This window comes from Streptomyces sp. JLBG701 (assembly GCF_058544905.1).
In genome coordinates this window covers 9411684-9468317 of sequence record NZ_CM178588.1, presented here as the reverse complement: position 1 = coordinate 9468317, position 56634 = coordinate 9411684, and the positions used below count along the sequence as shown (strand labels likewise).

At 69.0% G+C, this 56634-nt stretch carries 47 protein-coding genes, 1 tRNA gene and 2 pseudogenes (2 of these 50 running past the window's edge); 15 read left to right on the top strand and 35 right to left on the bottom strand.

Annotated elements, in window-relative coordinates; translation table 11 throughout:
- On the top strand, nucleotides 1-106 hold the 3' portion of the coding sequence (locus tag AC5DRG_RS43330; protein WP_491805348.1) for an SCO5389 family protein. 287 nt of this gene lie to the left of the window's left edge; the window shows 106 of its 393 coding nt (coding positions 288-393); its start codon lies beyond the left edge, outside the window; it ends in the stop codon at nucleotides 104-106.
- On the opposite strand, the gene AC5DRG_RS43325 is transcribed toward AC5DRG_RS43330, so the two are convergent.
- From AC5DRG_RS43325 to AC5DRG_RS43305, 5 genes are all read right to left on the bottom strand, one after another.
- Nucleotides 93-944, bottom strand: coding sequence for an alpha/beta fold hydrolase (locus AC5DRG_RS43325; RefSeq protein ID WP_491805347.1), 852 nt, complete (start codon nucleotides 942-944; stop codon nucleotides 93-95). The two genes, AC5DRG_RS43330 and AC5DRG_RS43325, sit on opposite strands and share 14 nt — an antisense overlap.
- Nucleotides 945-1140: 196 nt before the next feature.
- Complete coding sequence (locus AC5DRG_RS43320; RefSeq protein ID WP_491805346.1) at nucleotides 1141-2499, bottom strand: GH1 family beta-glucosidase; 1359 nt, start codon at nucleotides 2497-2499, stop codon at nucleotides 1141-1143.
- Between the two features lie 29 nt (nucleotides 2500-2528).
- On the bottom strand, nucleotides 2529-3368 hold the full coding sequence (locus tag AC5DRG_RS43315; protein ID WP_491813314.1) for a carbohydrate ABC transporter permease: 840 nt from the start codon (nucleotides 3366-3368) through the stop codon (nucleotides 2529-2531).
- A gap of 7 nt (nucleotides 3369-3375) precedes the next feature.
- Nucleotides 3376-4365, bottom strand: coding sequence for a carbohydrate ABC transporter permease (locus tag AC5DRG_RS43310; RefSeq protein ID WP_491805345.1), 990 nt, complete (start codon nucleotides 4363-4365; stop codon nucleotides 3376-3378).
- A 5-nt stretch (nucleotides 4366-4370) separates the two neighbouring features.
- Nucleotides 4371-5687: an ABC transporter substrate-binding protein gene (locus tag AC5DRG_RS43305; RefSeq protein ID WP_491805344.1), complete on the bottom strand. Its 1317-nt coding sequence runs from the start codon at nucleotides 5685-5687 to the stop codon at nucleotides 4371-4373.
- A 231-nt stretch (nucleotides 5688-5918) separates the two neighbouring features.
- On the opposite strand from AC5DRG_RS43305, the gene AC5DRG_RS43300 reads away from it, so the two are divergent.
- Complete coding sequence (locus AC5DRG_RS43300; RefSeq protein ID WP_491805343.1) at nucleotides 5919-7700, top strand: pectate lyase-like domain-containing protein; 1782 nt, start codon at nucleotides 5919-5921, stop codon at nucleotides 7698-7700.
- 73 nt (nucleotides 7701-7773) lie between these two features.
- Here the strand turns inward: AC5DRG_RS43300 and AC5DRG_RS43295 are convergent, their stop codons facing one another.
- From AC5DRG_RS43295 to AC5DRG_RS43250, 10 genes are all read right to left on the bottom strand, one after another.
- The gene (locus tag AC5DRG_RS43295) at nucleotides 7774-9456 is read right to left on the bottom strand and encodes a carboxylesterase/lipase family protein (RefSeq protein ID WP_491805342.1); all 1683 of its coding nucleotides are present in this window, start codon (nucleotides 9454-9456) and stop codon (nucleotides 7774-7776) included.
- Between the two features lie 161 nt (nucleotides 9457-9617).
- Complete coding sequence (locus tag AC5DRG_RS43290) at nucleotides 9618-10703, bottom strand: alpha/beta hydrolase family protein (RefSeq protein WP_491805341.1); 1086 nt, start codon at nucleotides 10701-10703, stop codon at nucleotides 9618-9620.
- Nucleotides 10704-10705: 2 nt separating this feature from the next.
- Nucleotides 10706-11431, bottom strand: coding sequence for an ABC transporter ATP-binding protein (locus tag AC5DRG_RS43285; protein ID WP_491805340.1), 726 nt, complete (start codon nucleotides 11429-11431; stop codon nucleotides 10706-10708).
- Nucleotides 11425-13191 carry a branched-chain amino acid ABC transporter ATP-binding protein/permease gene (locus AC5DRG_RS43280; RefSeq protein WP_491805339.1) on the bottom strand — a complete coding sequence of 589 codons (1767 nt, stop codon included), beginning with the start codon at nucleotides 13189-13191 and terminating at the stop codon, nucleotides 11425-11427. Before AC5DRG_RS43280 ends, AC5DRG_RS43285 begins: the two co-directional genes overlap by 7 nt.
- On the bottom strand, nucleotides 13188-14069 hold the full coding sequence (locus AC5DRG_RS43275; protein ID WP_491805338.1) for a branched-chain amino acid ABC transporter permease: 882 nt from the start codon (nucleotides 14067-14069) through the stop codon (nucleotides 13188-13190). The genes AC5DRG_RS43280 and AC5DRG_RS43275 overlap by 4 nt, the downstream gene beginning before the upstream one ends.
- A 7-nt stretch (nucleotides 14070-14076) precedes the next feature.
- Entirely contained in the window at nucleotides 14077-15309 is a 1233-nt protein-coding gene (locus AC5DRG_RS43270) for an amino acid ABC transporter substrate-binding protein (protein WP_491805337.1), read from the bottom strand.
- A 29-nt stretch (nucleotides 15310-15338) separates the two neighbouring features.
- A complete protein-coding gene (locus AC5DRG_RS43265; protein WP_491805336.1) occupies nucleotides 15339-16316 on the bottom strand; it encodes an alpha-ketoacid dehydrogenase subunit beta in 978 nt (325 codons plus the stop codon).
- A complete protein-coding gene (locus tag AC5DRG_RS43260; RefSeq protein WP_491805335.1) occupies nucleotides 16304-17302 on the bottom strand; it encodes a thiamine pyrophosphate-dependent dehydrogenase E1 component subunit alpha in 999 nt (332 codons plus the stop codon). Before AC5DRG_RS43260 ends, AC5DRG_RS43265 begins: the two co-directional genes overlap by 13 nt.
- Before the next feature lie 11 nt (nucleotides 17303-17313).
- Entirely contained in the window at nucleotides 17314-18570 is a 1257-nt protein-coding gene (locus AC5DRG_RS43255; RefSeq protein WP_491805334.1) for a M24 family metallopeptidase, read from the bottom strand.
- On the bottom strand, nucleotides 18567-19505 hold the full coding sequence (locus AC5DRG_RS43250; protein ID WP_491805333.1) for an NAD(P)-dependent oxidoreductase: 939 nt from the start codon (nucleotides 19503-19505) through the stop codon (nucleotides 18567-18569). Before AC5DRG_RS43250 ends, AC5DRG_RS43255 begins: the two co-directional genes overlap by 4 nt.
- A 166-nt stretch (nucleotides 19506-19671) precedes the next feature.
- Here AC5DRG_RS43250 and AC5DRG_RS43245 point away from each other — a divergent pair, with 166 nt between their 5' ends.
- Nucleotides 19672-20691: a LacI family DNA-binding transcriptional regulator gene (locus AC5DRG_RS43245; RefSeq protein WP_491805332.1), complete on the top strand. Its 1020-nt coding sequence runs from the start codon at nucleotides 19672-19674 to the stop codon at nucleotides 20689-20691.
- Between the two features lie 85 nt (nucleotides 20692-20776).
- Here AC5DRG_RS43245 and AC5DRG_RS43240 read toward each other — a convergent pair whose 3' ends face one another.
- Nucleotides 20777-20962, bottom strand: coding sequence for a DUF397 domain-containing protein (locus AC5DRG_RS43240; RefSeq protein ID WP_491805331.1), 186 nt, complete (start codon nucleotides 20960-20962; stop codon nucleotides 20777-20779).
- Entirely contained in the window at nucleotides 20959-21828 is an 870-nt protein-coding gene (locus AC5DRG_RS43235) for a helix-turn-helix domain-containing protein (protein ID WP_491805330.1), read from the bottom strand. Before AC5DRG_RS43235 ends, AC5DRG_RS43240 begins: the two co-directional genes overlap by 4 nt.
- Before the next feature lie 162 nt (nucleotides 21829-21990).
- Between AC5DRG_RS43235 and AC5DRG_RS43230 the strand changes: the two genes are divergently transcribed.
- Together AC5DRG_RS43230 and AC5DRG_RS43225 are read left to right on the top strand one after the other, a co-directional pair.
- Nucleotides 21991-22350 (top strand): hypothetical protein, encoded by a 360-nt coding sequence (locus AC5DRG_RS43230; RefSeq protein WP_491805329.1) that lies wholly within the window; start codon nucleotides 21991-21993, stop codon nucleotides 22348-22350.
- Nucleotides 22351-22394: 44 nt separating this feature from the next.
- Complete coding sequence (locus AC5DRG_RS43225; RefSeq protein ID WP_491805328.1) at nucleotides 22395-24395, top strand: RICIN domain-containing protein; 2001 nt, start codon at nucleotides 22395-22397, stop codon at nucleotides 24393-24395.
- A gap of 961 nt (nucleotides 24396-25356) precedes the next feature.
- On the opposite strand, the gene AC5DRG_RS43220 is transcribed toward AC5DRG_RS43225, so the two are convergent.
- Nucleotides 25357-25441: transfer RNA gene (locus AC5DRG_RS43220), tRNA-Leu, on the bottom strand.
- A gap of 180 nt (nucleotides 25442-25621) precedes the next feature.
- Between AC5DRG_RS43220 and AC5DRG_RS43215 the strand changes: the two genes are divergently transcribed.
- Nucleotides 25622-26047: a PAS domain S-box protein gene (locus tag AC5DRG_RS43215; protein ID WP_491805327.1), complete on the top strand. Its 426-nt coding sequence runs from the start codon at nucleotides 25622-25624 to the stop codon at nucleotides 26045-26047.
- A 69-nt stretch (nucleotides 26048-26116) separates the two neighbouring features.
- Here the strand turns inward: AC5DRG_RS43215 and frc (AC5DRG_RS43210) are convergent, their stop codons facing one another.
- Complete coding sequence (frc, locus tag AC5DRG_RS43210; RefSeq protein ID WP_491805326.1) at nucleotides 26117-27373, bottom strand: formyl-CoA transferase; 1257 nt, start codon at nucleotides 27371-27373, stop codon at nucleotides 26117-26119.
- A 58-nt stretch (nucleotides 27374-27431) separates the two neighbouring features.
- Nucleotides 27432-29183, bottom strand: coding sequence for an oxalyl-CoA decarboxylase (oxc, locus tag AC5DRG_RS43205; RefSeq protein WP_491805325.1), 1752 nt, complete (start codon nucleotides 29181-29183; stop codon nucleotides 27432-27434).
- 254 nt (nucleotides 29184-29437) lie between these two features.
- Between oxc and AC5DRG_RS43200 the strand changes: the two genes are divergently transcribed.
- Nucleotides 29438-31018 (top strand): FadD7 family fatty acid--CoA ligase, encoded by a 1581-nt coding sequence (locus tag AC5DRG_RS43200; RefSeq protein ID WP_491805324.1) that lies wholly within the window; start codon nucleotides 29438-29440, stop codon nucleotides 31016-31018.
- 106 nt (nucleotides 31019-31124) lie between these two features.
- On the opposite strand, the gene AC5DRG_RS43195 is transcribed toward AC5DRG_RS43200, so the two are convergent.
- The 5 genes from AC5DRG_RS43195 to AC5DRG_RS43175 form a co-directional block, all read right to left on the bottom strand.
- Nucleotides 31125-32054: a LysR family transcriptional regulator gene (locus AC5DRG_RS43195; protein ID WP_491805323.1), complete on the bottom strand. Its 930-nt coding sequence runs from the start codon at nucleotides 32052-32054 to the stop codon at nucleotides 31125-31127.
- Between the two features lie 79 nt (nucleotides 32055-32133).
- Nucleotides 32134-32346: a formate dehydrogenase subunit delta gene (locus tag AC5DRG_RS43190; RefSeq protein WP_491805322.1), complete on the bottom strand. Its 213-nt coding sequence runs from the start codon at nucleotides 32344-32346 to the stop codon at nucleotides 32134-32136.
- A gap of 25 nt (nucleotides 32347-32371) precedes the next feature.
- Nucleotides 32372-35188, bottom strand: a complete 2817-nt coding sequence (fdhF, locus tag AC5DRG_RS43185; RefSeq protein ID WP_491805321.1) for a formate dehydrogenase subunit alpha — start codon at nucleotides 35186-35188, stop codon at nucleotides 32372-32374.
- Nucleotides 35185-36906 (bottom strand): formate dehydrogenase beta subunit, encoded by a 1722-nt coding sequence (locus AC5DRG_RS43180; protein ID WP_491805320.1) that lies wholly within the window; start codon nucleotides 36904-36906, stop codon nucleotides 35185-35187. Before AC5DRG_RS43180 ends, fdhF begins: the two co-directional genes overlap by 4 nt.
- Nucleotides 36903-37382 carry a formate dehydrogenase subunit gamma gene (locus AC5DRG_RS43175; protein WP_491805319.1) on the bottom strand — a complete coding sequence of 160 codons (480 nt, stop codon included), beginning with the start codon at nucleotides 37380-37382 and terminating at the stop codon, nucleotides 36903-36905. The genes AC5DRG_RS43180 and AC5DRG_RS43175 overlap by 4 nt, the downstream gene beginning before the upstream one ends.
- A 301-nt stretch (nucleotides 37383-37683) precedes the next feature.
- Here AC5DRG_RS43175 and AC5DRG_RS43170 point away from each other — a divergent pair, with 301 nt between their 5' ends.
- Nucleotides 37684-38373, top strand: coding sequence for a GntR family transcriptional regulator (locus tag AC5DRG_RS43170; RefSeq protein ID WP_491805318.1), 690 nt, complete (start codon nucleotides 37684-37686; stop codon nucleotides 38371-38373).
- Nucleotides 38374-38391: 18 nt separating this feature from the next.
- Here the strand turns inward: AC5DRG_RS43170 and AC5DRG_RS43165 are convergent, their stop codons facing one another.
- Nucleotides 38392-39237: an acyl-CoA dehydrogenase family protein gene (locus tag AC5DRG_RS43165; protein WP_491805317.1), complete on the bottom strand. Its 846-nt coding sequence runs from the start codon at nucleotides 39235-39237 to the stop codon at nucleotides 38392-38394.
- A 222-nt stretch (nucleotides 39238-39459) separates the two neighbouring features.
- Here AC5DRG_RS43165 and AC5DRG_RS43160 point away from each other — a divergent pair, with 222 nt between their 5' ends.
- Nucleotides 39460-40152, top strand: a complete 693-nt coding sequence (locus AC5DRG_RS43160) for a GntR family transcriptional regulator (RefSeq protein ID WP_491805316.1) — start codon at nucleotides 39460-39462, stop codon at nucleotides 40150-40152.
- Nucleotides 40153-40194: 42 nt separating this feature from the next.
- On the opposite strand, the gene AC5DRG_RS43155 is transcribed toward AC5DRG_RS43160, so the two are convergent.
- From AC5DRG_RS43155 to sucC, 6 genes and pseudogenes are all read right to left on the bottom strand, one after another.
- The gene (locus AC5DRG_RS43155) at nucleotides 40195-40746 is read right to left on the bottom strand and encodes a beta-class carbonic anhydrase (protein ID WP_491805315.1); all 552 of its coding nucleotides are present in this window, start codon (nucleotides 40744-40746) and stop codon (nucleotides 40195-40197) included.
- Between the two features lie 45 nt (nucleotides 40747-40791).
- Nucleotides 40792-41025: pseudogene (locus AC5DRG_RS43150) on the bottom strand (hypothetical protein); the annotation flags it as partial.
- 177 nt (nucleotides 41026-41202) lie between these two features.
- On the bottom strand, nucleotides 41203-42432 hold the full coding sequence (frc, locus tag AC5DRG_RS43145; RefSeq protein WP_491805314.1) for a formyl-CoA transferase: 1230 nt from the start codon (nucleotides 42430-42432) through the stop codon (nucleotides 41203-41205).
- Nucleotides 42433-42531: 99 nt separating this feature from the next.
- Nucleotides 42532-44088 (bottom strand): aldehyde dehydrogenase family protein, encoded by a 1557-nt coding sequence (locus AC5DRG_RS43140; protein ID WP_491805313.1) that lies wholly within the window; start codon nucleotides 44086-44088, stop codon nucleotides 42532-42534.
- Between the two features lie 275 nt (nucleotides 44089-44363).
- Complete coding sequence (sucD, locus tag AC5DRG_RS43135; RefSeq protein ID WP_491805312.1) at nucleotides 44364-45263, bottom strand: succinate--CoA ligase subunit alpha; 900 nt, start codon at nucleotides 45261-45263, stop codon at nucleotides 44364-44366.
- An 11-nt stretch (nucleotides 45264-45274) separates the two neighbouring features.
- Nucleotides 45275-46405: an ADP-forming succinate--CoA ligase subunit beta gene (gene sucC / locus AC5DRG_RS43130; protein ID WP_491805311.1), complete on the bottom strand. Its 1131-nt coding sequence runs from the start codon at nucleotides 46403-46405 to the stop codon at nucleotides 45275-45277.
- Between the two features lie 183 nt (nucleotides 46406-46588).
- Here sucC and frc (AC5DRG_RS43125) point away from each other — a divergent pair, with 183 nt between their 5' ends.
- The 3 genes from frc (AC5DRG_RS43125) (at nucleotide 46589) to AC5DRG_RS43115 (ending at nucleotide 50758) form a co-directional block, all read left to right on the top strand.
- Nucleotides 46589-47821, top strand: coding sequence for a formyl-CoA transferase (gene frc, locus AC5DRG_RS43125; protein WP_491805310.1), 1233 nt, complete (start codon nucleotides 46589-46591; stop codon nucleotides 47819-47821).
- A 128-nt stretch (nucleotides 47822-47949) separates the two neighbouring features.
- The gene (locus AC5DRG_RS43120) at nucleotides 47950-49341 is read left to right on the top strand and encodes an OFA family MFS transporter (RefSeq protein ID WP_491805309.1); all 1392 of its coding nucleotides are present in this window, start codon (nucleotides 47950-47952) and stop codon (nucleotides 49339-49341) included.
- A 1-nt stretch (nucleotide 49342) separates the two neighbouring features.
- Nucleotides 49343-50758, top strand: a complete 1416-nt coding sequence (locus tag AC5DRG_RS43115) for an OFA family MFS transporter (protein ID WP_491805308.1) — start codon at nucleotides 49343-49345, stop codon at nucleotides 50756-50758.
- Nucleotides 50759-50947: 189 nt separating this feature from the next.
- On the opposite strand, the gene AC5DRG_RS43110 is transcribed toward AC5DRG_RS43115, so the two are convergent.
- Nucleotides 50948-51634 (bottom strand): GntR family transcriptional regulator, encoded by a 687-nt coding sequence (locus AC5DRG_RS43110; protein ID WP_491805307.1) that lies wholly within the window; start codon nucleotides 51632-51634, stop codon nucleotides 50948-50950.
- 273 nt (nucleotides 51635-51907) lie between these two features.
- Between AC5DRG_RS43110 and AC5DRG_RS43105 the strand changes: the two genes are divergently transcribed.
- The 3 genes and pseudogenes from AC5DRG_RS43105 to AC5DRG_RS43095 all read left to right on the top strand — a co-directional run bounded on the left by AC5DRG_RS43105 (nucleotide 51908) and on the right by AC5DRG_RS43095 (nucleotide 54376).
- Nucleotides 51908-52879 carry a 2-dehydropantoate 2-reductase gene (locus AC5DRG_RS43105; protein ID WP_491805306.1) on the top strand — a complete coding sequence of 324 codons (972 nt, stop codon included), beginning with the start codon at nucleotides 51908-51910 and terminating at the stop codon, nucleotides 52877-52879.
- 392 nt (nucleotides 52880-53271) lie between these two features.
- A pseudogene (locus tag AC5DRG_RS43100) lies at nucleotides 53272-53715 on the top strand (molybdopterin dinucleotide binding domain-containing protein); the annotation flags it as partial.
- A 7-nt stretch (nucleotides 53716-53722) separates the two neighbouring features.
- On the top strand, nucleotides 53723-54376 hold the full coding sequence (locus AC5DRG_RS43095; protein WP_491805305.1) for a formate dehydrogenase accessory sulfurtransferase FdhD: 654 nt from the start codon (nucleotides 53723-53725) through the stop codon (nucleotides 54374-54376).
- Between the two features lie 84 nt (nucleotides 54377-54460).
- Here AC5DRG_RS43095 and AC5DRG_RS43090 read toward each other — a convergent pair whose 3' ends face one another.
- Nucleotides 54461-55501 carry a sugar phosphate isomerase/epimerase family protein gene (locus tag AC5DRG_RS43090; protein ID WP_491805304.1) on the bottom strand — a complete coding sequence of 347 codons (1041 nt, stop codon included), beginning with the start codon at nucleotides 55499-55501 and terminating at the stop codon, nucleotides 54461-54463.
- 59 nt (nucleotides 55502-55560) lie between these two features.
- Nucleotides 55561-56634, bottom strand: the 3' portion of a protein-coding gene (locus tag AC5DRG_RS43085) for an alkaline phosphatase family protein (protein WP_491805303.1). It continues 336 nt past the right edge of the window; the window shows 1074 of its 1410 coding nt (coding positions 337-1410); its start codon lies beyond the right edge, outside the window; it ends in the stop codon at nucleotides 55561-55563.

Genomic DNA, 56634 nt, shown 5'->3' with positions numbered 1-56634 from the left:
CGTGGCGGCGTTCCGGCCCGGCACGGAGGACGGCGAGACGTACGGCAAGTTCACGTCGGTGCGCTCTCAGGTGCTGAACCAGTCGCCGGAGTTCAGGGACTGCTGACCCCTCCGAGGAAGGCCGCGACCGACGTCACGAACCACTCCGGGTCGTCGAGCCACGGAAAATGCCCGGCGCCGGGCTGGAGGGTCAGCTCGGCGTTCGGGAACAGGGTGGCGTACTGCGTCATCACGCGGGGAGGGGCGGCGATGTCGACCTCGCCGGCGAGCACCAGCACGGGGGCGTCGAAGCTCGCGAGGGACTTGCGGGTGAGGTCCGGGGTGAAGGCGTCCTCGGCGCCGAAGGCAGCCGCGACCTCGCTGTTGTCCTCCTCGTCCTGGGCGGACCAATGGGCCCGGGCCGTCTCGTCCCAGCGGCCGTAGGAGAAGGGGGCGATGGCCTGCCAGCTGTCGGGCGTGGGCTTGCCCGCGAAGATGTTCTCCAGGGCCGCGAACGCCTCCGGGAACCATGGTTCGTTCCGGCGGAGCAGGGAGATCTCGCGTCGGTCGGCGCCCGTGATCGGGATGTCGACGGCCCGGACGCTCGGGGTGATCAGGGCGAGACGAGAGACACGGTCCGGGTTGCGGGCCACGTACTGTGCGGCCGGGTTCGCGCCGGCGCAGTGGGCCAGCAGGTCCATTCGGTCGAGGCCCAGGTGTTCGCGCAGCGCGTCCACGTCGGCGACCAGTCGGTCGGAGCGGCAGGAAGCGAGGTCCTGCGGTGTCGCCGAATCGCCGGTGCCCCGGACGTCCAATTTGATCAGCTGCCGGTGGGCGGACAGGCCGCCCAGGTCGCCGAGGTATGAGGAGGCTGCCGGGCCGCCTGGGAGGCAGATCAGGGGCGGGCCGTCCCCGGTCACGTGGTAGGCGAGGGTGGTGCCGTCGGGTGCGGGGAATGTGGGCATGGCTCAGACCATTTCAGCAGGCCCCGGGGGTCGGCAACCGGATTGTCGTCGGGGTACGCAGGCGAGCCGGACGGTTGATTCGTCCGGCCCGTATTCCGCCCGGTTTATGGCATGGGCGTGACCTGTAAGGCGCCGACCCCGGTCCGGTGGACGCGGGTTCCCGCGCCCGCGTCCACCGTTCACGCCGCTGTGACCGTCAGGCGGCGCGCCTGGCCCGGTTGCGGTGGTCGCGGATGATGTCCGCGTACCGGCGTCCGGTGCCCTTGATCGTGCGGGTCTGGGTGCGGTAGTCGACGTGGATCAGGCCGAAGCGCTTGTCGTAGCCGTACGCCCACTCGAAGTTGTCGAGCAGCGACCAGGCGAAGTAGCCGGCGAGCGGGGCGCCCTTGCGGGCGGCCGAGGCGCAGGCGGCGAGGTGGCGCTCCAGGTAGTCCTGGCGCTCGGGGTCCTCGACGGTCCCGTCGGGGCGCAGGACGTCCGGGTAGGCGGAGCCGTTCTCGGTGACGTACAGCCTGCGGGCGCCGTACTCCTCGGTGAGGCGCAGCAGCAGGGTCTCGATGCCGCTCGCGTCGATCTCCCAGTCCATGCCGGTGCGCGGGACGCCGAGTCGGCGCACCGAGCGGACGCGGGGCGCCGGGCCGCGTGGGTCGTCGGCGACGGTGGCCGGGAAGTAGTAGTTCAGGCCGAGCCAGTCGAGAGGCGCGGCGATGGTCTCCAAGTCGCCCGGCTGCTCGGGGAGTTCGACGCCGTAGACCTCGCGCATGTCGGCCGGGAAGCCTCGGCCGTGGACCGGGTCCAGCCACCAGCGGTTGATGTGGCCGTCGTGGCGGCGGGCGGCCTGGACGTCCTCGTCGCGGTCGGTGGCGGCGTACACCGTGGAGAGGTTGTTGACGATGCCGACCTCGGCGTCCGGGGCCGCGGCACGGATCGCCTGGGCGGCGAGTCCGTGGCCGAGGAGCAGGTGGTACGAGGCCCGGACGGCGGCGGTCAGGTTCGTCCGGCCCGGGGCCATCTTGCCCTCCAGATGGCCGATCCAGGCCGAGCAGGACGGCTCGTTGAGGGTGGCCCAGTGACTGACCCGGTCGCCGAGGCGTTCGGCCACGACCGAGGCGTACGCGGCGAAGTGCTCGGCGGTCTCCCGCTCGGGCCAGCCGCCCCGGTCCTCCAGCGCCTGCGGGAGGTCCCAGTGGTAGAGGGTGACTGACGGGGTGATGCCCGCCTCCAGCAGGCCGTCGATCAACTCGTCGTAGAAGGCGAGGCCCTTGGCGTTGACCGGGCCGTCGCCGCCGGGCACGACTCGCGGCCAGGCGATGGACAACCGGTAGGCGTTGGCGCCCAGTTGGCGCATGAGGCCGATGTCCTCGCGCCAGCGGTGGTAGTGATCGCAGGCGATGTCGCCGTTGTCGTTGTTCGCGATCTTGCCGGGAGTGTGCGAGAAGGTGTCCCAGATCGACGGCGAACGGCCGTCCTCCGCCACGGCTCCTTCGATCTGGTACGACGCCGTGGCCGTGCCCCACAGGAAGTCGTGCGGGAGTGCGGCGAAATCGATGGTCACGTAAGTCCCTTCGGGGTGGGGGGAGTTGGTCACTTGACGGCTCCCGCCGTCAGCCCGGCGACGAGGTAGCGCTGCAGCAGGAGGAAACCGGCGACCACAGGCACACTGACGACCAGCGAGGCGGCCATGATCTGGTTCCAGTACACGTCGTTGAGCGTGGAGTAGCCCTGGAGGCCGACAGCGAGGGTGCGGGTGGTGTCGTTGGTCATCACCGACGCGAACAGCACCTCGCCCCAGGCGGTCATGAAGGCGTAGACGGCGACCGCGACGATGCCCGGGATCGCGGCCGGCACGACGACGCGGAACAGCGCGCCGAGCGGCCCGCAGCCGTCCACCAGCGCCGCCTCGTCCAGGTCGCGCGGCACCGAGTCGAAGTACCCGATCAGCATCCAGATCGAGAACGGCAGGGAGAAGGTCAGATACGTCAGGATCAGCCCGCCGCGCGAGCCGAACAGGGCGATGCCGGTGGCGTTGCCGATGTTGACGTAGATGAGGAAGAGCGGGAGCAGGAAGAGGATGCCCGGGAACATCTGGGTGGACAGCACGGTGACCGTGAAGACGCGCTTGCCGCGGAAGTCGTAGCGGCTGACGGCGTACGCCGAGAAGACCGCGATGACCACCGAGCAGACGGTCGCCACGCCCGCCACGATCAGCGAGTTCATGAAATACCGTGCGAGCGGCACCGTCGACCAGATGTCGATGTAGGGGCGGAAGGTCAAACCGCTCGGCAGCCAGCGGAACTTGTCCGTGACGTCGGCCAGCGGCTTCAGCGAGCTGGAGACCATCACGTACACCGGCAGCAGGACGAAGCCGGTGAGCAGGGTCAGGAAGATCCGCCGGGACCAGAGGAAGGAGCGCGGCGGCGCCATCGGCGAGCTAGACATCGGCGGTCCTCCGTCCGCGTGAGGTGAGGGCCAGGTACACGCCGGTCACCAGGAGCAGGAAGAGCAGCAACAGGACCGACATGGCTGAACCCGTGCCGAAGTTCCAGGTGACGAACGAGGCTTGGTAGATGTGGACCGAGATGAGGTCCGCGGCCTCGGGGGCGGCCTTGCCGAACAGGACGTAGGGCGTGTTGAAGTCGTTGAACGTCCACAGGAACAGGACCAGGATCAGCACCTGGTTGACGGGACGGAGCGACGGCAGGGTGATGCGGCGGATCTGCTGCACCATCCCGGCGCCGTCCAACGCCGCTGCCTCGTAGAGGTCCTTGGGGATGTTCTGCAGGCCGGCCATCACGATGAGGAAGGCGAACGGCCAGCCCTTCCACACGGACACGATCAGCAGCGCGTAGAAACTGTTGTCGCCGATCAACCAGAAGGACGGCTTGTCGGTGAGGTGGAGCTGGTCGTGCAGGACGTGGTTCACCAGGCCGTTGTCGTGCTGGAACATGAACACCCAGGTGATGACGGCCGCGTAGACCGGCAGGGCGTACGGGACGAGGAACAGGGCGCGCAGCAGGCCCCGGCCACGGAAGTTGTCCTGCATGTAGATCGCCGCCGCCGTGCCGATCAGCCAGCACAGGCCGACCGACAGCAGGGTGAAGGCGACGGTGACGAAGAAGGAGTGGAGGAGGGCCTCGCCGACGGGTGCGTCGAAGTCCACGGACATCTTGTAGTTGTCGAGGCCGGACCAGGGGGCGGTGCCCCAGTCGCGGATGTAGAACTGCGTGAGTTCCTTGAAGCTCATCACGATGCCGATCACCATCGGCACCAGATGGACCAGGAGTTCGAGGAGCAGGGCGGGCAAGAGGAGCAAGTACGGCAGGCCGATGCGCCGGATCCGCCCGGGGCGGCGGCGGGGGCCGTCCGCCGCTCCGGGGGAACTCTCGCGCACAGCGGCCTCGGTGGGGGCCGTGGTCGTCATCGTGCTCACTTCGCCGGCATCTGCTGCTGGGCCTTCTCCAGCCTGGCCTTGACCGACTCGGTGGTCACCGCGCGTCCGGCGGCGGCGTCGGCGAACAGTTCCTTGACGGCCGTACCGACCGTCGTCTCGAACTGGGACTCGTCGGCGACCTGCGGCAGCGCGGCCGCGCTCGTGGCGAGGGTGTCCTTGAGGACGGCGTTCGCCGAGGTGTTGAACGCGGCGTCCGTCTGGGCGGCCTTGACCGGCGGGATGGAGCTGTACGCCGTGTTGAGGATCTTCTGTTCGGCGTCGCCGGTCATGAACTTCACGAACTTCGTGGCGCCGTCGAGGTTGTCGGAGTTCTTGAATACGGCCAGGTTGATGCCCGCGACCATCGAGTTGACGCCGGTGCCGGTGCCGGGGGTGCCGGACTGCACGGGGATGGGGGCGATGCCGTACTGGTCCTCGCTCATGCCCTGCGACTTGAGGTTGGCGGACGCCGACTGCCACATCAGCATCGCCGTCTTGCCCTTGGCGAAGTCGCTGACGGACTGGTTCTGCGCGTACTCGGCGTTGCCCACCGGGATGACCTTGTCCTTGGCCATCAGGTCGACGTACTGCTTGACCGCGGCCACCGCGCCGTCGGAGGTGAAGTCGGGCTTGCCGTCGGCGGTGAAGAAGTCGGCGCCATGCTGCTTGGCGAAGACGAAGGTGTGGTGGATGTTCTCCGACACGTTCGCGCCCTCGGCGCCGAGGACCTGCTTGCCCTTGGCGGAGATCTTCTTGCCGTCGGCGATCAACTCGGCCCAGGTGGCGGGTGGTTGGGAGATACCGGCGTCGGCGAAGATCTGCTTGTTGTAGTAGAGCGCGTACGCCATCGAGTACAGCGGCACCGCGGCCGGGTCCTTGCCCTCGGCCCCCGTCGAGCCGAGCGCCGAGTCGACGAAGCGGTCCTTGCCGCCGATCTTGGCGAAGTTCGCGTCGTCCCAGGGCAGGAACGCCCCGGTCGCCTGGAGGGAGGCGCTCCAGGTGTTGCCGATGTTGAGGACGTCGGGGCCCTGGCCGGAAGTGGCCGCGGCGAGGATCCGGTTGAGCAGGTCCGACCAGGGCACGACCTCCAGCTCCACCTTGATCCCGGTCTGCTTCTCGAACTTGTCGAGCTCGGGCTGGAGGACCTTCTTGTCGATCTCGATGCTGGCGCCCTGGTTCGAGGCCCAGTAAGTGAGCGTCTTGGGCGAGTCGTTGGACCCGTCACTCGTCGACGAACCGCCTCCGCAGGCCGTGGCAGCCAGGGCCAGAGACAGGGTGACGGCACCTATGGCCGCGACTCGGTTGCTGCGCATGGCTCCCGGTGTCCCTTCAGGAAATACCATCATGGCTTAATTTAGGACGTGAGTTAAACCCTGGGCGCCGGACACGTCAAGGGTTTGAACAGCACTCGTCGAACTCCGCCGAACTCTCGTCGCACCTCTTGACGCGCACGTTCAGGCAGTTGAAACATTCACCGGCGAGAGAGCGCTCCCAGGCCCCCCATCGTTCAATTCCTGAACCAGACTTGAAGCTGGAGCCGCCCCATGCCGTCTGACCCCGCACGGAAGTCCACCGCCCTCGGCCGCAGAGCCCTGCTCGGTGCCGCCGTGGCCGCCCCCGCGCTCGCGGCCCTGCCCACCGCGGCCTCCGCCGCCCCGTCGGCCAAGAGCCCGCGAGCCCTTCCGGGTGGCGGCGACCTCGGCCCGAACGTGATCGTCTTCGACCCGTCGACTCCCGGTATCCAGGCCCGACTCGACCAGGTGTTCGCCCAGCAGGAGTCGGCGCAGTTCGGCACCGGCCGCTACGCCCTGCTGTTCAAGCGCGGCACCTACAGCGGGCTCAACGCCCAACTGGGCTTCTACACCTCCATCGCGGGCCTGGGTCTGTCCCCCGACGACACGACCATCAACGGGGACGTCACGGTCGACGCCGGCTGGTTCAACGGCAACGCCACGCAGAACTTCTGGCGTTCGGCGGAGAACCTCGCGCTAGTCCCGGTCAATGGCACCAACCGCTGGGCCGTCGCTCAGGCGGCGCCCTTCCGCCGGATGCACGTACGCGGCGGCCTCAACCTCTCGCCCACGGGCTACGGTTGGGCCAGCGGCGGCTACATCGCCGACAGCCGCATCGACGGCCAGGTCGGACCGTACTCGCAGCAGCAGTGGTACACGCGGGACAGCGCGATCGGCAGCTGGCTCAACGGCGTGTGGAACATGGTGTTCTCGGGCGTGGAGGGCGCGCCCGCACAGAGCTTCCCGAACCCGCCGTACACGACCCTCGACACGACCCCGGTCTCCCGCGAGAAGCCCTTCCTCTACCTGAGCGGCAGCGAGTACCGCGTCTTCCTGCCGGAGAAGCGGACGAACGCCCGCGGCGTCACCTGGGGCAACGGCACCCCGCGCGGCACCTCACTCCCCTTGACACAGTTCTACGTCGCCCAGCCAGGCGTCTCGGCGGCCACCCTCAACCAGGCGCTCACCCAGGGACTCCACCTCCTGCTCACCCCGGGCATCTACCACCTCGACCAGCCGATCCAGGTGAACCGCGCCAACACCGTTGTGCTGGGCCTGGGTTACGCGACCCTCATCCCGGACAACGGCGTCACCGCGCTGAAGGTCGCGGACGTGGACGGGGTCCGGCTGGCCGGGTTCCTCGTCGACGCCGGGACGGTCAACTCCCCCACCCTGCTGGAGATCGGACCGCAGGGCGCGTCCCGGGACCACTCCGCCAACCCGACCACCGTGCAGGACGTGTTCGTCCGCATCGGCGGCGCGGGCGCGGGCAAGGCCACGACCAGCCTGGTCGTCAACAGCCGGCACACGATCATCGACCACACCTGGATCTGGCGCGCCGACCACGGCGCCGGCGTCGGCTGGGACACCAACCGGGCCGACTACGGGGTCGTCGTCAACGGCCACGACGTCCTGGCCACGGGCCTGTTCGTGGAGCACTTCAACAAGTACGACGTGCAATGGTACGGACAGCGGGGCCGCACGATCTTCTTCCAGAACGAGAAGGCGTACGACGCCCCGAACCAGGCGGCGATCCAGAACGGCTCGATCAAGGGCTACGCCGCCTACAAAGTCGGCGACAACGTGACCGCGCACGAGGGTTGGGGCCTCGGCAGCTACTGCTATTACAACGTCGACCCGACGATCGTGCAGCACAACGGCTTCACCGCCCCGAACACGGCGGGCGTGAAGTTCCACGACCTACTGGTCGTCTCGCTCGGCGGCCAGGGCCAGTACGAGCACGTCATCAACGAGACGGGCACGCCGACTTCGGGCACGTCGACCATTCCGTCGACGGTGGTGTCGTACCCCTGAGGGCGTGGCGGGTGCGGACCGGGGCTCCCCCTTCGGCCCGCACCCGCCACCGTCACACGGTCGCGCTGAGAGTTCAGGACGACAGGCTCCGCCAGAAGCCGAGGTTGTGCTCCTCTCCGAAGTCACGGGTGGCCTTCGAGCAGGCGGCCGGGGGCTTGGTGCTCGACGGTGCGGTGTCGCACGCGACCAGCGACATCAACTTCCCTGTACCGGCGCTGTACTTGGGCCATGTCGGTGTGCGGGGCCCGTTGGGGTCGCCGTGCGCCGCGAACCGGCCCCAGTAGGTGATCATCTGGCGGGACAGCTCCAGCTGGTCGTCGTCGTAGGGCAGGGTCTGGCCGAGGTAGTCCCAGATGTAGCCGAGGTCGTCGACGTGGATCGCGCCGCCGAAGGGGAAGTCGCGCGCGGTCTCGCTCTTCTGCTGGATCAGGAAGATCGAGGTGAAGTGCGGGGTGTCGCTCTCGGCGAACTCGTAGGCGTACGTCGGCACCCAGCGTGCCAGTGCGTCGATGAGCTGTTGGCGGGTGAAGGAGGTGGAGTCGTTCTGGGCGTCGGTCCAGGCCTGGCCCGGGGTGTCGTAGGCGCTGAGCGGGTATTCGGCGAGGACGGCGTCCGCGTCGTCGCCGTAGGTGGAGCGCACGGCCGCCTCGTACTGGGCCGCCGTCATGGGCGTACCGAGGTAGTCGTAGTTCTGGAAGGTGAACAGGCCGCGCTCGCTGTTGGTCTGACCGAGCGTCACCGGGACGCGGTTGAAGGTGCCGGCCTGGACCAAGGCTCCGGGGTCGGTGCCGAAGGACGTGCCGCCGAGGGAGGGGCGGATCGGCGCCTTGACCTGGGCGGCGGCGATCGCGGAGGCGGGTTTGGCGCGCAGGCAGGCGAGGATGTCGGTGGCGGTGGAGCAGCCGATCTCCTTGACGAAGGCCTGGCTCTGGGTCTCGCCGGCCGCGGCGGACTGGATGCCGCAGCTGCCGCTCATGATGCCCGCGCGGGCGAACAGGCCCTTGGCGGTGGGTGAGGTGAGCTGTGCGCAGACGGAGCCGCCGCCCGCGGACTGGCCGGCGATGGTGACGTTCCCCGGGTTGCCGCCGAAGTGGGAGATGTTCGACTGGACCCACCGCAGGGCTGCCTGCTGGTCCAACAGGCCGTAGTTTCCTGGGCCGTTGGCGCTCTCCGCGCGCAGTTGGGGCAGGTTGAGGTAACCGAGCGGGCCCAGGCGGTAGTTGATGGTGACGACGACCGAGCCCGTCTGCTCGACGTACTTTCGGGGGTTGGTGTCCTGGCCCGCGCCGCCGAAGTAGCCGCCGCCGTGGATCCAGACCACGACGGGCGCGTTGCCCTTGATGCCGTCCGGTACATAGACGTTGAGGGCGAGACAGTCCTCGGTGGTGGTCGGGTTCTCGTAGCCGGGGTCCCAGCCGGCGGGCTGTGTGCAGCGGTCGCCGAAGCGGGTGGCGTCGCGCACGCCGGACCACTTGGGCGCGGGCTGCGGGGCTTTCCAGCGGAGCTTGCCGACGGGGTCGGCGGCGTAGGGGATGCCCAGCCACTCGTCGTATCCGGTCCGGCTCGCTCCTTTGACCCTGCCATTCGTGGTCTGAACGGCGGTGGAAGCGGGGCGGGTTGACGTTTGCGCGGCGGTTTCCGAGGAGGACGAGGGGGACTGGGTTTGGGCGACAATGGGGGTCAGTCCCAGGCCGAGGAGGCTGACGGTGGCGAGAGTGGCGCGGACTCTGCCGCGCAGGGCCGTGATCGGTCTCATGCTTCCCTGCTCTCTGCTTGCGTTGCGGGCGCGCTGAGGAAGGTGGGCGGGGTACCGGTGTGGCCTGAGAACGTAACCGCGCGGCAATACTGCGAGCAAGATGTGAGACGTGATTGTTTACAATACTTGGAACACTTCCAGGAGTTGTCGGCCGCCAGGGTTCAGACGTTGAGCACGGATCGTTCTACCGCACGCGCGAGCCAGTCGGCCGTGTAGGGGCGGTGGTGTGCCGGCAGGTTCGCGCAGCCGTGGTTGCCCTCGTCCAGGGCGAGGAGTTCCACGGGTCCCGCGGCCTCCGCCACCAGGCGGCCAGCGTCCTGCCAGGGGAAGAGGCGGTCGCGTTTACCGGTGACGACGAGGAGCGGGCAGGTGATCGACTTCGCGTGGCCGGCCAGGGTGAGGGAGCGGGCGGCACGGGCCGCCGCTCCCTCGTCCAGTACGTGCGAGCGGTGCCGGAAGGCCGCGCGGGTGAGGGGCGGCAGCAGTTCCCAGGCCGCCCCGAAGTCGTAGGGTCCGGCCAGGGCCACACAGGCCCGCACCCGCTCGTCACCGGCGGCCACCCGGGGCGCGTAGTAGCCGCCGAGGCTGACGCCCCAGACGGCGATCCGGCTTCCGTCGACTCCCGGTTGCGCGGCGAGCACGTCGATGAGGGCGCGGCCCGGCTCCTCCCAGGCGGCGGTGATCGGCAGGTCGTACTCGGCCTCGCCCTGCCCGGGTCCGTCCACGGCGAAGGTGGCCAACCCCCGGTCCAGGAAGGTGCGTTCGGTGGTGCGGAACTCCTCTTTGGTGGAGTCGAGTCCGGGGATCATCAGCACGGTCGGGTGGGGGCCGGGGCCGGTAGGCAGGCGGAGTACGCCCACCAGGATCCCGCCCTCGTAGGGGATCTCGATCCGGCGTCCGGGCGGGTCGAGGTGCGGGAGGGCGTCGTTCAGGCAGCGGACGGCGGCGCGGTGCGCGTCGCGTGCCTCGTCCAGGTCGTCGAAGTACAGGAACTTCCCGAAGTGGTAGTAGAGGGCGGCCCTGGCGAGGTGTTCGCCGGCCGAACGGGTCCGGCCTTCGGTGAGGGCGTCGCGGCCGAGCCGTTCGTGCCCGGCCGCCGACTTCGACCAGGCCGCGCACCACTGCCCCCAGCGCTCCAGGCCCCCGGTGACCTCCTGGAAGTCGGAGACGATCACGCCGTTGGTGGTGAAGCGCGGGGCCCAGTTGGCGAGGGCGGAGGCGATGCGGGCGTCTGTCGTGTCGGGCACGGTCACTGTCCTCCTGTGGTCGGGGCGCCCAGATAGAGCTGCCCGATGTCGGGGTTCGCGGCGATCTCGGCGGCCTTGCCGGTGAGCCGGACGCGGCCGCCTTCCATGACGACGCCGTGGGTGGCGAGGCCGAGCCCGATCCGTACGTTCTGCTCGACGAGCAGCACGGTGGCCCCGGCGAGATGGATGCGCTCGATGAGTTCGGCGACCGCCGCGAGGCTCCTGGGATCCAGGCCGAGGGACGGCTCGTCCATCATCACGACCTTCGGCTGCAGCATCAGACAGCGGCCGATCTCGACCATGCGGCGCTGTCCGCCGGAGAGGTTCCCGGCCGGTTCCGAGGCCCGCTCGCGCACGAGCGGGACGAGTTCCTCGACGGCGGCGCGCCGGGCGTGGAGCAGGGCACGGTCCTTGCGGATGAGATAGCCGCCCATCAGAACGTTCTCGGCGACGGTCATCTTGGGGAACAGGGCCTGGGACTGGGGCACTTGGACGACGCCGTGGCGCAGTATGTCGCGCGGGGTCAGGCCGGAAAGACGGACGCCGTTGAGGAGGACTTCGCCGCTGCGCGGGGTCAGCAGGCCTGAAATCACCCGCAACACCGTGGACTTGCCGGCGCCGTTGGGCCCGATGACGCACGTGACCGTGGACGGCGGGCAGGTCAGGGACACCTTGTGCAGGACGTCGCCGCCGCCGTATCCCGCCACCACACCGTCGAGGATCAGCACGGTCCGACCGCCTTCCGCTCCCCCAGGTACGCCTCCAGGACCGCCGGATCGTCCCGGATCTTCCCCGGTGGCCCTTCGGCGATCACCCTGCCCTGCGAGAACACGACCACCGGGTCGCACAGATCCAGTACGAGCGGGATGTTGTGCTCGACGAGCAGGAACGTGACGCCCTGGTCGGCGAGTTGGCGGATGATGCCCTTGAGGTGCTCGACCAGGGCCGGGTTGATGCCTCCGGCGGGTTCGTCGAGGAGGATCAGCCGGGTGTCCAGCATCAGGATCTGGGCGAGTTCGACGAGCTTCTGCTGCCCGTACGACAGTGAGCCCGCGGGTTCCTCCGCGAACCGGCCCAGGCCCATGAAGTCGAGGAGTTCGCGGGCCCGTTCGGCCTCGGCACCGGTCACTCCACCTCGTACGGCCGTACGCCAGCGCCCGTCGGGCAGCGGCGCGACGACGTTCTCCAGGACGCTCATGCCGTGGAAGAGCCTGGTCGTCTGGAAGGTGCGGCCCAGACCGAGGTGGCAGCGCCGCCAGGGCGGCATACGGTCGATCCGGCGCCCTTCGAAGGCGATCTCCCCGGCGTCGGCCCGCAGCGTGCCGGTCACGAGGTTGAACAGGGTGGTCTTTCCCGAGCCGTTGGGCCCGATCAGACCGGTGATCGTGCCACGCCGTACGACGAGATCGGCGCCGTCCACCGCGACCAGTCCCCCGAAACTCTTCGACACCCCGCTCACCCGCAGGAGTTCGGACGGCCCGGTCCCCTTCGCGGTCACCGTGGGCGGCAGCCGACCCAGCGCCCCCTCCTGGTCGGTGTACTCGACGGGACGCGGACGCCGGGCCCGCCACCAGCCGGCCGCGCCCGGCAGCAGCCCCTGCGGCAGGAACAGCACGACCGCGGTGAGCAGGCCCCCGAAGAGCAGCAGCCTGCTGCTCGACCCGCCCCCGTACACGGTCGCCGCCTCGCTGCCGATCGCCACGACGAACGCGCCAAGGACCGGCCCGTACAGGCTTCCGCGGCCGCCGAGGAGGGCGGCCAGGACCACCATGACGCTCGACAGCACGGCGAACATGGTGGTGGGGCTGATGTACGAGAGGAAGTAGCCGTAGACACCGCCCGCGACGCCGGTGAAGAAGGCGCCGGAGGCGAAGGCCGTCACCTTGTAGCGGGTCGTGGGGATGCCGATGGCTGCGGCCTTGCCCTCGTCCTCGCGGATGGCGACCAGGCCGGCGCCGAGCTTGCGGGTCCGTACCCAGGCGCTGAAGGCGACCGTCACGATCAGCAGGGCGAGGAAGAGGTAGTAGAAGGGCCGGTTGCCGGTCTCGCGGGACCAGGGCGGGAGCGCGAACGCCAACCCCTGGTTTCCGTGGGTGAGTTGGGGCAGGTTCGTCGCGAGGACCTGCAAGGTCAGCAGCAGCGCGATGGTGACGATGACGAACGCGGCGCCTCGTGAGCGCAGGACCACCGCGCCGATCGCCACCGCGATCCCGGCGGCGAGGATCCCGCCGAGAGGTGCGCCCAACAGCGGGTCGATGTCGAGGCGTTCGGCGGTGATGCCGCCGGCGTAGGCGCCCGCGCCGAGGAATGCGCTGTGGCCGAGGGAGATGTAACCGGCGTATCCGGAAAGGATGTTCCAGCTGACGGCCTGGACGGCGAGGAGCAGGCAGAGGGTGGCGACCGTGAGGTGGTAGGCGGTGCCGATGCCCGACACGGGATAGACGGCCAGGGCTGCCACGGCGGCGGCGATCGCGAGGAGGGGTTTCATGTGACCGCGTCCTCCCGGAGCCGGGCCCCGAACAGTCCCTGCGGCCGGACGATCAGCACCGCCATGATGACGCCGTAGAAGACCAGGACGGACCACTGCGGGGAGATGTACACCGAGGTCAGCGACTCGGCGAGGCCGAGGATCAGTGCGCCGGTGAGGGCTCCGGGGAGGCTGCCGAGTCCGCCGAGGACGATGATGCCGAGGATGCGGGCGATCCATTCGTAGTGCGAGGCCGGGAAGAACGGCACGAGCACCGACAGCACCGAGCCGCCCATGCCGGCGCTCGCCGTGCCGAGCGCGAAGGTCAGCGTCGCGGTGGGCACGGCGCTCACCCCGATCAGGGCCGCGCCGGACGGGTTCTGCGCCCAGGCGCGGATCGCGCGGCCGGTCCAGGTGCGGTTCAGTACGGCGTAGAAGGTCGCCAGGACGGCGAGCGCGGCCAGGAAGCCGTACAGCGGGGCCTTGGGGATGGAGATCGGGCCGAGTGAGTACGACTCGTCGAAGTAGGCGGGGGTGGCGGAGCGGTAGCGGTTGCCCGCTGTGACGTTCAGCAGGCCCTCGATGAGCAGGGCCACGCCGAACATCAGCAGGACCGACATGGATGGCGGAGCCGAGCGGAGGCGGGCCCCGACCAGGCGGTAGAAGGCCCAGCCGAGGCCGAACATCAGCGGAGTCGTCAGGGCGGCCAGCGCGATCGGGTCGATGCCGGTCCCCCGCCACACCCACCACGTCACGAAGGCCGACAGGACGAGGAAGGCGCCCTGGGCGACGTTGATGACGCGCATCACGCCGAAGATCAGGGTGAGGCCCGAAGCCATCAGCGCGTACACACCGCCGATCAGCAGCCCCAGGACGAGCGTCTGGACGAGCTCCGCCATCGCCGTCTCACTGCCAGTCCGGCTTCGGGTACACGGCCCGGTCCACGGTCGCCGCGTCGGCCGGCGAGACGATCTCCACCTTGCCGCCCTGCCACTGGGCGAGCAGGAAGCTGCCGAGCGGCGCCCCGCGCTTGTCCCACTTCAGCGGGCCGAGGATGGTCTCCACCTCGTTGGCGTGCAGCCACTGGGCGACCTTGTCCTGGTCGGTGCCCTTCGCGCCCTCGATGCCGGCCCGGAGCACCTGGGCCGCGGCGAAGGCGTCGGCGGCGTCCTCGGCCGGGACGCCGCCCTTGTGCTTCTTCGCGTACGCCGCCACGAACTCCTTGTTGAGCGGGGTGGGCGCGCTCTCGTGCCAGCTGACCGAGTAGAACACGCCCTCCGTGTTCGCCATGCCGACGCCGTTGCTGTACTGGCTCGCGTTGCTCGGCGCGGACATCTGGAACAGCGCCTTGGGCGAGAACCGCTGCTGTTTGAGGGCCCGTACGAGCCCGACGCCGTCTTGGAACACCGCACCGTGCGCGAGGAGTTCGGGCTTCTTGCCCGCGATGGCGGCGGCGACGGGCTGCATATTGGTGGTCTCGGCCGGATAGACGCTGGTGTAGACGGTCTTGATGCCCAGGTCCTCCAGCAGTTCCTGCAGCCGCTCGATGACCGGCCGGGTGAACGGGTCGTCCTGGGTCGTGTAGGCCGCCGAGACCGGACGCTCGGCCTCCGGCAGGGACTTCACCCAGTCCACGAACGTGTTCGCCTGGTCGGCGGAGAGCGCGGGCTGCGCGAAGAAGAGCTTCCCGAAGCCGCGCTCGAAGATGTTCTCGGCGCCGCCCGCGGGCTCCACGAAGACCATGCCCTGCCGCTCGGCGACCGCGGACGCAGGGTAGTTGAGCAGCGAGGAGAAGGTGCCGAGCAGGAAGTCCACCCGGTCCTGGGTGATCAGCCGCGTGTAGTCGGCGACCACCGTGTCCTGGCTGCTGGCGTCGTCGGTGATCTTCAACTCGACCTGGCGGCCCAGGATTCCGCCGTCGGCGTTGACCATCTCCCGCCAGATCCGGTAGCCCCGCTCGGCCTCCTGCCCCGGCTGCGAGAACTGCCCGGTCAGCGGCAGGGAGGCCCCGATGAGCAGATCGCCGCGGGAATCCCCCGTGGAACCGTCCTCCGAACAGCCGGCCAGCGCGAGCCCCAGTCCAAGTCCCAGTCCGGCGGCGGCGAACTCCCTCCGGGTGAGCCCGTTCGTACCCCTCATGGCGACTCCAGCCCGTCCATCGCGTGTCTCTAGTCCATGCTCTTGGCGATCGTGTCGACGATCCGGTCCACGCTCGGCAGCGCCGCGTCCTCCAGCGAGTCGGCGGCGGGCAGCGGGACATGGGGGGTGGTGATCCGTACGAGCGGCCCGTCCAGGCTGGTGAAGCCCTCCTCGGCGCAGAGCGACACCACCTCGGCTCCCCAGCCGCACAGCCGCGGATTCTCCTCTACGGTGAACAGCCGCCCGGTCCGCCCCAGCGCCTCCAACACGGCCCGCACATCCAGCGGTACCAGGCTGCGCAGATCGAGTACGGCGGAGTCGATGCCCTGCTCCCGGGCAAGCCGCTCGGCGGCGTCCAGCGCACGCGGCACCATCAGCCCCAGCGCGACGATCACACAGTCCCCGCCCGTACGCCGCACTACGGCGGAGCCCAGCGTGTCGGTGATCTCACCGTCCGGGACCTCGCCCCGAACCGGGTAAAGCCCTTTGGCCTCAAGGAAGATGACAGGATCCGGGTCGCGTACGGCGGCGGCGAGCAGCCCCACGACATCCCTCGGCGTGGACGGTACGACGACCTTGAGCCCCGGCACCGCCATCACCCAGTTGGCCACGTCCTGCGAGTGCTGCGCGCCGAAGCGCAGCCCACCGCCGTTGGCGGCACGCACGACGAGCGGCAGGGAGAGCTGACCACCCGCCATGTAGCGGGACTTGGCGATCTGGTTGGCGAGCAGGTCCCAGCCGACGCCGAAGAAGTCGCTGAACATGATCTCGGCGACCGGCCGCAGCCCGGTCATCGCGGCGCCCATCGCCGCGCCCAGGATGGCCTGTTCGGAGATCGGCGTGTCCCGTACCCGCTGCGGCCCGAACTCGTCGAGCAGCCCGGCGGTCGTCTTGAACACCCCGCCGGCCGCGGCGACGTCCTCGCCGAGCAGGACGACCCGTTCGTCGCGACGCATCTCCTGCGCGAGGCCGCGTGCGACGGCGTCCCGGTAGGTCAGTTGCGCCATGCCGCACCTCCGTCGGCCCACAAGTCCCGCTCCACCAGGGCCGGTTCGGGCAGCGGCCCGTCCTCGGCGGCCTTCGCCGCCTCGTCGACCTCGCGAGCGGCGGCGTCGTCGATTCCGGCGAGGGTGTCCTCGCCGACCTCCGCCGCGAGCAGCTTCGCGCGGTACGCCGGGATCGGGTCGCGGGCGAGCCAGGCCTCGACCTCCTTCTTCGGGCGGTACGTCCCCGGATCGGCCCGCGAATGGCCGCCCTGCCGGTAGGTGTCGGCCTCGATGAGGCTCGGCCCGCCGCCACCGCGCGCCCGGCCCACCGCGTCGCGCGCGGTCTCGTACACCGCGTCGACGTCGTTGCCGTCGACGACGACGCCTTCCAGGCCGTACGCGGCGGCCCGGTCGGCGGCCGGCCGCTCGACGGCGGTCACGGCGGTGATCGGCGTGTACTCCATGTACTGGTTGTTCTCGCAGACGTACACGACCGGCAGCTGCCATACGGCGGCGAGGTTCAACGCCTCATGGAACGCACCGATGTTGGTGGTCCCGTCGCCGAAGAAACAGACCGTGACCTGCTCGGTACCGCGCAGTTGGGCCGACCAGGCGGCGCCGGCCGCGATGGGAAGGTGGGCGCCGACGATGGCGTAACTGCCCATCATTCCGTGCTCGGTGCTGGTCAGGTGCATGCTGCCGCCCTTGCCGGACATGAGCCCGTTGGCGCGGCCCATCAGCTCGGCGAGGATCGCCGTCATGGGGGCGCCGCGGGCGAGGGTGTGGGCGTGGCCTCGGTAGGTGGCGAAGGTGAGGTCGTCGGGGCGCATGGCGGCGGCGAATCCGGCGGCGACGGCTTCCTGGCCGGTGGAGAGATGGCTGGTGCCCTTGACGAGGCCGCGCAGGAAGAGGTCGTAGGCCCGCTTCTCCATGGCGCGCATGCGCACCATCTGGCGGTAGAGGTCGAGCCGTACGTCCACGGGTGCGAGGGGTGCTGCGGGTGCCACGGGTGCCTCCCTCAGTAGCGGTTGGCGACGAAGAGTTCCTGGGCGGGGAAGAGGGTGAGCACCCGGGCGCCGTCGGCGGTGACCAGGACCTCCTCCTCGATACGGGCGGCCGAGTAGCCGTCGGTGGCGGGGCAGTAGGTCTCCAGGGCGAAGACCATGCCCTCGTGGATCTCCTCCGGGTGCTCCAGGGAGTTCAGCCGGCTGATGATCGGGCGTTCGTGCAGGCCGAGTCCGAGGCCGTGCCCGAACTGCAGCCCGAAGCAGTCCATTTCGGTGGCGAAGCCGAAGTCCTGGGCGCGGGGCCAGGCGCGGGCGATGACGTCGGTGGTCACGCCGGGTTTGACCAGGGCGATGGCCGCGTCGATCCACTCGCGGGCGCGGCGGTGGGCGGCGCGCTGCGGGGCGGTGGACGAACCGACGTTCAGGGTGCGGTAGTAGCAGGTGCGGTAGCCGTTGTAGGACTGGATGATGTCGAAGAAGCAGGTGTCGCCGGGGCGGATCAGCCGGTCGGTGAAGTTGTGCGGATGCGGGTTGCAGCGTTCCCCGGAGACCGCGTTGATCGCCTCGACGTCGTCGGAGCCGTGCTCGTAGAGGTACTTGTTGGCGAGCGCCACGATGTCGTTCTCGCGCACGCCGGGTTTGAGGGCCTCGGCGATGGCCTGGTAGCAGCCGTCGACCATGGCGGCGGACTGGGTGAGCAGCAGGATCTCGTCCGGGTTCTTCAACTGCCGTGCGTCCAGCATGACTTGCTGGCAGTCGGCGACGCGCAGTCCGGCCTGCTGGAGCGCGAAGAGGAACGGCGGTTCTACGATGTCCACGCCGACGGGGGCGTCCTCCACCCCGGCGGCGCGGAGCAGGTCGCGGATCTCGGCGACGGCCCGGTCGAAGAGGCCGGCCTCGGGTCGTACGGCACCGCGCAGGCCGAGCATGCCGGCCCGGCAGTTCTCGGGCTTCAACCAGGGTGCGTACAGCTGGTGGTGGCGTGCGGCGGAGCCGAAGTCCCAGAGGAACGGCTCGCCTTCGCGGGTGAGCAGGGCATAGCGGGTCATCTTGTCGCGGGACCACTCGCCGATGACCGTGCCGGTGAGGTAGCGGATGTTGTTGACGTCGAAGAGCAGCAACGCGCCGAGCCCACTGGCGTCCAGGGCGGCGCGTACGCGCTCCAGACGGTAGGCGCGCAGCCGGTCGAAGTCGACGCGGGACTCGAAGTCGACGGCGGAGTGACCTGGTGCGCCGGCCGGGTGATGGGGTGCGCCGGCGGTCGTCATTGCTCGGCCTCCAGAGTCAGGCCCGAGGAACGGGCGACTTCGGCGAGCAGCACCGCGAAGTCGACGGGCCCGTCCTGCCCCTGGGCCTGTACGGCGCCCTGCACCAGCTGGTGGACGAGCGCGGCGACCGGCATGCTCACGCCGCTCCCGCGAGCGGCGGCCAGGCCCAACTCGAAGTCCTTCCGGAGGAGTTGGGGAGTGAAGGTGGGGGTGAAGTCGAGCCGGGTGAGGGCGGGCGTCTTGTAGCGGGTGAATACGGACCCGAGCACAGACGAGTTGACGAAGGCCAGGAAGTCCGAGCGCCGTACCCCGCCCTTCTCGGCCAGCACGGTGATCTCCGCGAGGGACTGGATGACCGCGCCCAGGAACAGATTGTGGGCGATCTTCACCAGCCGGGCCTCCTCACCCTCCCCGACATGGGTCGCCGCGCCGCAGATCGCGGCCAGCAGCGGCCGTACGGCGTCGTACGCCTCCTCGGGCCCCGAGACGACGAACGCCGCCGTGCCCGCCTCGACCGCCGAGGGGTTGCCGCTGACGGGGGCGGCGAGCATCCGTGCGCCCGCCTTGACCGTCGCCGCGCGCACTTGGAGGGAGGTTTCCTGCGAGACCGTGGAGCAGTCGACGAGGATGCCCGGAACCGTCTCCTGGCTGAGCAGGCCATGCTCGCCGAGGGCCACCTCGATCAGCGCGGCGTCGGCGGCGACCATGGTGAACACCACGTCGTGGTGGGCGAGTTCGGCGACCGATCCGACAACGCCGGCCCCATGCTCGCGCAGCGCCTCGGCCTTGGCGCCGGTGCGGTTGTGGACGGTGACGTCGTAACCGGCGGCGAGCAGTCGCCGGACCATCGCGCCGCCCATGCGGCCGGTTCCGATCCAGCCGACACGAGGTTCTGCCGGGCTCTTCGGGGTGGTCGGAGTGGTCGAGGTCGTCATCGTGGGGTCCCTCCGCTGTCGTACGCAGGGCAAACGATGGGTGTGACAAGGGGTGTTGAGTGCTCCATGACCCGGATCTAAGCTCGGGATTCATGGACGACAATCGTTTGTCTTCAGGCTCAGGACACTATGAACGCGTCGACAGCCCGTCAAGGGGCGGCGCACGGTGAGCGTCACGCTGGCCGATGTGGCGCGCGAGGCGCGCGTCCACCCCGGAACCGCCTCCAAGGCGCTCAACCCGGCGACACGCCACCGGGTGGCCCCGGACACCGTCCGCCGAGTCGTCCGGGCCGCGGAGACACTCGGCTACGAGCCCAACTCCCTTGCCCGCGGCCTGCGCACCAGCCGCTCACGCACGATCGGCGTACTGATCCCCGACCTGGCCAACCCGTTGTTCCCCCCGATCGTGCGCGGCATCGAAGAGGTCCTGCGCGCCGCCGACCACCTGGCCCTGCTCACCGACACCGACAACGACCCCGAGCTGGAGGAGCGGCTCGTCTCGATGCTCCAGGGCCGCCGCAGCGACGGCTTCATCGTCGCCACCGCGCGCCGGGAACACCCCTTGCTGGACCGCCTGGCCGACGCGGACACCCCGCTCGTCCTCCTCAACCGCATCACCGACAGCCCCCGCCACTCCAGCGTGACCGGCGACGACGCGACGGGCGTACGGGACGCCGTACGCCACCTCACCGAGCTGGGCCACCGACGCATCGCCCATCTCGCGGGCCCCCAGGACCTGTCCACCGGCCATCTGCGCCACCGAGCTTTCCTGGACGCGGTGGACCAACTGGGCCTGGACCGCCGCGACTGCCCGGTGGTGACGGGCAGCAGCTACTCCACGGAGGCGGGCCGCTCCGCCGCCCATACGGCACTGAACCTGCGCCCCCGCCCCACGGCTGTCCTCGCCGGAAACGACCTGATGGCCCTAGGCGTCCTCGACGCCCTCACCGAGTCGGGCCTCGACTGCCCCCGCGACCTGTCCGTCATCGGCTTCAACGACATGCCGATGCTCGACCGCATGGCCACCCCCCTGACCACGATCCGCACCCCGCAGCACGAGATAGGGGCGGAGGCGGCCCGCCTGATGCTCCGCGTCCTGGGCGGCCTGCCGGAGCCTCTGCATATCCGGCTCAGTTGCCGGTTGGTGGTGCGGGGGTCTACGGCTGCCGTAGGGCGGGCGGGATGACACCCTCCGCCGGCTGCAGGGTCACCCTGGCGCCGCCCGGGCCCGCCGGACCGAACCCCGGTACGGCTGGACCCGCCCGAAGGGCTCAGCCGTGTGCGGCGAACCGTACGAACGACGTCCAGCCGTCACGCCCGACCGCGAAGTGAGGGCGTGCAACGTCCTTGGAGTCCCGTACGCAGATGGCCTGTTCGGTGACGGCGACCTCCACACAGTCGTCACCCTGGGTGCCGCTGTAGCTGGACTTGAACCAGGCGAGTTCCGTCGTGCTCATAGCTCTCCTCGCAGTCGCTCCAACAGACCCCGCGAGTCTTGGGGGTTCAGGGCCTGCGAGCGCAGTGTGTCATAGGCCTGGTAGAGGAGGCTCACCTGTTTCGCGTCGCTGATCAGGCGCCCGTTCTGCTGTCCTTCCGAGTACGCGAGCCGCCGACGCTCCGGCGTCTCCAGAAGCCGCACAGGGCCGTCCAGGCACGCGTGGAACTCGGCGTCCAGCGGCATGATCTGAAGCGTCACGTTGCGCGGGGCCGTGAGTTCCAGCACATGATCGAGCAAGCGTCGCGTCACCTCGGTTCCACCGAGCCGCCGCCGGAAGATGTGCTCCTCCACGATGAAGCTGAACGGGACGTTCGGCCTCTCGCGCAACAGTTTCTGGCGTTCCAGTCGAGCAGCGACCTGGGCCTCCAACTGGTCGTCCGACAACGGCGGAACGCTGTTCCCGAACACCGCCCGCGCATACCCCTCCGACTGCAACAACCCTGGCACCAACCGGCATTCATACGTGCACAGGCTCACCGCGATCCTCTCCAGCCGCGCCCACCGCCGGAACCACGCCGCCAGCCCCACGTCCCCTCGCGTCAGGAACTTCGCCGACTTCCGCAGCGCCCCCGTGTTCCCCGTCGCCTCCTCCCCCAGCTCCACGAAGGACTCGTCCGGCATCCGCCGCCCCAACTCCACGGACTCCACCGTGTGCTTGGAGAACCGGACCCGGTCCCCGAACTCCGCGCGGCTGAGCCCGGCGTGTTCACGCAGGGCCTGGACGACGGCCCCGAAGGTCCGCAGACTGTCGGAGGGGTCGGGCTCCCGCTCCACCTCACCGGCCGTCAGGTCATCGTCGTCCATGCTCTCCGTGCCGTCGTTCATACGCGGCCACCTCCAGGTGCGTACGTGCGCTGTTCCCCGCGATCGACTCACCCAGAGTGACGGCAAGATCGGCGTACCGTCTACAGAATGTCCCCGTACGCTGACGCACCGTACGGACTGCATCCCCGGAAGACGCACCCACGCGCCCGCCACGGTTGCCCCATGAACGCCCCCACGCCCCAAATCCCGGTTACCGTACACACTTTCGCCCAGCAACTCTCCTCCACCCACCGCGGCGCCCGCCTCGCCCGACTCCCCACCGTCGAGCGGCTCCAGGCCCGGCAGGTGTCACCCGCCGTCACCGAACGGGCCGTGCAAATCGTCGCCGAACGCGGCGCGGGACAGCACGACCGTCCCGGCCCCGCCGCCACGTCCTCCGCAGGCTTCGGGCCGCTTCGCCAGTTCACCCTGGCGGGGGTCTCGCGGTCACCGGCAACGGCCGGAACAACAGAACTCCCCACCGGACAACGGATTTTCCTGTTCCGCCTCTTGACGTGGACACGCTTCTCGGCTGCCATGTGATGGATTTCTTTGGAAAATGATCCCTTCTCCGCACGGAAGGCCCCATGTCAAACAAGATCGCACGGAGATGGCCCAGACGCATCGCCGCACAGGTCCTCGGCCTCGCCCTCACCCTCGCCGGTCTGGCCACCCTCGACCGGCAGACACCGTCGGTCCCCCTGTCCCCTGATCCGGCCGCCGTCAGCACCAACCAGATCGGCGTCACACCGCCGCCGTTGGGCTGGGCTTCCTGGAACAGCTTCGCCAGCAGCATCGACTACAACACCATCAAGGCCCAGGCCGACGCCCTGGTCTCCTCCGGCATGGCCGCCGCCGGCTACAAGTACGTCAACCTCGACGACGGCTGGTGGCAGGGCGCCCGCGACGCCAACGGCAACATCGTGGTGGACGAGAACCTGTGGCCCGGCGGCATGAAGGCGATGGCCGACTACATCCACAGCAAGGGTCTCAAGGCCGGCATCTACACCGACGCGGGCAAGCAGGGTTGCGGCTACTACTACCCCACCACCCGCCCCGCCGCCCCCAACACCGGTATGGAGGGCCACTATCAGCAGGACCTGGAGACCTTCCAGCGCTGGGGCTTCGACTATGTCAAGATCGACTTCTGCGGCGGCCGCGAAGAAGGCCTGAACCAGGAGGCGACGTACAAGGCGATCGCCGCCGCCCACGACGCCGCGAGCGCCGTCACCGGCCGCAGACTCGTCCTGTCCGTCTGCGAGTGGGGCACCGGCCTGACGTGGAACTGGGCAACGGGCACCGGCGACCTGTGGCGCACCAGCAACGACATCATCTTCTGGGGCCAGACCCCGGACACGGCCAAGATGCTCACCAACTTCGACCAGGCCATCCACCCCGCGGCCCAGCACACCGGGTACTACAACGACCCCGACATGCTGATGGTCGGCATGAACGGTCTGAGCGCGGCCCAGAACCGGTTGCACATGAGCCTGTGGGCGATATCCGGCGCCCCGATGCTGGCCGGCAACAACCTGGCCACGATGAGCACCACCACCCGCGACATCCTCACCCAGCCCGAAGTCCTCGCCATCGACCAGGACACGCGCGGCCTGCAGGGCGTCAAGGTCGCCGAGGACACCCGGAACCTGCAGGTGTACTCGAAGGTGCTCTCCGGCAGCGGAAAGCGCGCCGTGCTGCTGCTCAACCGCACCGGCTCCGCCGCCTCGATGACCGTCCGCTGGGCCGACCTCGGTCTGACCACCGCCTCCGCCTCCGTGCGCAACGCCTGGTCGCGCAGCGACGCCGGCTCCTTCGCCACCAGCTACTCCACGACCGTCCCGGCGAACGACGCCGTGCTGCTCACGGTCTCCGGCACCGAGGCGTCCGGTTCGACGTACGAGGACACCAGCACCGCCACCACGCCCACCTTCACCGGCGTCACCACCGGCGCCGCGGGCACCAAGCTGGTCGACGTCACCTACGCCAACGGCGGCAGCTCGGCCCGTAAGGCCACCATCCAGGTCAACGGCCAGTACAAGTACCAGGCGTCCTTCCCGCCGACCGGCTCCGCCACCACCTACCGGACCGTGTCCGTGCTGGCCCACATGGCCAAGGGAACGAACACCGTGACGTTCGCCGCCGTCTCCGGCAGCACCGCTCCCGACATCGACGCCATCCGCGTCCAGGGGGTCCCCGGCACCAACGGTGTCGCGCTCACCGGTGCCGCCTCGAACCGCTGCCTCGGCTTCGAGAAGAACACTGTCGCAGGTGGCAGCCAGGCCATCCTGTGGGACTGCTTCGGCGGGCGGAACGAGACCTTCACCCAGACCTCGCGCAGCGAGCTCGTCGTCTACGGCAACAAGTGCCTGGACGCCGACAACAACGGCACCACCAACGGCACCAAGGTCATCCTCTGGGACTGCACCAACGGCACGAACCAGAAGTGGACCGTCAACTCCAACGGCAGCATCACCAACAACCTGTCGGGCCTCTGCCTGGACGCCGACGGGGCCGCGACCGCGAACGGTACCAAGATGATCCTGTGGACCTGCAACGGCCAGACCAACCAGAGATGGACGCTCAACTGACCTCCGCCACGGTCTCGTAGCCCTCGCGGCAGGCATGAACCCGAGTGCGGGCAACCAGAGCCACCGGCTGCCCGCACTCGGCAGCAGCAACGACAACCGGCTGGCACAGAACCGGATCCACCGCACGCAAGTGCCCACCGTGCAACCATCGCCGCCGCTCAGGGGTTACCTGGTTACGCAGTACTGAGATGCGTGCTCAGCACGACCTGTACGGCGTCGGGCTGCTCCACGGCGAGATGGCCGGCGCGCAGTGGCCGGCACCATGGCGACCTGCTCCAGCATCGCCACCGCGTCCGCGACATTACGCCGGTGGTCGCGCGCCGGAGGGTGCGCGAAGACGCCATAGCCGCGGCGATCGTAGGCGATGACCCGGTGGCCGACCCCGCCGCCGCCTCGGCGCAGGAGCCGTGGATCAACAGCAGCGGCTCGCCGGAGCCGTACTCCTCATACGTCAGGTCGGCACCCTCGTACGAGAGGAACATCGGTGCCCCCGCTCACGGGCTTGAGAGTGGTGCCCTTCTCGGAATCCGCAACGAGGCCGCCGGGTCAACCTTGACCACGTTGTGCTCGGAGGCGAGGGCGCAGGTCGCGAACGCGGACTGGCCGAAGAGCACGCCGTGGACGCCGGCGCCCTAGTGGTCGAGCACGCCGGGCGGGAGTACCGGCTACACCGCCTCGCCGAGCCGCGGGTCGTCCAGGTGGAGGGGTGCGAGAGTGAGGGGGGGGCGCCCTTGGTTTCGGTCAGCGCGGCTGTGGCGGCGACCGACAGTCCTCATGGACCGCGAGGAGATCCGCAGCGTCGTGGAGAGCGTCGGCGGCCTACTGGCCCTCCTGCGCCGAGCCGACCCAGGCCACAAGGTGGAGCTCTACCGCCAACTCGGACTGCGCTTGACGTACGACCACGAAACACGACTGGTGCCGGCCGAAGCTCGGCCGGCACCAGTCGTGTGCGCTGAGTACGTGTCCGAGGGGGGACTTGAACCCCCACGCCCGATAAAGGGCACTAGCACCTCAAGCTAGCGCGTCTGCCATTCCGCCACCCGGACTAGGTGTCTGCCGCCTGACCGGGGGTGTTCCCCGCGGCGACATGGACAACAATACCAAGCTTTCGGAGCGCCTTTCACCTGCATATCCGTCGCCCGGGAGGCGGTCCGCGGCACGATCGGGGCTCGTGACGACTGTATTCTGTATACTGTTGCCACCAATGGCCCCGGCTCGGAGGCGACATGGAAGATCTGGATCCCGCGGTGGTGCTGGGTATGGCCGCCCAGGCACCCGACGGCATAGTGATCATCGACGGCGAGGGACTCATCCGCTATTGGAACCGGGGTGCGGAGCGCATCTTCGGGTTCTCGGCGGACGACGTGGCCGGTCGCAGTCTGGACGTGATCATCCCCGAGAAGCACCGGAAGCGTCACTGGGACGGCTTCGAGGAGGCAATGGACCGAGGGTCCACCAAGTACGGGGAGGCGGACCTCCTGGCCGTTCCCGCACTGGCCGCGGACGGCCGCAAGCTGTCCATCGAGTTCAGCGTGATGCTGCTGCCGGCGCTCGACGGCGGCACGTACGTAGGAGCGGTCATCCGGGATGTCACCGCGCGACGCGAACGGGAGCGGGAGCTGATGCGGCGGCGGGCCGAGGCGACGGTCTGAGCCGCAGAGGACGACATGGAAGCGGCCGTGGCCTTCGGGCCACGGCCGCTTCCGTTTGCGTGGTCCGGGTCAGACGATGACCCCACTCTCCTTCAGCCTGCCGATGGTCTCCTCGTCGTAGCCCAGCTCGACCAGGACCTCGGAGCTGTGCTCGCCCAGCAGCGGGGCACCGGCGACCTCCGGCTTGAAGGACGAGAACTTCACCGGGCTGCCGACGGTCAGGTACGTGCCACGGCCCTTCTGCTCGACCTCGACGACGGTGCCGCTCTTGCGCAGGTCCTCGTCGTAGGCGATCTCCTTCATGCTCATCACCGGGGCGCAGGGCACCTCCCACTCACGCAGGATGTTCACCGCCTCGTACTTGGTCTTGTCCGCGAGCCACTTCTCGATCTCCGCGAAGATCTCGAAGATGTGCGACTGACGGGCGCGCGCGGTGGCGTACTCCGGGTCCTCGGCCCACTCGGGGTGGCCGATCGCCTCGGCGGTGCGCTTCCAGTTCTGCTCCTGGACGGTGAAGTAGATGTACGCGTTCGGGTCGGTCTCCCAGCCCTTGCACTTGAGCACCCAGCCGGGCTGGCCGCCGCCGCCCGCGTTGCCGCCGCGCGGCACCACGTCGGTGAACTCGCCGTTCGGGTACTGCGGGTACTCCTCCAGGTAGCCGACCCGCTCCAGGCGCTGCTGGTCGCGCAGCTTGACCCGGCAGAGGTTGAGCACGGCGTCCTGCATGGAGACGGAGACCTTCTGGCCCCTGCCGGTCTTGTTGCGGTCGATGATCGCGGTGAGGATGCCGATCGCCAGGTGCATACCGGTGTTGGTGTCGCCGAGAGCGGCGCCGGAGATGGTCGGCGGGCCGTCCCAGAAGCCGGTGGTGGAGGCGGCGCCGCCCGCGCACTGGGCGACGTTCTCGTAGACCTTGAGGTCGTTCCAGGAGGACTGGTCGTTGAAGCCCTTGACCGAGCCGAAGATCAGGCGCGGGTTGAGCTCCTGGATGCGCTCCCAGGAGAAGCCCATACGGTCCAGGGCGCCCGGGGCGAAGTTCTCCACCAGGACGTCGGCGTCCGTGATGAGCTTCTCCAGGACCTCCTTGCCCTCGGCGGTCTTGGTGTTGATGGCGAGGGAGCGCTTGTTGCTGTTGAGCATCGTGAAGTACAGCGCGTCCAGGTCCTCGATGTCCCGCAGCTGATTGCGGGTGACGTCACCACCGTTGGGGCGCTCCACCTTCAGGACGTCGGCGCCGAACCAGGCGAGCATCTGGGTGCATGCGGGACCGGCCTGTACCCCGGTGAAGTCGATCACCTTGATTCCGGCGAGCGGCTTTTCACTCATGTTGGCTTCCTTCTCGTGAATGAACGCGTGCGGGGAGGGAGTTGAGGGGTGAAGGCGCTTACTTCTTCGCCGCCGTGATGTTGCCGACGGTGATGCCCTTCGGGTTGAGGTGCGAGATGTGGCCGCTCTCGGTGCCGGCCGAGGGGTCGATCACGCAGTCGATGAGCGCCGGGCCGCCCGAGGCCAGTGCCTCGGTGAGGGCGGCGGTGACCTCGGCGGGCGTGGTCGCGCGGTAGCCCTTGCCGCCGAACGCCTCGATCATCAGGTCGTGGCGGGCGGCGAGCATCAGGGTCGTCGGGGACGGTGCGTCGTCGAGCGGGTTGACGTCGTCGCCGCGGTAGACACCGCCGTTGTTCATGATGATCGTGACGACGGGCAGCTTGTAGCGGCAGATCGTCTCCAGTTCCATGCCGCTGAACCCGAAGGCGCTGTCGCCCTCCACGGCCACGACCGGTGCACCGCTCTCGACGGCGGCGGCGATTGCGTATCCCATACCGATGCCCATGACGCCCCAGGTGCCGCTGTCGAGGCGGTGACGCGGTACGTGCATGTCGATGACGTTGCGCGCGATGTCCAGCGCGTTGGCGCCCTCGTTGACGAGGTACGTCTCGGGGCGTGTATGCAGTACATCGCGTACGGCCTTCAGGGCGCCCATGAACTGCATGGGGTGCGGGTCGGCCTCAAGGCGCTTCGCCATCTTGGCGACGTTCTGCGCCGAACGCGCGCCCAACTCCTCGCGCCAGGCGGCGGGGGCAGCGATCTGGCCGGGCTTGGTCCGCTCGGCGAGCGCGTCGAGCACCGACTCGATGTCACCGACGAGCGGGGCGGCGATGGGCTGGTTGCTGTCCATCTCCTTGGGCTCGATGTCCACCTGGATGAACTTCGCTTCGGGGTTCCACGACGGCCCCTCGCCATGGTTGAGCAGCCAGTTGAGGCGGGCGCCGACGAGCATCACGACGTCGGCCTTCTTCAGCGCCATCGAACGGGCGGTGGCCGCGGACTGCGGGTGGTCGTCGGGCAGCAGGCCCTTCGCCATCGACATCGGCACATACGGGATGCCCGTGGACTCGATGAACTCCCGGATCTTGGCGTCCGCCTGGGCGTACGCCGCTCCCTTGCCGAGGACCACCAGCGGCCGTTCGGCACTCGCCAGGAGCTCGATCGCGCGGTCCACCGCCTCGGGCGCGGGCAGTTGGCGCGGCGCCGGGTCGACGAGGCGGCTCAGCGTCTTGGCGCCGGCCTCGGCGGGCAGGATGGAGCCGAGCACCGCGGCGGGGATGTCGAGGTAGACACCGCCGGGGCGCCCGGAGATCGCGGTGCGCAGCGCGCGGGCGATACCGCGGCCGATGTCCTCCACCCGGCTCACCCGGTAGGCGGCCTTCACGAACGGCTGCGCGGCGGCGAGTTGGTCCATCTCCTCGTAGTCGCCCTGCTTGAGGTCGACGAGGTGGCGCTCGCTGGAGCCGGAGATCTGGACCATGGGGAAGCAGTTCGTGGTGGCGTTCGCCAGCGCGACCAGACCGTTGAGGAAGCCCGGTGCCGAGACCGTCAGCGCCACGCCCGGCTTCTTGGTGAGGTAGCCGGCGGCGGCGGCCGCGTGTCCGGCGTTGCTCTCGTGCCGGAAGCCGATGTAGCGGATGCCCTGTGCCTGGGCGAGGCGGGCCAGGTCGGTGATCGGGATGCCGACCACCCCGTAGATGGTGTCGACGTCGTTCATCTTGAGCGCGTCGACGACCAGGTGATACCCGTCGGTGAGCTCGGTCGGAACGTCGGCTGTTGCCGCGGTCTCCAGGGTCGAGGGGGCGGTCATGGTCCGAGGTCCTCCTTGGGCAGGTCCTGCCGTGCGGCTACTCCTCTCACCATCCGCAGCGCGCCTGCCCGCGTCCAAGACCCATCGGCGACCAGCTGATAAACAGCATCTATCGATGGCTGGTGGGAGCGCCGCAACTCCCTTGATAGACGGTTGCTATCGGGCGTTCGCCAGTACGTATTGGACGTGCCCCGTGCGCCACCGCAGGCTCGCAGAGGACGGCTTCGTCCGATTGGGCGCGAGGAGGTGGGGTCATGGCCGCTCCGGCGGCGGCATCCGTGCGCGACGCGAACCGGTACCGGCCTCCGACGGTCACGGGCCTCGTCGATCTTCTCGACCGACAGGTCCGCGAACGCCCGTACGCCCGTGCCCTCGTCGTCGGCAGAGACCGGGTGCACCTGTCCTACCGGGCGCTCGCAGTCCTCGCGGACGAGGTGGCGGTACGTCTCCATCGAACGGGGCTGCGTCGCGGTGACGCGGTCGGCCTGATCTGCGCCAACACCGCGGAGTTCGTCGTCGCGCTGCTCGGTGCGGCGCGCGCCGGTCTGGTGGTCGCTCCGCTGGACCCCGCACTGCCCGGGTCCCAACTCGCCGCGCGGCTGGAGGCGTTGGGCGCACGGGCGGTTCTCCTCGGACCGGACGCGACCGCTGCCCGGCTGCCCGTGCCGGCGTGGCCCCTACGGGTTGACGCCTCCAGCGCGGGCACGGCGGCGGTCGCACTGGAGCCGGATGTGTACGCCGCGCCCCAAGTCCAGGGTGCGTCAGGCGAATTGTCGAGCCGCGACGCCCTCGTCCTGTTCACGGCCGGCACCACCGACCGGGCGAAGATGGTCCCACTGACGCACGCCAACATCGCTGCTTCCCTCCAAACCATCTGCGCCACCTACGAGTTGGGCCCCGGTGACGCGACGGTCGCGGTGATGCCGTTCTTTCACGGCCACGGGCTGTTCGCGGCACTGCTGGCGTCTCTGGCCAGTGGGGGTTGTGTCCTGCTGCCCGCGCGGGGACGGTTCTCGGCGGGCACGTTCTGGGACGACATGCGGGCCGCCGCGGCCACCTGGTTCACCGCGGTCCCGACCATCCACGAGATCCTCCTGGACCGGTCCGAGAGGGAGTACCCGGGCCCGCAGACGCCGCCCCTGAAGTTCGTACGAAGTTGCAGCGCCCCCCTCAACACCGCCACGCAGCGGGCGCTGGAGCGCACGTTCGGCGCACCGCTGCTGTCCGCCTACGGCATGACCGAGTCCACCCATCAGGCGACCAGTGAGCCTCTGCCGCAGCGGGGAGCGCTGAAACAGGGGTCGGTCGGCCGGGCGACCGGGGTCGAGGTCCGGGTCGTGGACCGCAGTGGGCGTCCGTGTCCGGCGGGCGTCGAGGGCGAGGTGTGGGTGCACGGTCCCACCGTCGCCCGCGGCTATCTCGCCGCCCGGGACGAGACGTCGTACACCTTCGTCGACGGGTGGCTGCACACCGGTGACCTGGGCGCGTTGGACGAGGACGGCTACCTGTCCCTGACCGGTCGGATCAAGAACCTCATCAACCGGGGCGGCGAGAAGATCTCGCCCGAGTATGTCGAGGACATCCTCGCCGGTTGCCCGGGAGTCGCCGAGGCGGCCGTGTTCGCCGTACCAGACGCGACGTACGGGCAGCGGGTCGGCGCCGCCGTGGTGGTGCGCGAGGGCGAGAACATCGGGCTGGAGGAGATCCTCCAGTACTGCCGCGACCACCTGGCCGCCTTCGAGGTACCCGACCAACTGGAACTGACCGACGCTCTGCCGCACACCGCGAAGGGGGGCCTGGACCGGAAGGCCGTGCAGGTGCGATACGCGCAGTGACAGGGGGCAGGGGCATGGTCCTTAATTGCCGACGGTACGGCAGCGCCCCAAAGGGGCGCGGGGAACTGCGCGACCAGCCCCCACCGGCCCGCGGTAAACGAACTGCCTAACCAGCGGAGCGCATCGGCAACGGCCCGTCGAAGAAGTCGTCCAGCGACAACCCGGTGGCCGCATTGACGAACGCCCGGGCGGCGACCGACCCGGGGGTCCCCGCATGGATCGCCACCGAAACCTGGGCCCCGGCCTCCGGGTCAACCAGCGGCAGCGCGCGCGTCCGCCCGATCACCGGCATCGCCCGCAACCACGTGTTCGGCACAATGCTCGCCCACCCACCACCGCCCACATGCGCGTAGAGGGAGGCGATCGAGTCCGTCTCCACCTGCGGCGTCACCACATACCCCTTGTCCGCGAACACGGTGTCGACGATCTGCCGGATCCGCATGTCGGGCGTCAGCAGCGCCAGCGGCAGCTGGGCCGCGTCCGCCCAGGTCATGGTGGAGGCCTGCGAGGTCAGCTGATCGTCCGAGACGAGCAGCATGTACCGCTCCTGGTACAGCGGAACGACCTGCAGCCCTTCCTGGTCGCCCGGATCGAAGTGGGCGATCGCCACGTCCAGCTCGAAGTCCCGTAGCTGACGGTGGAGTTCCTTCGTCGAGAGCCGGGAACGGACCTGCACCTTGGCCAGCGGGTGCGCAGCACAGAACGCGGCCACGGGCAGCGCCAGGGTCGTCGACGCCGTCGGGTCCGTGCCGAGGCGCAGCGTCCCCGTGATGCCCGACTGCACGGCGGCCACCTCGGCCTTGAACGCGTCCTGCTCGGCAAGGATCCGCTTGGCCCACACGACGAGCCGTTCGCCTTCCGGGGTGAGGCCCTGGTAGTTGTGCCCGCGGTTGATCAGCGTGACGTTCAGCTCCCGCTCCAGCTTGGCGATCGCCGCCGAGAGCGCGGGCTGGGACACGTAGCAGGATTCCGCCGCCCGGGCGAAATGCCGCTCCCTCGCCACCGCCACGAAGTATTCGAGCTGCCGGAACAGCATGAACGACTCCCTTCGAGCGAGGCCCCCGCGATCTTCGTTCGAGCATACGGAACTCCGGCCCGCGAGGAGCTCACACGGATCAACGCAGGAGCTTCACGGCGGCCACCACCAGGGGGTCGAGTCCGTCGGCTCCGGCGTCGACGAATTCGTACAGCCTGGTGCGCATGCGCGGATCCCAGAACCTGCCGATGTGGCCCGCGATCTCCTCGGCGGCCCGGTCGGCCGGCAGGTGTGCGAGGTTTCTGGCGATGTCGTTGGCCATCCTGCGCTCGGACGGCACGGTCGCTGTCATCTCAAACCACCACCCGATCCACCACTCAATCCACCACCGTGACGAGGTCGTTGTCGGTGACTTCCGTGTCGGTGTGCCGGTCCGGGCGCGCGAGCGCGACCTGTACGGCGGTCACCTTGTACTCCGGACAGTTGGTCGCCCAGTCGGAGTTCTCGGTGGTCACCACGTTGGCGCCGGTGACGGGGTGGTGGAAGGTCGTGTACACGACCCCGGTCGGCATCCGGTCGGAGAGCTCGGCACGCAGGGTCGTCTGCCCGACGCGACTGGCCAGGGTGACCATGTCGCCGTCGGTGATGCCGCGGTCCTCGGCGTCGTGGGGGTGCAGTTCCAGGATGTCCTCGGGATGCCATGCCACATTGCCCGTACGACGGGTCTGCGCGCCCACGTTGTACTGGCTGAGGATCCGTCCCGTGGTGAGGACCAGCGGGAAGCGGCGGGTGCTGCGCTCGTTGGTCGGGACGTAGGAGGTGACCACGAACCTGCCCTTGCCCCGCACGAATTCGTCCACGTGCATGATCGGCGTGCCCTCCGGTGCCGCCTCGTTGCACGGCCACTGGACGCTGCCGAGCTTGTCCAAGACCTCGAACGACACCCCGGTGAACGTCGGTGTGACCGAGGCGATCTCATCCATGATCTGGCTCGGATGGTCGTAGGACATTGCATACCCCATGGCGGATGCGATCTCGCTGACGATCTGCCACTCGTGTTTGCCGGTCTTCGGCTTCATCACCGCGCGTACCCGGTTGATGCGGCGTTCGGCGTTGGTGAACGTGCCGTCCTTCTCCAGGAAGGACGCACCGGGGAGGAAGACGTGGGCGAACTTGGCGGTCTCGTTGAGGAACAGGTCCTGTACGACGACCAGTTCCATGGCTTCGAGCGCGGCGGTGACGTGCTTGAGGTTCGGGTCGGACTGGGCGATGTCCTCGCCGTGGACGAAGAGTCCGCGGAAGGTGCCGTCGATCGCCGCGTCGAACATGTTCGGGATGCGAAGTCCCGGTTCGGCCAGGAGAGTTCCGCCCCAGAGGTTCTCGAAGACGGTGCGCACCGCGTCGTCCGAGACGTGGCGGTAGCCGGGCAGTTCGTGCGGGAACGAGCCCATGTCGCAGGAGCCTTGGACGTTGTTCTGACCGCGCAGGGGGTTCACGCCGACGCCGTCCCGGCCGATGTTCCCGCACTCCATCGCGAGGTTGGCCATCCCCATGACCATGGTCGAGCCCTGGCTGTGCTCGGTGACGCCGAGGCCGTAGTAGATGGCCCCGTTGGGTGCTTCCGCGTACAGCCTTGCGGCGGCGCGGAGTTCCTCGGCCGGGACGCCGGTGATCGGTTCGACGGCCTCCGGGCTGTTCTCCGGGCGGGCGATGAACTCGGCCCAGTCGTCGAAGCCTTCGCACCTCGCGTCCACGAAAGCGCGGTCGACCAGGCCCTCGGTGACGACGACGTGCGCCATGGCGTTGACGACGGCGACGTTGGTGCTCGGCCTGAGCTGGAGGTGGTGCTGTGCCTCGATGTGCGGCGACCGCACGAGGTCGATGCGGCGCGGATCTACGACGATCAGCTTGGCGCCCTCGCGCAGCCGGCGCTTCATCCGGGAGGCGAACACCGGGTGCCCGTCGGTGGGGTTGGCACCGATGACCACGATGACGTCGGCCTCTGCCACCGACCGGAAGTCCTGGGTGCCGGCCGACTCGCCGAAGGTCTGCTTGAGGCCGTATCCCGTCGGGGAGTGGCAGACGCGGGCGCAGGTGTCGACGTTGTTGTTGCCGAAGGCGGCACGGACCATCTTCTGTACGACGTAGACCTCTTCGTTGGTGCAACGCGAGGAGGTGATCGCGCCGACCGCGCTCGATCCGTACCGGTTCTGGATCTCGCGCATGCGACGGGCGACCGTGCCGATCGCCTCGTCCCACTCGACTTCGCGCCAGGGGTCGGTGATCCGGTCGCGGACCATCGGCTTGAGGACGCGGTCGGGGTGGGTGGCGTAGCCGAAGGCGAAGCGGCCCTTCACGCAGGAGTGGCCCTCGTTGGCGCCGCCGTCCTTGTACGGCACCATGCGCACGAGTTCGTCGCCGCGCAGCTCGGCTTTGAACGAGCAGCCGACACCGCAGTAGGCGCAAGTGGTCACAACTGACCTTGTCGGCATGCCCAGTTCGACGACCGACTTCTCCTGAAGGGTCGACGTCGGGCAGGCCTGTACGCAGGCCCCGCAGGAGACGCACTCGGAGTCCATGAAGGTCTCGCCGGCGCCCGGCGAGACCTTGGAGTCGAAGCCGCGTCCCTCGATGGTGAGCGCGAACGTGCCCTGCACCTCGTCGCAGGCCCGTACGCAGCGGGAGCAGGCGATGCACTTGGAGGGGTCGAAGTCGAAGTAGGGGTTCGAGGTGTCCTTCTCGGCGTCGAGGTGGTTGGCGCCCTCGTAGCCGTAGCGGACCTGCCGAAGCCCCACCACACCTGCCATGTCCTGGAGTTCGCAGTCGCCGTTGGCCGGGCAGGTGAGGCAGTCGAGGGGGTGGTCGGAGATGTACAGCTCCATGACGCCCTGGCGGAGCTTCTCCACCTTCGGCGTCTGGGTGCTCACCTTCATGCCGTCGGCGCACGGTGTGGTGCAGGACGCCGGGGTGCCGCGCCGGCCGTCGATCTCCACCACACAGAGTCGGCAGGAGCCGAACGCCTCAAGGCTGTCGGTGGCGCACAACTTGGGTATCTCGACGCCGGCTTGGGCGGCGGCGCGCATCACCGACGTGCCCTCCGGGACGGTCACCGACAGGCCGTCCACCTCTACCGACACCGTCGCCGGACCGGGCCGTTCCGGGGTTCCGAAGTCGGGTTCCTTGAGGAGTGTCATGCCGTTCCCTCCGTCCTTACGCCGTTCGCTCGTACGGGTTGGATCTCCAGCAGTCGACGGCCGCCGAGGAAGTCGTCGGGGAAGTGGGCCAGCGCACTGCGTACGGGCATCGGTGTCAGCCCGCCCATCGCGCACAGCGAGCCCTCGGTCATCAGGTCGCAGAGGTCTTCGAGGAGGGCCAGGTTCTCGTCCCGGTGCGTACCGGCCACGATCTTGTCGATGACCTCGACGCCGCGTACCGAACCGACCCTGCACGGTGTGCACTTGCCGCAGGACTCCTCGGCGCAGAACTCCATCGCGAAGCGCGCCTGTGCGGCCATGTCGACGCTGTCGTCGAAGACGACGATGCCGCCGTGGCCGACCATCGCACCGGCTTCCGCGAACGCCTCGTAGTCCATGGGCAGATCGAACATCGACTCCGGCAGGTACGCCCCCAGCGGCCCGCCGACCTGCACGGTGCGCACCGGGCGTCCGGTGTGGGTCCCGCCGCCGTACTCCTCTATGAGTTCGCGCAGGGTGATACCGAACGCGGTCTCCACGATGCCGCCACGCGCGATGTTGCCGCCGAGCTGGAACACCTGGGTGCCTCGGGAGCGTTCGACGCCGAGTTCCTGGTACGCCTTCGCGCCCTCGGCGAGGACGACGGGCACGGTGGCCAGGGTGAGGACGTTGTTCACCACGGTCGGTTTGCCGAACAGGCCCTCGATCGCGGGGATCGGCGGTTTCGCGCGGACCATGCCGCGCTTGCCCTCCAGGCTCTCCAGCATGGAGGTCTCCTCGCCGCAGATGTACGCGCCTGCGCCGACGCGGACATGCAGGTCGAAGTCGAGTGCGGAGCCGAGGACGTTCCTTCCGAGCCAGCCGTGTTCGCGGGCGATCTCGATCGCCGCGCGCATCGTGGCGATCGCGTCCGGATATTCGGAGCGGATGTAGAGGTAGCCCTCACTCGCTCCGGCCGCGTGCGCGGCGATCGTCATGCCCTCGATGAGCATGAACGGGTCGCCCTCCATGACCATCCGGTCGGCGAAGGTTCCGCTGTCGCCCTCGTCGGCGTTGCAGCAGACGAACTTCAGCTCGTCGGCGCATTCGAGCACGGTCTTCCATTTGATGCCGGCCGGGAATCCGGCGCCGCCCCGGCCGCGCAGTCCGGATGCGGTGACCTCGGCGACCACGTCGGTGGGCGGGAGTTCCAGGGCGGCGCGCAGGCCCGCGAGGCCGCCGTGTGCCTCGTAGTCCTGCGGCGACAGGGGGTCGGTGATCCCGACTCTGGCGAAGGTGACGCGGTTCTGGCGGGCCAGCCAGGGCAGTTCGTCCACGAGGCCGAGTCGCAGCGGGTGGTCCGCCCCGTCGAGCATGCCCGCGGCCAGGAGTCCGTCCACGTCCTCGGGGGCCACCGGCCCGTAGCCGACGCGGCCTTGTGGGGTCACGATCTCGATCATCGGCTCCAGCCAGAGCATGCCGCGCGATCCGTTGCGTACGACGTCGATGCCGAAGTCCCCGCGGCGGGAGGCGTCTTGGAGCGCCTGCGCGACCTCGTCCGCGCCGACGGACTTCGCCGCCGAGTCGCGGGGGACGTAGACCGTCGCCGTGGAGTGTGCGGTCGAAGTGGCGTGAGCTGCCGCCCTGGAGTGCGGTGTCGTCGTGGAGTGCGGTGTCGTCGTGGAGTGCGGTGTCGTCGTGGAGTGCGGTGTCGTCGTGGTGTGCGAGGAGTCGTTCATGAGGAGACCGTCCCGTTGAGGATCGAGCCGAGTCGGGCGGGGCCGACGCGTCCGTACAGTCGGCCGTTCGCCTCCACCGACGGGCCGAGTGCGCAGTTGCCGAGGCAGAAGACCTGCTCGACGGTGACCGCACCGTCCGCCGTCGTCTCCCCCAGGGTCAGGCCGGCCTCGCGGGTGTAGTCCAGCAGGCGGTCGGCGCCCAGGGCCTGGCATGCCTCGGCTCGGCAGATGCGGACGGTGGTGCGGCCCGCGGGCGCGCGGCGGAAGTCGTGGTAGAAGGTCACCACTCCGTGGACGTCCGCGCGGGAGAGGTTGAGCTCGTCGGCGAGCACCGGGATCGCCTCCTGCGGCACATGGCCCAACTCGGCCTGAACGGCGTGCAGTACGGGCAGCAGCGCACCGCGTTGGCCCCGGTGCCGGGCCACCACTCTCCGGACCACGCTCTCGACCGTCACGTCACTCCCGCTGGTCGTCATGATCGCTTCGCCTTCCGTCACACGGGTCCCCGGCGAGGGCTGCAGGAGACTGAGACAATACCTCATACAGGCTTCTGTATACAGAACTCAATCAGGACCCATTCCAGACCCGATCAAGCAGACTGCGCCCTGGAATCCCCTGGCGCGTCCGGGAGGCCGCCGACCAGGGGTTCACGGTGGACAGCACACGCCATCTTGCATACCAAAACCTGTATGCTGACGCTGCCGTCGGCAACCCTCTCGGCGGCCACCACTTGGCAAAGCCGCCGCCCCGCGGGCCCAGCGGCAGAACGGGACAACCATGCGCGAGGCACTCACGGCCGCAGCGTCCCGGCGCGTCACCCGCCCGGCACCCCTGCGTCAGGCCGTGTACGACGCCCTGACGGAACTGATCATCAACGGTTCGCTCAAGCCCGGCCAGCACCTGGTCGAGGCCGAACTCGCCGAACACCTCGGCGTCAGCCGCCAACCGGTCCGCGAGGCCCTCCAGCGACTGCAGACCTCCGGCTGGGTCGACCTGCGCCCCGCCCAGGGAGCCTTCGTCCACTCCCCCACCGAGGAAGAGGCCGCCCAACTCCTCGGCGTCCGCGCGGTACTGGAGACCTACTCGGCCCAACTCGCCGCCCAGAACGCCAAGCCCGAGGACATCACGCGTCTCGACGAACTCCAGCTGGAAGGTATCGCCGCGCTCGCCGAGGGTGACGTCGAACGCCTGGTCGCGGCCAACACCGCCCTGCACGACTACATCACCTCCGTGGCCGACAACGCCGTACTGGCCGAGTTGATGGCCCAGGTCGGCCAGAAGGTGCGCTGGTACTACACCCCCATCGCCAAACCCCGTGGCAAGGAGGCCTGGAACGAGCACACGCAGCTCATCAAGGCCATCGCCAAGGGCGACGCGGACCGGGCCGGCGAGATCATGCGCAAGCACACCGAGCGCACGACCGACTTCTACCGCAGGCAGATCGCCGCCAGGGCGAGCGAGGACTGAAACCTCCCCGGGCACGATTCAGGACGCCGCGACGGAGCCGGCGGGGCGGCGAGCGGCTCCGAGGGAGACGTCGACGGCCGGAGCCCTGAGGACTTCGGCACCGGCGGCGGCCCGCAGTTCGAGCAGCCACGGCAGGACCGTGCGCAGCACGATGTCGAGCCCCTCGCCGTCCCCGCCGAGCATCGCGTCGGCGGGAACCAGCACCGGGTCGGCGAACACCGTGGACGTCGCACTGCCGCCCGGCCCCACACCGCCGGGCCGGGCCGGGACGAACAGGTCCGGGGCGTGCGCCGGAACCACCCACAGACTCAGGCCGTCGGGTGCGGCGAGCGGCCGGGAGGACCAGACGTAACTGTCGGCCTCTCCCGCAGCGACCACCTGATGCTTACGGCCACGCAGTGCGGCCACGTCACCGGAGCGGGCGGCGGCTGAGCGCGGCACGAGGAGTTGGGTCTCGGCGCCCTGCCGATCGGCGCCGCCCCGCGCCGCCACGGCCTCCGCACCCACCTCCACGCCCGTCTCCGCCTCAGCAAGAGCGAGGCTGCTGAGGTGACGTCCGGCGGCGATCTCGCCGCGCATCCAGGGGCTGCCGTACGACTCGATGACGGCGACCGCCGTGTAGTGGGACCGGAGCACGGCCGCGGTCGCGGGGCAGGCACGCGCCGTTCGGGCGACCACCTCGGCGGCCTCCGGCAACCCCCGTCCTCCGCCGCCGAGTTGGGTGGAGACCGTGAGCCCCAGCAGCCCGGCACGGCCGAGGGCCGTCACGGCGCCGCGGGGGAACCTGCCCTTGATGCCGGTCACTTGGGCGGCGGGTTCGATGACGCTGGTCAGAACTTCTGAGAGAGCGGTGCGGTACGACACGGGGTGACCCCCTCGGGAACGGCTTCTGGTCCACTGCCAGGCGATGACTGCATACAGTATTCTGCATCCAGCATCCGGCGCCAGAGTTGGAACCGGGCAATTCCGCGAAGTTCTCGGCGAGGGGCGCGAGTCGGTGTCTATTGCATACTAAACTCAGTATTTCGTAGCCGATGATTGGCGACGATCGTTTGGCGTCAGCGCTCGAACGACGGAGAGAGGCCCATGCCCGACACACCCACCGTGGCAGCCCGCGGCCCGATCAGCCGGCCCGCCCCACTGCGCCAGGCCGTCTACGGCGCCCTGACCGAACTGATCATCAACGGCTCGCTCAAACCCGGCCAGCACCTCGTGGAGGCCGAACTCGCCGAGCAGCTCGGTGTCAGCCGCCAGCCGATACGCGAGGCGCTGCAACGGCTCCACACCGCCGGCTGGGTCGACCTGCGCCCCTCCCAGGGTGCCTTCGTCCACTCCCCCACCACGGAGGAATGCGCCCAACTCCTCAGCGTCCGGGGCCTCCTCGAAACCCACTCCGCGCGCGGTGCCGCCCTGCACGCCACGCCCATTGACGTGGCCCGACTCTGGGAACTCCAGCAGACCGGCCTCGTCGCCCTGGCGGCCGGCGACGCCCGGGCCATCGTGGAGGCCAACGCCGCCCTCCACACCCACATCACCCGACTCTCCCGCAACGCGGTCCTCGCCGAACTCATCCCCCAGGTCGACCGGCGCGTGCGCTGGTACTACATGCCGATCGCCAAACCGCGCGGCCAGGACGCCTGGAGCGAGCACGCCCGGATCATCGAGGCCATCGCCGACGGCGACCCCGACCGCGCGGAGGAGCTCATGCGCCGGCACACACGGCACACCACCGACTTCTACTGCCGGCAGATCGCCGCGGTGACCGTCCAGAGCGTCTGACGCGCGGGCGGGGCCAGGGGGCCGTACCTCGTCATTCGTAACTCAGGACCGCGGATCGATCTCCCCCAGCAGCCCGGTGGTCACGTCGAAGACGAAGCCGCGGACGTCATCGGTGTGCGGCAGAAACGGCGAGGTGCGCACGCGCTGCATGGACTGGCGTACGTCCTGTTCGACGTCCCGGAAGGCCTCCACCGCCCAGGCGGGGCGCTGGCCGACCTCCATCTCCAGCTCGTGCCGGAAGTCCTCGGTCAGGGTCTGCAGACCGCAGCCGGTGTGGTGGATGAGTATGACGCTGCGGGTACCGAGCGCCCGCTGGCTGATCGTCAGAGAACGGATCGTGTCGTCCGTGACGACCCCACCCGCGTTGCGGACGGTATGGCAGTCGCCCAACTCCAGGCCGAGCGCGGCATGCAGGTCGAGACGGGCATCCATGCAGGCCACGACGGCCACGCGCAGGACCGGGCGGGCACCCATACCCGGGTCGACGAACCCGGCGGCATAGGCGCGGTTGGCTTCCACGAGCCGGTCGGTGACCGTCCCGGCGCCGCGTGCACTGCGGGTGGGCTGGACGAAACGGGGTGCTGGTGTCGACATGCTGGGCTACCTCACTCCGGTCGGGTTCGAGACACGTGCCAGGGGTTAGGTGTGCGTCGCTTCCGAACGGATCGCTTCCAGACGGACCACGACGCCTTTCGACGTAGGGGTGTTGCTGATGTCGGCCACGCTGTCCAACGGGACGAGGACGTTGGTCTCGGGGTAATAGGCCGCGGCGGAACCGGGGGTGGTGGGATAGGCGACCACCCGGAACCTCTCTGCCCGTCGTTCGACTCCGTCACGCCACACGCTCACCAGGTCCACCTCGCTGCGATGTGCTTGGCGCCGTTCTCGCAGTACTCGTTCTTCGCCCGCTCTCCTGGAGCGGGTTCCGGCCAGGCGCAGCCGGGGCAGTCGAAGCCCTTGGTCTTGGGCGGGGTGACCTCCAGGCGCTCTTCCGAGCGGTAGTCAAAGACAGAACAACTTCCAGGTGATAAACGGCGCCTATCAAACGGGTCAGATCACGCCCTGGGCCTTGAGCAGCGGCAACTCGTCCTGGGGGATGCCGAGTTCACCGAGAAGGATCTCTTCGTTGTGTTGGCCGAGGAGGGGTGCGGTGGTGATGGTGGCGGGTGAGTCGGAGAGTTTGAGTGGGTTGCCGACGGTCACGAACTCGCCCCGCTCGGGGTGGTCGACCTCGACGACCATCTGGTTGGCGATCAGTGATTGGTCTTCGATGATTTCTTTGGTGGAGAGGATGGGTCCGCAGGGGATGTTGTGGGTGTTGAGTTGTTCCAGGACCTGCCATTTGGGCAGGGTGGAGGTCCATTCCTCGATGAGCTGGAACATTTTGGGGAGTTTGGGCAGGCGGGCCTGCGGGGTGTTCCATTCCGGGTCGTCGGCGAGTTCGGGCCGGCCGATGAGGTGGGTGATCGGCTGCCAGCCGGTGGGCTGGACGATGACGTAGACGTAGTCGTTGGGTCCGCCGGGCGCGCAGCGGACGGCCCAGCCGGGCTGGCCGCCGCCGGAGGCGTTGCCGGAGCGGGGGACCTCGTCGCCGAAGTCCTCGTTGGGGTATTCGGGCAGGGGGCCGTGGGCCAGGCGTTGCTGGTCGCGGAGTTTGACCCGGCAGAGGTTGAGGACGGCGTGCTGCATGGCGACGTTGACGCGCTGGCCGCGCCCGGTGCTCTCGCGCTGGAAGAGGGCGGCGAGGATGCCGGCGACGGCGTGGATGCCGGTGCCGGAGTCGCCGATCTGCGCGCCGGTCGCCATCGGCGGCCCCTCCTCAAGGCCGGTGGTGGCCATCGAGCCGCCCATCGCCTGCGCGACCACCTCGTAGGCCTTGAAGTTCGTGTACGGGCCCTCGCCGAAGCCCTTGATCGAGGCGTACACGATCCGCGGGTTGATCTCCCTGATCCGCTCCCACGTGAACCCCATCCGGTCCACCGCACCCGGCCCGAAGTTCTCCACCATCACATCCGAGCGGGCGATCAGCTCGGTCAGGATCTGTTTGCCCCGCTCCGACTTCGTGTTCAGGGTGATGCTGCGCTTGTTGCAGTTGAGCATCGTGAAATACAGCGAGTCCACGTCCGGAAGATCCCGCAGCTGCCGGCGGGTGATGTCCCCGCCCGGTGCCTCCACCTTCACCACGTCCGCCCCCAGCCATCCCAGCAGCTGCGTCGCCGACGGCCCCGACTGCACATGCGTCATGTCCAGCACACGAACACCCTCAAGCGCCTTCGTCATGCTCGCCACCCTCCCGTATTGCATATTGAATACTGTCTCTGTTTGTTGTCGACCCCGCACTCGGGCGGCGCCCTTGCACAGGCGCCGCCCGAGTTCACCTCACGGCATCAACTGGTACTCCGGGAAGTTCCCGGGCAGCCGTTCCCCCGCCGGGCCCTGGGTGACCGCGCGCACCAGCAGTTCGCCGCCGACGAACGCGCCGCGCCAGGACGCACCGAACCCGCCGAACAGTTCGTCACGGTCGCCCCGGGAGCGCGGCTTGCCGTGGCCCACCTTGAACGCGCGGATCTGCGGGGCCAGCCGGGCGAAGGTCGCCTCGTCGTCCGTGGACAGCGTGGCCACGAGGGCGCCGTTGGACGCGTTCATCGCGGCCAGCAGCTCCGCCTCGGTGTCGACCAGGACGATGGTGTCGACCGGGCCGAAGGGTTCCGCGTGGTGCAGCGGGGAGGAGGGGGGCGGGTTCAGGAGCGTGACCGGTTGGACGTACGCCGAAGTGTCCTGGCCGGGCAGGAAGCGGGCCTCGCTCAGGCTGCCGCGGTGCAGCGGGACGGCGCCGCGGCTGATGGCCTCGGCGACCTGGTCGTGCAGTTCCTTGGCCTTCGCCGCGTTGATGACCGGCCCGAAGTCGAGCGCCGGGTACGGGTCGTCGGGGTGTTCGACGGCGAGGGGGTGACCGACGCGCAGGGTGCGGACCGCCGGCAGGTAGGCGGCGAGGAACTCGTCGAACAGCTCACGCTGGACCACGAAGCGCGGGTAGGCGGTGCAGCGCTGTTTGCCGTAGTCGAAGAGCTTGGGGATGACCGCCGTAAGGGCGTCCCAGTCCGAGTGGTTCCAGATGCCCCAGGTGTTGAGTCCCTCCTGTTCGAGGACGTGTCGCTTGCCGAGGTCGGCGACGGCCGTGGCCACCGCGGCGCCGGTGTCGCGGCCGCCGACGAAGGAGACGCAGCCGATCTCGGGCGCCTTGACCAGCGCCTCCGACAGTTCTCCCCCGCTGCCGCTGACCAGGGTGACGGGAATCCCCTCGCGGGCGGCGAGTGCGCAGGCCAGGGTCAGACAGGCGACGCCGCCGTCGGTCGGGGTCTTGGCGATGACCGCGTTGCCCGCCAGTGCTTGGACCAGCATTGCGTGAACGAGCACGCTCATCGGGTAGTTCCAGCTCGCGATGTTGGACACCGGGCCGTCCAGCGGAGCCCGCCCTGCGACCATCGGCTCGATGCCGTCGACGTACCAGCGCACACCGTCGATGGCCCGGTCGACGTCCGCCTGGGCGAGCCGCCATGGCTTGCCGATCTCCCAGACCAGAAGGAGGGCGAGGAGTTCGCGGTGCTGGGTGAGGGCGTCGAGGGTGGCCGCGACGCGGGCGCGGCGCTCGTCGAGGGGGATGTGGCGCCAGGCGCGGTGCTGGTCGAGCGAGGCGCGTACGGCATGCTGGGCGGTGGCCCGGTCCAGACGCGGCGGGCCGGCGATCGGGCTGCCGTCGACGGGGCTGGTGGCGGGCAGGGCCCGGCCGTCCGCCTGCCAGGCGGCGTTCCAGAGGTTGAGGACTCGGTCGTCGCGGAACGCCTCGGGGGCGACGGCGAGGCACCGCTGCCAGGCGTCGGTCCAGGACGTACCGGACTTCACGACGAGATGCGTGGGGTTGAGGGTGGTTGCCATTCGGGTGTCTCCGCTCTCGGTGCACAGTCGGGGGCGGGGGGCTGCATCTGCCCAAACGCAGGATGCGAGCCCGCGCGACCAGTGGTCGCGCAATGTCACGACCAGGGGTCGCTTGGTGTCACGACCAGCGGTCGCGTGGTGTCACAACCGATGGTCGTGTGATGTCACGACCGGTGGTCGCGTGTGGCGCAACAGGTGGTCGCATGTGTCACGACCCATGGTCGCGTGTTGAGGTGAATGCGGCGAGGCCGACCGACTTCGACGGTCACTCCACGTCAACGATGACTGACGTCGCGTTCACTTTCCAGATGGGCCAGCACCAGCCGAGCTGTTTCGGTCGGGGTGCCGCCCACGCTTACTCCGGCCGCCTCCAGGGCCTTCTTCTTCGCCTCGGCGGTGCCGGACGAACCGGAGACGATGGCTCCCGCATGCCCCATGGTCTTGCCCTCGGGTGCGGTGAATCCGGCGATGTAGCCGACGACGGGCTTGCTGATGTGGTCGCGGATGAACGCGGCCGCCCGTTCCTCGGCGTCGCCGCCGATCTCCCCGATGAGAACGATCAGGTCGGTGTCGGGGTCGTCCTGGAAGGCTGCCAGACAGTCGATGTGGGTGGTGCCGACGACGGGGTCGCCGCCGATGCCCACGCAGGTCGAGAAGCCTGTGTCGCGGAGTTCGTACATGAGTTGGTAGGTGAGCGTCCCGGACTTGGACACCAGGCCGATGCGGCCCGGTTTCGCGATGTCGGCGGGGATGATGCCCGCGTTCGACCGGCCGGGCGTGATCAGGCCCGGGCAGTTGGGGCCGATGACGCGCGTGCCCTTCTTCGCCGCGTGCGCGGTGAAGGCGACGGAGTCGTGGACCGGGATGCCCTCGGTGATGACGACGACGAGTTCGATGCCGGCGTCCGCGGCTTCCACAACGGCCGCCTTGGCGAACGCCGGTGGCACGAAGACCACGCTCACATCGGCTCCGGTCGTCTCCAGTCCCTCACGCACCGACCCGAAGACGGGTACGGCCCGCTCGCCGAAGTCGACGGTGCGACCGGCCTTGCGCGGGTTGACGCCGCCCACGACATTCGTGCCGGCCGCGAGCATCCGCCGGGTGTGCTTCATGCCCTCGCCGCCGGTCATGCCCTGGACGAAGACCTTGGACTCCTGGGTGAGGAAGATGGCCATGTCCCGCTCCTTCAGCTGGTGTTGGCGAGTTGGGCGGCACGGCGGGCGGCGCCGTCCATGGTGGTGGCCTGTTGGAGCAGGGGGTGGGCTCGTTCGTCGAGGATGGCGCGGCCACGGACCGCGTTGTTGCCGTCGAGGCGCACGACGAGCGGCTTGTTCAACTGGACGGCGTCCAGGGCCTGGACGATGCCGTCGGCGACCGCGTCGCAGGCGGTGATCCCGCCGAAGACGTTGACGAACACCGACTTCACGGCCGGGTCGGAGAGGATGGCGGACAGCCCGTCGGCCATGATCTGCGCCGATGCCCCGCCGCCGATGTCGAGGAAGTTGGCGGGTCGGGCACCGCAGCCGGCGACCACGTCGAGGGTCGACATGACCAGGCCGGCGCCGTTGCCGATGATCCCGACCTCGCCGTCGAGCTTCACATAGTTGAGGCCCTTCGCGGCGGCCGCCTCCTCCAGCGGGTGATCGTGCGCAGCCTCCTCGGCACCCCAACGGTCCTGCCGGAAGCGGGCGTTGTCGTCGAGGGTGACCTTGCCGTCGAGGGCGAGGATCTGCCCCTGCGTGGTGCGGACGAGCGGGTTCACCTCGACGAGGACGGCGTCCTCGCGGACCAGCACTTCCCACAGCCGTACGAGCGCGTCGACGGTCTGTGGCGGGAGCCCGGCGGCGTCGGCGATCTCGCCCGCCTTCGCCGAGGTGACCCCCTCGGCCGGGTCGATGTGGATACGGGCGACGGCCTCCGGCCGACCGGCGGCGACCTCCTCGATGTCCATGCCGCCCTCCGCCGAGGCGATCGCCAGGAAACGGCCGGCCGCGCGGTCGAGGGCGTAGGCGACGTAGAACTCCGCCTCGATGTCGACGGGTTGGGCCAGCATGATCTTGCCGACCGCGTGCCCCTTGATGTCCATACCGAGGATCTGACGTGCCGTGAGTTCGGCCGCGGCCGGATCGGCGGCAAGCTTCACGCCCCCGGCCTTACCCCGGCCCCCGGTCTTGACCTGCGCCTTGACGACGACGCGGCCCCCGAGCCTGCGGGCGATCTCACGCGCTTCCTTGGGTGCTGCGGTGACCTCCGCCTTCGGCACCAAGATGCCGTGTTCCGCGAAGAGCCCCCGGGCCTGGTGCTCGTACAGGTCCACGATTCGGCTCCCGTCTCGAAAGTGCCGCACGCCTTAAAAGTGCTGCGCGACCCCTGGACATCACCCACGGGATGCGGGATAACAATCTTCATACAGTATTCGTCGACTGTATGCAATGTGCCGAACGGAGCTCAAGCCCGGCGCCACCAGGACGCTCAAGGCTACGGACAAGTGAGGTGACCTGTGACGACGAAGGCGCTTGAGGGTGTTCGTGTGCTGGACATGACGCATGTGCAGTCGGGGCCGTCGGCGACGCAGCTGCTGGGATGGCTGGGGGCGGACGTGGTGAAGGTGGAGGCACCGGGCGGGGACATCACCCGCCGGCAGCTGCGGGATCTTCCGGACGTGGACTCGCTGTATTTCACGATGCTCAACTGCAACAAGCGCAGCATCACCCTGAACACGAAGTCGGAGCGGGGCAAACAGATCCTGACCGAGCTGATCGCCCGCTCGGATGTGATGGTGGAGAACTTCGGGCCGGGTGCGGTGGACCGGATGGGGTTCACGTGGGAGCGGATCAGGGAGATCAACCCGCGGATCGTGTACGCCTCGATCAAGGGCTTCGGCGAGGGCCCGTACACGAACTTCAAGGCCTACGAGGTGGTCGCGCAGGCGATGGGCGGCTCGATGGCCACCACCGGCCTTGAGGAGGGGCCGCCGATGGCGACCGGCGCGCAGATCGGCGACTCCGGCACCGGCATCCACGCCGTCGCCGGCATCCTCGCCGCCCTCTTCCAGCGCGAGAGCACCGGGCGCGGCCAGCGCGTCAACGTCGCCATGCAGCACGCCGTCCTCAACCTCTGCCGGGTCAAACTCCGCGACCAGCAACGCCTGGCCCACGGCCCCCTGCCCGAATACCCCAACGAGGACTTCGGCGACGAGGTCCCCCGCTCCGGCAACGCCTCCGGCGGCGGCCAGCCCGGCTGGGCCGTCCGCTGCGCGCCCGGCGGACCCAACGACTACGTCTACGTCATCGTCCAGCCCACCGGCTGGCAGCCGATCACCCACCTCATCGGCCGGCCCGAACTCGCCGACGACCCGGAATGGAACACCCCGCAGGCCCGCCTGCCCAAACTCCCCAAAATGTTCCAGCTCATCGAGGAATGGACCTCCACCCTGCCCAAATGGCAGGTCCTGGAACAACTCAACACCCACAACATCCCCTGCGGACCCATCCTCTCCACCAAAGAAATCATCGAAGACCAATCACTGATCGCCAACCAGATGGTCGTCGAGGTCGACCACCCCGAACGCGGCGAATTCATCACCGTCGGCAACCCACTCAAACTCTCCGACTCCCCCGTGGACATAACCAGCTCGCCATTGCTCGGCGAACACAACGAGGAGATCTACATCGGCGAACTCGGCCTCGGCGACGAAGAGCTGCGCCTGCTCAAGTCGAGCGGGGTGATCTGACGTGAGGTGACTCAACAGGGGATCGGCCGACGGTGCGCGTCGACCGGGCCCGGGAGCTGTGCGCGCACGAAAGGCATTGGACAGGGGGCGCTGGCCAAATCTTTCGACGCAAGGAGTGCTTGAAGAAGATGACAACTCTCGACTACTCGAAGTCCGCCACCTACAGGGAGGTGACGGACCGCAACGGCCGCATGTACCGGCTCGGTGAGACCGACCGGGACATCATGGGGCGGCCGCGCTGGACCATGGTGCTCTTCCCCTGGATGGGCATGCTGGGCATCAGCTCCTCGGAGTACGCGTTCACCTCGGCCGAGGACACACTGCACGAGGCGCATCTGTGGAGCAGTGGGCACATCTTCTGGCTGATGGGCGTCTGGGTGTTCTTCCAGGCGGCCGTGGCCTTCCCCGCCGGGCAACTGCGGGAGAGCGGAAGGCTTCCCGCGCGGTACGCGATGATGCTCGGCGCGCTGGGCACGGTCCTGGGTTATCTGTCCCTCGCGTTCGCGCCGAACGTGATGGTCGCCTACCTCGGTTTCGGCGTGTGCAGCGGCATCGGCGCCGGCCTCGTCTACGCGACCTGCGTGAACATGGTCGGCAAGTGGTATCCGGAGCGCAAGGGCGGCAAGACCGGCATGGTCAACGGCGGTTTCGCCTATGGCTCGGTGCCCTTCGTGTTCCTGTTCACCTCGTACATGGACCTGAGCAACTACAAGACCGTCCTGGTGATGGTCGGCCTCATCTGCTGCTCGGTCGTGGCGTTCGCGGGATGGTTCTTCAAGGACCCGCCGAAGAACTGGTGGCCCCCGCACGTCGACCCGCTCAAGGCGACCGACGACCCGAAGATCCGCCGCGCGCTGGAGAAGAACCCGCCGGCCGTGAAGCAGTACACGCCAAAGGAGGCCGCACGCAAACCTGTCCTGTGGATGATGTGGTTCTGCCTGCTGTGCACGGCCGGGATCAACATCTTCGGCATCGCCTTCCAGGTGCCGTTCGGCAAGGACATGGGCTTCGCGGGCGGGATCGTGGCCACGGCGATGTCCCTGAAGGCGATCGTCAACGGCACGGGACGCGGCGTGATCGGCTGGATCTCCGACAAGTTCGGCCGGCGCAACACGCTGATCATCGTGTGTCTGGTGCTGGGCACCGCCCAGTTCGGTGTGCTGATCTCCGGCCAGATGGGCAGCATGCCGTTCTTCCTCTTCTGCTCCATGGTCTCCGGCTTCGGCGGCGGGGCGATCTTCCCCCTGTTCGCCGCCATGACGGCGGACTACTTCGGCGAGAACAACAACGCCTCCAACTACGGCATGGTCTACAGCTCGAAGCTCATCTCGGGCCTCGTGGGCTCCGGAGTCGGCTCGATCGTGGTCGGCGCGTGGGACTACGAGGGCGCGTTCGTCCTGGCCGGCTCCATCGGCCTGGCCTCCGCGGTCCTGGCGCTGTTCCTGAAGGCGCCCGACAGGCCAAAGCCCAGTCGCCTAGCCGTCCCCAACCAGCACCCCCTCGGCGAGGAAATGGCCTGACATGACGGCAGATCCGTACGCAACGCAAAGCAGCACCGGCACGTCCGAACAGAGCAACGCCGCACACCGTCCCTACCGCGAAGTGACCGACGCCCACGGCCGCCTCTACCGCATCGGCGAGACCGACCGTGACATCCTCGGCCACTCACGCAAACTCATGGTGTATCTGCCGTGGATCGCCATGATGACCATCAGCGTCTTCGAGTACGCGTACGGCTCGGCGGAGGACACCCTGTCCCACGCCCACGGCTGGACGCAGAGCAACACCTTCTGGATCCTCAGCGTCTGGGTCTTCTTCCAGGCCGGCATCGCCTTCCCGGCGGGCTGGCTGCGGGAGAAGGGCGTGCTCACCGCGCGCAGTGCGATGTACATCGGCTCGGCCATGTGCCTGGTCGGGTTCCTCGCCCTGTCGCACCTGGGCAACGTCTGGCTGGCGATCCTGGGATTCGGCGTCATCGGGGGGATCGGCGCCGGCCTCGTCTACGCGACCTGTATCAACATGGTCGGCAAGTGGTTTCCCGAACGCCGGGGAGCCAAGACCGGATTCGTCAACGGCGGCTTCGCGTACGGATCACTGCCCTTCATCTTCATCTTCAACTACGGCTTCGACACCGCGAACTACCACCGCGTCCTGGACCTCATCGGCTGTTACATCGTGATCGTGGTCTTCGGGTGCGCGTTCTTCTTCAAGGATCCGCCGAAGAACTGGTGGCCCGCGGACATCGACCCGCTGACCTACGGCGGCTCCGCGAAGGGGGCTCAAAGCCTCGCCAAGAACCCTCCCGCGGTGAAGCAGTACACGCCCAAGGAGGCCATCAGGACCGGCATGCTTCCCCTGATGTGGATAGCCCTCGTCATGACGGCGGGCGTGTCCATCTTCGGGATCTCCTTCCAGGTCGACTTCGCCAAGGAGGTGGGCTTCGGCCCGCTGGTGGCGGCCTCCTCGATGGGTGTCATGGCGGTCATCAACGGCATCGGCCGCGGGGTCGTGGGCTGGCTGTCCGACAAGTGGGGCCGCAAGTCCACCCTGGTGTTCGTCATCGTCGTCCTGGGGCTCGCCCAGTTCGGCGTGATCTGGGCCGGTGACGTCAAGAGCGAATCGCTGTTCCTGTTCTTCGCCTTCCTGTCCGGCTTCGGCGGCGGCGCGTTCTATCCGCTGTTCGCGGCGCTCACCCCGGACTACTTCGGGGAGAACTACAACGCCTCCAACTACGGGCTGGTGTACAGCGGCAAGCTGATCAGCGGCCTGTTCGGCGGCGGCCTCGGCTCCATGGTGGTCGCCGCGTGGGGCTACGACGGTGCGTACGCGCTGGCCGGCGCCACCTCGATCGTCGCGGCGGCGATCACCCTGCTGCTACGGCAGCCGGGGCGGACCGGGGCCGCGAGTTCGATACCGCAGCCGCAGGCGGCAACCTGAGCAAGGAGGCTCGGACAACAGTCCGGTGGCCCTCCCCGGCGACATTCGTCGCCGGGGAGGGCCACCGGTTCCACTGACTGAGCGGGACTGATGAATTCCCCTTCGGTACAGCGCCCCGTAAGGGGCGCGGGGAACTGCGCGACCAGCCCCCACCGACCCGCAGTGAGCGACGAACCTGTGCCAACCCGCCTACCCCGCGGAGCGTTCGCGCTCGTGGTACATCTTCCGCGTGTGTTCCGTGTGGGCGCGCATGATCTCCGTGGCACGCTGCTCGTCGCGGTCCGCGATCGCCGCGATCAGCTCACGGTGCTCGGTCCAGGACTGGTGCCCACGCTGCCGGGCGACCGGGGTGTAGTACCAGCGCACCCGCCGGTCGACCTGCGCGGCCAGTTCGGCGAGGACGGTGTTGCCCGCGAGCTCCATGACCTTCGCGTGCAGCCGGGCGTTCATCGCGACCGCGCCGTCCACGTCGTCGTCGGCGACCGCGCGCTCGCCCTGTGCGCACAACTCCTCCAGCGCGGTGATGGCCTCGCTGCCCGCCTTGGCGGCGGCGAGCCGTGCCGCTTCGGCCTCCAACAGCGTACGAACGGTGAGGAGTTGATCGGCCTCGTCCTCGGTGGGCTCGTGCACGAACGCGCCCTGGGCCGGCCGCAGATCGACCCAGCCCTCGGTGCTGAGACGCTGCAACGCCTCCCGCACAGGCTGCCGGGACACGCCGAGGTGCCCGGCGAGTTCACTCTCGACCAGGTGCTGCCCGGGCTGAAGGGCGCGGGTGGTGATGAGTTCGAGCAGCGCCTCGTAGACGCGGTCACGCAAGGGGCCGGGGCGTTCGAGCTTGGGCACCGCACCCTGCGGCAGTCCTGTCGTCGACAACATCGCGGTCCCTCCTGGGCAGCGGTGATGCTGCGGCACGAAGCCAATCATCAATTGGCTTTCGCCTACAGTCTACGGCGCACAAACGCCCGTAGACACCTAGGTCGCCGCGTCTCCCGGAGCCGTACCAGCAGCTCACGGGCGGCGGAGCCAGAGGGCCGACCGCCCAAGTGGCGTCACAACCCTTGTCGCCGTCGACTCCATCCTGTAGACAATATTTCGTCGACACAGTTCGGCAGTTCCTCGGTATCCCTCGACCGAACGGAGCGCCACCCAGTGAAAGTCGCAGTCCTCGGCGCCGGAGCGATCGGCGCCTATGTCGGCGCCGCACTCCACCGCGCCGGCGCCGACGTGCACCTCGTCGCCCGTGGACCGCATCTCGCGGCCATGAGGCAGGACGGAGTACGGGTCCTCAGCCCACGCGGCAATTTCGTCGCCCGTGCCCACGCCACCGACGACCCGGCCGAGATCGGCCCGGTCGACTATGTCTTCCTCGGCCTCAAGGCAAACTCGTACGCGGCGTGCGGGCCGCTCATCGAGCCTCTGCTGCACGACACCACGGCGGTGATCGCCGCCCAGAACGGCATCCCCTGGTGGTACTTCCACCAACACGGCGGCCTCTACGACGGCCACCGCATCGAGAGTGTGGACCCGGACGGCGCGGTCAGTGCGGTGCTCGCGCCCGAACGGGCCATCGGATGCGTCGTCTACGCGGCCACCGAACTCGAAGGCCCCGGAGTCGTACGGCACTTGGAGGGCACCCGGTTCTCCATCGGTGAACCGGACCGCGGCAGCTCGGCCCGCTGTCTGGCCTTCAGCGAGGCCATGCAGGCCGGCGGGCTGAAGTGCCCGGTCGAACCCGACCTGCGCAACGACATCTGGCTCAAGCTGCTCGGCAACATCTCCTTCAACCCGATCAGCGCGCTGTCCCGCGCCACCATGCGACAGATGTGTCTGCACGGCGGCACCCGCAAGGTCATCGAAACCATGATGGCCGAGACTCTCTCCGTCGCCGAGGCGCTGGGCTGCAAGGTCGGCGTCTCCATCGAACGCCGGCTCGCGGGCGCGGAACGCGTCGGCGACCACCGCACCTCCACGCTCCAGGACCTGGAGCGCGGCAAGCCACTGGAACTCGACGTACTCCTGGCCGCCGTAGTGGAGTTGGCGGAGATCACCGGCGTGGAGGTGCCCACCCTGCGCACCGTGCACGCCATCTCGGACCTGCTCTCGCTGCGGACCGCCGCATGAGCGGACTCCTCCCGCACGCCCGCGCAAAAGGGACGGAGGGGCGGCTGCGACCCAACTCCGGTACCGACGTCCCGTTGGCCCACGCGATCGGCCGGGAGATCATCCACGCGGGGCTCACGGACCGTGCCTTCGTCGAGCGGGCGACGAGCGGATTCGAGGAGTACCGGCATCTCGTCGAACCCTGGACCTTGTCCCTCACGGAGAAGGTGGCGGGCGTACCCGCCGCCGCGATAAGGGAGTTGGCACATGGCTGGGCCCGCGACCAACGCGCAGGCCTGCTCCGGCTGCCGGACGTCACGGAGTACGACAGCGGCAGCAACACCGACCACGTCCACGCCCTGATCAACCTGTCCCTGCTGACCGGCCACGCCGGTCAGCAGGGCTCGGGGCCTCAGCGCACGCCCTTCCGACTCGTCCGGCAGGACCCGCCCGTCGACCTGACGGACGAGCGCTATCCGGTCCGGCTCACCACCGGGCGCCGCCTCGACTCGTCCAACGGCAGTGTGCGGAGGGGAGGTTCCGCGTCGCCGCTGCGGCGTGGCGAGTGCATCGAGCTGAGCCCGGAGGACGCCGAGCACTACAACGTGGTGGTCGGCGAGGAGGTACTGGTCTCCACCCGGCGCGAATCGCTGACGGCGCCGGTATGGGTGGACCCGGCACTGCGGCCGGGCCTGGCGTTCATGGCCATGCGCCTTCCGGAAGAGCCGGAAGAACCGGAAGAAGGGACCATCAACCAGGTGATGGCCAGGGCGAGTTGTCCGATCGCGGGGGCGGCGGAGTTCAAGGCGTCGGCGATCCGCATCGAGAAGCTGCCGGTCACGGCGACACGGATCTGAGGCGGCCATGGGACGAGTGACGGAACGACGCAAGGTGCTCCGCATCCGGGACGGGGCCATCTCCACCCGGCCCGACACACTCGTCGCCGAGGAACCCCTGGAAATCCGCCTCAACGGCAAACCACTCGCCATCACCATGCGCACACCCGGCGACGACTTCGCACTCGCCGCCGGGTTCCTGGTCAGCGAGGGTGTGCTCGCCCAGCAGCAGGACCTGCAGAACATCGTGTACTGCGCGGGCGCCACCGCCGACGGCTCCAACACCTACAACATCGTCGACGTGAAAACGACGCCCGGGATCGTGATCCCCGACATCACCCTCGAACGCAACGTCTACACCACCTCCTCCTGCGGCCTGTGCGGCAAAGCAAGCCTCGACGCCGTCCGCACCACCACCCACTGGCCCATCTCCGACACTCCCCCGGTCCACATCGAACCCGACCTGCTCGCCGACCTCCCCGACCGGCTACGCGCAGCACAACGGGTCTTCGACCGGACCGGAGGCCTCCACGCCGCCGCCCTCTTCACCGAACACGGGGAGGCGGTCGACCTCGCCACCGAGACCGGACTAACCCTCATCGGCTTCCTACGAGGCACCTCCATGAACGTGTACGCGGGACAAGACCGCATCGCCCTGCAGGCCACAGCCACACAGGGCTGACTCGGCCCCCCGCTACGCGGCGGCGGGGCCCCACCGGCGAGGAGCGCCCCCTGCGCCGGTGGGGCCTCGCCTCTTCTGTTTCCGTCAGCACTTCTCCCGCAGCGAGTGGAGGTACTCGCTGGAGCGGCGCGCGAAGGTGAACGACTCGGTCGGCTGGTCGTGCTCGGCCTGCCAGTGGTGGGCCAGCCGGTGGCCGCGCAGCCGGGTGACTCCGGAGATGAACCGCTGGTAGTCGATGTCTCCGTCGCCGACGTCCGTCATGCGGTAGCCGTACTGGTTGGACGGGTCGCTCACGCCGTCCTTCACGTGGAAGAGCGGGTAGCGGTCGGGCTGCTCCAGTACGTAGTCGAGGGGCTCGAAGGGTGCGGGCGTGCCGTCGGGCCGCTTGGAGAAGCGGAACTGGCCCGAGTAGGCCCAGAAGATGTCCATCTCCAGGAACACGAGGCGGGGGTCGGTCTCGGCGAGCAGCACGTCGTAGAGGCGGACCTTCGGGTTGTCGGTGGCGAAGGAGAACTCCTCGGAGTGGTTGTGCTGGTAGAACTTCATGCCGCGCGCCTTGGCCGCCGCGCCGTACGTGTTGAACTCCTCCGCCGCACGCTTCCACGCGTCGACGGTCGAGCCGTAGCGGAAGGGGCCGGAGGCGGTGCCGATGTGCTTGAGGCCGAGGGCCTGGGCGTCGTCGAGGACCTTGGTGAGGTTCTGGGCGAAGGTGTAGGCGTTCGGGTCGCTGGAGTAGTAGCCGACGTGGCTGCCGATCGGGTTCAGGCCGTGGTCGCGCGCCAGCCGCTTGAGCTGGGCGAGGGTGATGGGGCCGGCCGTGCCCTGGGTGTATCCGGCGAACTCGACCTCGTCGTAGCCGTACTTCTCCAACTCGGCGAAGACGGGGGCGAAGCCGAGCGTGGAGACCTTGTCGCGCAGGCTGTAGAGCTGGATGCCGAGCCGGCCGGGCGGCAGGACGGGGCGGCCGCGGCCGGCGGTCGCGGATTCGGTCCCGGTGGCGGCGAGCGCGGGGGCCGGGGCGGCGCCCAGCAGTGCGGCGGCGGTGGCGCCCGCGGCCACGCCGAGCATGCCTCGTCTGGTGAGGCGGTGGGTGAGTTCGGGGTCGGTCGGGTGCATGCGGCTCATGCTGGAACTCCTCGGGATCGAAGGGCGTTGTCAGTGGTGAGTGCTTCACTTGTGACCAGTCAGGAGAGACCGGCCAGTTGGAGCAGGAGTGACTTCACATCGGTGGCCGCGAGGCGGTCGCCGACAGCGCGGGGGGTGGAGCAGATGATGAGCGGACCGTCGTCGTCGCTCGCGGGAAGGCGGCCGTGGCTGCCGCGAATAGGTGACGGGTCGAGGGGCACGACCGCCATCCGGTAGCGCATGCCGAGTTTCTTGCGCGCCAGTGCCGTGGCCGCCTTGACCTTGATGTAGGGGTCGAGGGGATCCATGAAGAGTTCGACCGGGTCGTAGCCGGGTTTGCGGTGGATCTCGACGAGCTGCGCGAAGTCGGGCGCGCGGGCGTCGTCGAGCCAGTAGTAGTACGTGAACCAGGCGTCCGGTTCCGCGACGGCGACGAGCTCGCCGGAGCGCGGATGGTCGAGGTGATGGGTCTTCTTGCCCTCGTCGTCGAGGAGTTGCTCGATGCCGGGCAGTCCGTCGAGCGCGGCCCGGGTCGCGTCCAGGTCCTCGGGGCGGCGCACATAGATGTGGGCGATCTGATGGTCGGCCACGGCGAAGGCGCGAGATGCCATCGGGTCGAGGTACTCCATGCCGTCCTGCGTGTGCACCTCCAGCAGACCGGCGCCGCGCAGGGCCCGGTTGATGTCGACGGGCCGGTCCGCGCGGGTGATGCCGTATTCGGAGAGCGCGACGACGGTACGGCCCTCCGCGCGGGCGTCGGCCAGGAGCGGGGCCAGGGCCGTGTCCAGGTCGGTGGCCGCTTTCCGGGAGCGCGGGTCGTCGGGGCCGAAGCGCTGCAGGTCATAGTCGAGATGGGGGAGGTAACAGAGCGTCAGGTCGGGGTGGCGGGTGCGCAGGATGTGGCGGGTCGCGTCGATGATCCACTGGCTGGAGACGAGATCCGCGCCGGGACCCCAGAAGTGGAAGAGGGGGAACGTGCCGAGTTTCTCGGTGAGTTCGTCGTGCAGGGCGGGCGGCCGGGTGTAGCAGTCGGGTTCCTTGCGGCCGTCCGCGTAGTAGACGGGACGGGGGGTGACGGTGAAGTCGGTGTCGGCGCCCATGGCGTACCACCAGCAGATGTTGGCGACCGTATA

Bases quoted from the DNA above. Each gene is read 5' to 3' on its own strand.
- AC5DRG_RS43325 (WP_491805347.1), bottom strand. From the start codon at position 944: ATGCCCACATTCCCCGCACCCGACGGCACCACCCTCGCCTACCACGTG.
- AC5DRG_RS43315 (WP_491813314.1), bottom strand. From the start codon at position 3,368: ATGGCGCCGCCGCGCTCCTTCCTCTGGTCCCGGCGGATCTTCCTGACC.
- AC5DRG_RS43310 (WP_491805345.1), bottom strand. From the start codon at position 4,365: ATGACGACCACGGCCCCCACCGAGGCCGCTGTGCGCGAGAGTTCCCCC.
- AC5DRG_RS43305 (WP_491805344.1), bottom strand. From the start codon at position 5,687: ATGCGCAGCAACCGAGTCGCGGCCATAGGTGCCGTCACCCTGTCTCTG.
- AC5DRG_RS43300 (WP_491805343.1), top strand. From the start codon at position 5,919: ATGCCGTCTGACCCCGCACGGAAGTCCACCGCCCTCGGCCGCAGAGCC.
- AC5DRG_RS43295 (WP_491805342.1), bottom strand. From the start codon at position 9,456: ATGAGACCGATCACGGCCCTGCGCGGCAGAGTCCGCGCCACTCTCGCC.
- AC5DRG_RS43280 (WP_491805339.1), bottom strand. From the start codon at position 13,191: ATGAAACCCCTCCTCGCGATCGCCGCCGCCGTGGCAGCCCTGGCCGTC.
- AC5DRG_RS43275 (WP_491805338.1), bottom strand. From the start codon at position 14,069: ATGGCGGAGCTCGTCCAGACGCTCGTCCTGGGGCTGCTGATCGGCGGT.
- AC5DRG_RS43270 (WP_491805337.1), bottom strand. From the start codon at position 15,309: ATGAGGGGTACGAACGGGCTCACCCGGAGGGAGTTCGCCGCCGCCGGA.
- AC5DRG_RS43265 (WP_491805336.1), bottom strand. From the start codon at position 16,316: ATGGCGCAACTGACCTACCGGGACGCCGTCGCACGCGGCCTCGCGCAG.
- AC5DRG_RS43255 (WP_491805334.1), bottom strand. From the start codon at position 18,570: ATGACGACCGCCGGCGCACCCCATCACCCGGCCGGCGCACCAGGTCAC.
- AC5DRG_RS43250 (WP_491805333.1), bottom strand. From the start codon at position 19,505: ATGACGACCTCGACCACTCCGACCACCCCGAAGAGCCCGGCAGAACCT.
- AC5DRG_RS43240 (WP_491805331.1), bottom strand. From the start codon at position 20,962: ATGAGCACGACGGAACTCGCCTGGTTCAAGTCCAGCTACAGCGGCACC.
- AC5DRG_RS43235 (WP_491805330.1), bottom strand. From the start codon at position 21,828: ATGAACGACGGCACGGAGAGCATGGACGACGATGACCTGACGGCCGGT.
- AC5DRG_RS43230 (WP_491805329.1), top strand. From the start codon at position 21,991: ATGAACGCCCCCACGCCCCAAATCCCGGTTACCGTACACACTTTCGCC.
- AC5DRG_RS43225 (WP_491805328.1), top strand. From the start codon at position 22,395: ATGTCAAACAAGATCGCACGGAGATGGCCCAGACGCATCGCCGCACAG.
- AC5DRG_RS43215 (WP_491805327.1), top strand. From the start codon at position 25,622: ATGGAAGATCTGGATCCCGCGGTGGTGCTGGGTATGGCCGCCCAGGCA.
- frc (WP_491805326.1), bottom strand. From the start codon at position 27,373: ATGAGTGAAAAGCCGCTCGCCGGAATCAAGGTGATCGACTTCACCGGG.
- oxc (WP_491805325.1), bottom strand. From the start codon at position 29,183: ATGACCGCCCCCTCGACCCTGGAGACCGCGGCAACAGCCGACGTTCCG.
- AC5DRG_RS43200 (WP_491805324.1), top strand. From the start codon at position 29,438: ATGGCCGCTCCGGCGGCGGCATCCGTGCGCGACGCGAACCGGTACCGG.
- AC5DRG_RS43195 (WP_491805323.1), bottom strand. From the start codon at position 32,054: ATGCTGTTCCGGCAGCTCGAATACTTCGTGGCGGTGGCGAGGGAGCGG.
- AC5DRG_RS43190 (WP_491805322.1), bottom strand. From the start codon at position 32,346: ATGACAGCGACCGTGCCGTCCGAGCGCAGGATGGCCAACGACATCGCC.
- fdhF (WP_491805321.1), bottom strand. From the start codon at position 35,188: ATGACACTCCTCAAGGAACCCGACTTCGGAACCCCGGAACGGCCCGGT.
- AC5DRG_RS43180 (WP_491805320.1), bottom strand. From the start codon at position 36,906: ATGAACGACTCCTCGCACACCACGACGACACCGCACTCCACGACGACA.
- AC5DRG_RS43175 (WP_491805319.1), bottom strand. From the start codon at position 37,382: ATGACGACCAGCGGGAGTGACGTGACGGTCGAGAGCGTGGTCCGGAGA.
- AC5DRG_RS43170 (WP_491805318.1), top strand. From the start codon at position 37,684: ATGCGCGAGGCACTCACGGCCGCAGCGTCCCGGCGCGTCACCCGCCCG.
- AC5DRG_RS43160 (WP_491805316.1), top strand. From the start codon at position 39,460: ATGCCCGACACACCCACCGTGGCAGCCCGCGGCCCGATCAGCCGGCCC.
- AC5DRG_RS43155 (WP_491805315.1), bottom strand. From the start codon at position 40,746: ATGTCGACACCAGCACCCCGTTTCGTCCAGCCCACCCGCAGTGCACGC.
- frc (WP_491805314.1), bottom strand. From the start codon at position 42,432: ATGACGAAGGCGCTTGAGGGTGTTCGTGTGCTGGACATGACGCATGTG.
- AC5DRG_RS43140 (WP_491805313.1), bottom strand. From the start codon at position 44,088: ATGGCAACCACCCTCAACCCCACGCATCTCGTCGTGAAGTCCGGTACG.
- sucD (WP_491805312.1), bottom strand. From the start codon at position 45,263: ATGGCCATCTTCCTCACCCAGGAGTCCAAGGTCTTCGTCCAGGGCATG.
- AC5DRG_RS43120 (WP_491805309.1), top strand. From the start codon at position 47,950: ATGACAACTCTCGACTACTCGAAGTCCGCCACCTACAGGGAGGTGACG.
- AC5DRG_RS43115 (WP_491805308.1), top strand. From the start codon at position 49,343: ATGACGGCAGATCCGTACGCAACGCAAAGCAGCACCGGCACGTCCGAA.
- AC5DRG_RS43110 (WP_491805307.1), bottom strand. From the start codon at position 51,634: ATGTTGTCGACGACAGGACTGCCGCAGGGTGCGGTGCCCAAGCTCGAA.
- AC5DRG_RS43095 (WP_491805305.1), top strand. From the start codon at position 53,723: ATGGGACGAGTGACGGAACGACGCAAGGTGCTCCGCATCCGGGACGGG.
- AC5DRG_RS43090 (WP_491805304.1), bottom strand. From the start codon at position 55,501: ATGAGCCGCATGCACCCGACCGACCCCGAACTCACCCACCGCCTCACC.